Source organism: Parerythrobacter lacustris (assembly GCF_024626475.1).
In the GTDB taxonomy this organism is placed as follows: Bacteria; Pseudomonadota; Alphaproteobacteria; order Sphingomonadales; family Sphingomonadaceae; genus Parerythrobacter_A; species Parerythrobacter_A lacustris.
The window spans coordinates 284056-339718 of the sequence record NZ_JANKHH010000007.1 but is presented as its reverse complement, the minus strand read 5'-3'; the positions used below and the strand labels follow the sequence as shown (position 1 = coordinate 339718).

Genomic DNA, 55663 nt, shown 5'->3' with positions numbered 1-55663 from the left:
GAAACGATGCTGCGGATGCGCCAGCGGGTGCTGAGCAACATCACCGGCACCTTCGCCAGCAGCTACAAGCGCAAGGTAAATCTCGAGGAAATGCTGACCAAGGATGCGGTAATGGATTACCGCGCGATGAAGACCGGCGAGAAGTATCTCGTTACGCCCTGGGGGTGAACGACAGCGCCGCGCCGCAGTGGTTCTTCGTCCTTCGAGACGCTCAGACTGCGCCTTCGCTCCTCAGGATGAGCGGGTTGGGGAAATGGCGGATAGGGGGTTGGTTTCGCGGAACAATGATCAGCGGTTTTTATCTCCCTCCCGCTCATCCTGAGGAGCGATCGAAGCCGAACGGCTGAGTTCGCGTCTCGAAGGACCCAGCGACCTACCGCCGGTCGAATTCGGCCTGCACCGCCGCAGGATCGGTAATCCCCTGCGCCACCAGCAGCGCGAGCAGGATCCGCGCCTTCGCCGGGCCGAGCGCTCGCGCCGCGACCAGCCCGCGCGCGTCGTCATCGACCTCGACATTGCGGTCGACCATGCCCTCGTCGACCCGGCTGGAGCGCACCACCGGCACGCCCGAGCGCACAGCGGCCCCCAGCGCATCGAGCACCACGCGCGGGGCATTGCCCTGCCCCATTCCGGCCAGCACGATCCCCTCGCAGCCGATCCCGAGCATCGCCTCCACGGGCTTGGCATCCATCCCCGCCCCAGCGGTGAGAATCGCCACCCGGGGCAAGCGCTGAGGCCAGGCGAAGCGCGCCTTCTCGCCAACGCGCGCCGCCGGACCGAACCAGTCGAGGCTGGTCGGCGTGACCCGCGCCAGCGGCCCGCGCGGGAAGCCCTTGAAGGCATCGATATTGCTGGTCGCGGCCTTGCGCACGTCGCGCGCGGCGAAAACCGTGTCGCCCATCACCACCAGCACGCCGCGGTCGGCAGAAGCCGGATCGCTCGCCACGCGTACGCCGTTGGCGAAGTTGCGCATCCCGTCGCTGCCGACCGCGTCGGCAGGTCGCATCGCCCCGACCAGCACCACCGGCTTGCCTGCGTCGAGCGTCAGGTCGAGCAGCAGCGCGGTTTCCTCCGCCGTGTCGGTGCCGTGGGTAATGATCACGCCGCAGATAGTCTCGTCCGCCTGCGCACGCAGCACCTCGGCATGCAGAAGCCCCCATTCCGCCCAGCCGATGTCCTGCGAGCCGATGCTGGCGATTTCTATCGGATCGAGTGAGGCATCGATCCCGAGCGCCCGTATTTCGGCGACCATCGCCTCGACCGAAATCTGCCCCGGCGAATAGCCGTTGCCAAACGCAGAGCCGCCGCTACCAGCGATCGTCCCTCCAGTGGCGAGGATGCGGATATGCGGCGCTTGCATTCCGAGCCCCTAGAGGAAGCGCGCCGACATTCGCAATTGATTCTCAAACTTTCGGCGCTATGTGCAGCGCACCGCAAGACTGGTGCGGGCGATTAGCTCAGTTGGTAGAGCATCTCGTTTACACCGAGAGGGTCGGCAGTTCGAGCCTGTCATCGCCCACCAGTCGCGGTCATTCGACGGCCTCGGACAGCGCCTCGCGCGCCGCAGCGCTCGACCAGTCGTATTCTCCGACCACCCGCCAGACCTCTTGCCCGCTCGCATCGTAGAGCACGGTTGCCGGGAGCACTCCGTCCGAAATTGCCGCATCGAGTGTATTCTCCGGATCGAGCCAGGGTTCGAGCATGTTGAAACTGCCGCGTTCGAAGAAAGCACGAACTTCGTCCTCCCTGCCGCGCTTGTCCTGGCTGACGGTGACCACGCGCAGCGCGCCGTCGTATTCGCCTGCCAGCTCGTCCAGCATCGGCATTTCCTTGATGCACGGCGCGCACCAGGTCGCCCACAGGTTGAGCAGTACCGGCTGGCCCTGTAATGCCCCGAGGTTGAGCTGCTTGCCATCGGGATCGGTAACGGTGAGCGCCGGCATGAGTTCGCCCGCACGGCTGCGGTCGATCTCCCCCGCCAAGCCTGCCTTGTCGCCGTCCAACGCGCCCTGTTGTTGCGCAGTGTCCGGCGCTTCCCTATCGCAGGCGGCCAAGGTCAGCGTCAGGATTGCGAGCGTGAGCAGGGAACGGGACAGCACGGGCGGCTCCAACCAGATGTGGGGCGGAAGGTTCGCCGACGGACCTAGCGCGATCATGCGCGAAATCAACGCCTCGATCCCGTTCGACAAGGCGCTGTGGCGGCAGGATATCGCCGGATCGAAGGCGCATGTGGCTATGCTGGCGCAGCAGGGGATTGTTACGGCGGAAGATGCGAGGGCGATTTCCGACGGACTCGATCGGGTGGCGGCAGAATACGAAGCCGACGGCGTGCCCGAGGACTGGGACCTCGAAGACATTCACATGACCACCGAAAGCCGGCTGGCCGAGCTGATCGGCCCGGTGGCAGGTCGCCTCCACACCGCGCGCAGTCGCAACGATCAGGTGGCGACCGATTTCCGCCTGTGGGTGCGCGATGCGATCGACCAGATGGATGCGGGGTTGCTCGGGCTCCAGCAGGCGCTGGTCACCCGCGCGGGTGAAAATGCCGCCAGCATCATGCCCGGCTTCACCCATCTGCAAACCGCACAGCCGGTCACGCTTGGCCACCACCTGATGGCCTATTACGAGATGGCCCGGCGCGACCGCAACCGCTTGGCCGATGCGCGGGCGCGGCTGAACCAGTGCCCACTCGGCTCGGCGGCGCTCGCGGGCACCGGTTTTCCCATCGACCGGCAGGCGACCAGCGACGCGCTCGGCTTCGACCGGCCGACTGCCAACAGTCTCGATGCCGTGTCCGACCGCGACTTCGCGCTCGATTTTCTGATGGCCGCGGCGCAATGCTCGCTCCATCTCTCGCGGCTAGCGGAAGAGATGATCATCTGGGTGAGCCAGCCCTATGGCTTCGTCCGCATGCCCGACGCGCTGAGCACCGGCAGCTCGATCATGCCGCAGAAGAAGAACCCTGACGCCGCCGAACTGGTGCGCGGCCATTCAGGCCGGATCGTCGGCTGCGCGACCGCTCTGATGGTGACCATGAAGGGCCTGCCGCTCGCCTATTCGAAAGACATGCAGGACGACAAGCCACCGGTGTTCGAGGCTGCCGGCCTGCTGGCCCTGAGCATCGCCGCGATGACCGGGATGGTCGCCGAGTGCACCTTCAACACCGATCGCATGCGGCAGGCAGCGGAACTGGGCTATGCCACCGCGACCGACCTTGCCGACTGGCTGGTGCGCGAAGCCGACATTCCGTTCCGCGAGGCGCACCATATCACCGGCGCTGCGGTGAAGCTGGCCGAGAGCAAGGGTGTGGCGCTCGATGCGCTGTCGCTTGAGGAACTCAAGGCGATTGATGCGCGGATCGACCAGCGGGTGTTCGCCGCGCTGTCGGTCGATGCCTCGGTCGCCTCGCGCGTCTCCTATGGCGGGACCGCGCCGGAGCAGGTAAAGGCACGGATAGCCGAAGCGCGGGCCGCGCTTGGAATGGAGTAACCATGCGCAAGTTCGTCCTCCTCGCCATCCTCGCTGCGCTGGCCGCCTGCGGTCAGCGAGCGCCGCTCGAAACCTATCCGGGCGAGTCGCTTCCGGTCGCCCCAACCGGGGCGGATGCGCCCGCCACGGCCGACGAACTGCTCGAACGCGAAGCGCAGGCCGCACCCGAACGCAGCGTCGAATTGCGCCGCCGCTCCGAAGAGCGCGAGGACGATCCGTTCGACCTTCCACCCCCCGAATAGCGCAAGAGCCCATGGATCATTTCGCACTCAAGGACGGCGTGCTCTATGCCGAGGATGTTCCGCTGCCGCGCATCGCAGAAGAGGTCGGCACCCCGGTCTATGTCTATTCACGCGCAACGCTGGAACGGCATGCGCGCGTGTTCAGCGAGGCGCTCGCTTCTTTGGGTGATCCCTTGATCGCTTTCGCGGTGAAGTCGAACCCCAACCTCGCCGTGCTCAACGTCCTGCAAAAGCAGGGCTTCGGCGCGGACGTCGTTTCGGGCGGCGAATTGCGCCGTGCGCTAGCCGCAGGCATCGCGCCGGACAAGATCGTGTTCTCGGGTGTGGGGAAGACCCGCGCGGAATTGCAACTCGGGCTCGACGAGCGGATCGGCCAGTTCAATATCGAATCGCGCGAGGAAGGCTACGAGCTGGCCGAAATCGCCGCATCGCGAGGCATCGAGGCACAGGCCTGCCTGCGGGTGAACCCCGACGTCGATGCCAAAACCCATGCCAAGATTTCGACCGGCAAGGCGGAGAACAAATTCGGCGTGCCGCTGATGCGCGCGCGCGAAACCTTTGCCGAGCTTGCCGCGCTGGAAGGCATGAACCTGCGCGGTGTGGCGATCCACATCGGCAGCCAGCTGGCCGACCTCGAACCGCTCGAAACCGCCTTTGCCAAGGTGGGCGCGCTGGTTGCGGACCTTCGCGCTGCGGGTCACCCGATCACGCACGTCGATCTCGGCGGCGGATTGGGCGTCCCCTATCGCAAGGGCGAGGTGCTTCCCTCGCCCGCAGAATACGGAGCAATGGTTGCCCGCGCGACGGCAGGCTGGGATGTGAAGCTGATCTTCGAGCCGGGCCGCGTCATCGCGGGCAATGCGGGCGTGCTGCTGACCCGCGTGGTCCGGATGAAGCGCGGCGGCAACGGCCCGCCTTTCGTGATCGTCGATGCCGCGATGAACGACCTGGCGCGACCGGCACTCTATGGCGCATGGCACGATTTCGAAGCGGTCGCGCCGAGCGGCGAGCGGATGACCGCGAACATCGTCGGCCCGATCTGCGAGACCGGCGACACCTTCGCCACCGACCGCGAATGCGACGCACTGGTGTCGGGCGATCTGGCGGTGTTCCGCACCGCCGGGGCCTATGGCGCGACCATGGCGAGCTCCTACAATTCTCGAGGTTTCGTTGCCGAGGTTCTGGTCGACGACGACAGATTTGCGGTGGTCGCCGACCGTATCGATGCCGGCGCGATCATGGATGCCGAGCGCGTGCCCGACTGGTTGCTGTGAGCCGCGCATGATCCGCTCGTTGCCGCTGTTCCACCGCATATCGGGCCGCAAGGTGGTGGTGGTGGGTGAGGGCGCGATGGGCGAAGCCAAGACCCGGCTGGTCGAGCGCGCAGGCGGCATACCCTGCGGCGAGCCCGAGGCGCATCACGCCTCGCTCGCCTTTATCGCGCTGGAAGACCCGAAGGAAGCGGAGGCGGCAGCGCGGCGGCTCAGGGCGAAGGGCTTGCTGGTCAATGTGGCCGACCGCCCCGAGTTGTGCGATTTCACCACCCCGAGCATCCTCGACCGCGATCCGGTGCTCGTCGCGATCGGCACATCGGGTGCGTCGGCGGGGCTGGCGAAGCAACTGCGGCTGCGGCTTGAGGAACTGCTGCCGCAATCGCTCGGGAGGCTCGCGGCGGGCCTCGAAGCGGCGCGCGAGCAGCTTCGCACCCGCTTTCCCGATGCGAGCGCGCGGCGGCAAGCGCTCGATATCGCGCTCGGCCGGGGCGGAGAACTGGATCCGTTGTGCGCGGAATCCGCCGACCGGATCGGCGACTGGCTTGAGGAGGCAGGGGATGGATCGGCGGGCGAAACCGTCGAAATCCGGCTAACCAGCGAAGACCCCGAAGACCTCACCCTACGGCACGCGCGGCTGCTGGGAATGGCCGATACGCTGCTTTACGATCCGGAAGTGCCGCCAGCGATCCTTAACCGCGCCCGGGCCGATGCCGTGCGGCGCGCCCTGCCCTGCGATGCCATGCCGGACAGCGGCCTCACGATTGTCCTGCGCCGGGCGAACCGCAGCTAGGCCGCCGCCCGCTTTTCTTCCAGCGCTGCGAAATAGGCAGCCATGGCGTTGGCCGCATGATCGCTCAGCCCGATGAACACGCGGCGCCGGTCGGTATCGTCCTCAACCCGCTCGAACAGCCCCGCTTCGACCATCTGGTTGATCCAGCGCAGCGCGGTGGTCGGCGGCACGGCGGCCGCAATGCACAGCGAGCTGACCGAGACACGGACATGCTCGACCCGTGCCGCCGTGAGGTCGAGCAGCATGTCCCATGCCGGATCGGCGAACAGCTCGGCATCGAAGAAAATGTCGCGCATCCGGCGCTGGCGGATGATCTGGCGGACCAGTCGGGGATCGGGCAGCGGCGGCTTCTTGCTCCGCACCAGCCCGGCGGTCCCGTCGCCTTCGGCGCGGTAGTCGGTGCCGGGCGATTCGAAGCGGAACGCCCCGCCGCTGGCCGACAATCCGCGCTGGTCGAGCTGTTCGAGGCGCTCCGCAATCTGCCCGACCTGCTCGGTCAGGCGCAGCAGCATCAGCCGGTCCTCTTCCGCCAGTTCGCGCACGCGCTTACCTGGCAGACCGGCCAGCAGGGAGCCGAGGGCGATCACACGCTCGCCGCGTCGCGGGTCGACCAGGAGGTGTGCCTTCGACTGGTCGAGACAGCCGAACACTGCGTCGAGCGATGCGAGCGACGTCGACACGACCAGCCGCGCACCAGACTTCGCGACGCGCATGTCGAGCCGCGTCAGCGCCGCCAGCGTCGCGCCCTTGGCATCCGGGCAATCGAGCAGCACCACATCGCCGAGCGCGCAGGCATCGCCCGCGAGCAAATCGGCTACGGAACCGCTCTGACCAATCCGCAACCCGACCGAAGCCGCGTCCTCGGCAATCAGGTCGCGCAATTGCACACGGTCGGCAAAAATCGAAACGACGAGCGGCAAACCGGCCGGATCGTTCGCCGCTTCGGCAACTGCTCCACCAGGCGCGTAACTGAAATCCTGCTGCATGTTCGATTCCCTATTCAGCCTGAACAGACGTAGAACAAAAAGGGTCTTTGTCAAGAATTCGGTTGAAATTCGTCTCGGCGGCACAGCGCAATTGAACCAATCGTGCCATCCGGACGACTGACCCGGTGATGGCAGCGAAACCACCCTATCCCACCCTCTCGACCGAGGCAGCGTTCGACGAACTGCTCGTTACGCTCGTGCTCGGCGGAGACCGGGCGGCGGGCGATCGGCTGGCCGCTCGCTGGCATCCGCGTCTGCTGCGCACCGCGCGGCGGCTCACGGGAGACGGGGATGCGGCACGGCAAGCGGCGCAGGAAAGCTGGTTGGCGATCTGGCGCGGCTTGCCGACGTTGCGGGAACCTGCGCGCTTCGCACCGTGGGCGTTCGGCATAGTGCGGCGCAAATGCGTCGATGACCTGCGCCAGACGGCGGCTGCGCGAAGCCGGTCGAGCGAGGTCGAGGTAGACACTATCGAAGCGGCATCCACCCCGGTCGACGCACTGGCGATCCGCCAGGCGTTCGCTTCGCTCTCGCCCGATCACCGGCTCGCTGCCCATCTCCACTTCGTCGAGGGGCTGACCCTTGCCGAAATCGCCGAGGTGCAGGCCGTACCCTTGGGCACCGCCAAATCGCGCCTTTTCCACGCCCGCCGCCAGCTCAAGCAAGCGCTCGGCGACGACACCACAGGAGACACCCAATGACCGATATCGACGACCGCATCCGCGGCGCACTGGACGAGGACGACAAGGCGTTCCTCGCCAGCCTGGAAGAAGACCGCGGCCTGTTCCGCCAGATCGGCGACAGCTGGCAAGGCCCGATGGGCGGTTGGGCGAAGTTCGCCTTCGCCATCGCCGTCGCCTTCGGCATCATCATGCTCGCCGTGGGGTGGCAGGTGATCCAGACCATGCACGGCGGCAACGCCGAAGAGCATACAATCTGGGCAATCGTGCTGCTGATGGTGCTGACCATGCTCGGTTTCATCAAGCAGTGGATGTTCGAACGGATGAACATGCTCACCATCCTGCGCGAGGTGAAGCGGCTGCAGGTGCAGGTCGCGATGCTCCAGCAGCAGGGTGACGGTGAGAAGGGCTAGGGTCAGGACCTATTAGTCGCGCAGAGCGTGGTTTGAAGCAATTGGCCCTGTAGCGAGGAGCGGGAGCGCAGGAAATGCGGCGCATTTTCAAGCTTCTGCGACGCTGCAACGGGGCCAATTGGTCAAGTCCCTTCGGGACGTCAAAATGACTTCGATCTCGATCACAACTGCCCTTGGAAAGGCAACCAGCCTTCCCGGCGGGCAGTTCCGCCCGATATCATCGTCATTTTGACGCCACGCCTGTGCGACTAATAGGTCCTGACCCTAGGGCACAATCTCGATTGGGGTGCCGTCGGCGATGGCACCCCAAAGTTCGTCCATTTCGGCGTCGGACACTGCGATGCAGCCATCTGTCCAGTCGCCCGGCAATCGCTCGATCGGCGAAGCGTTGGGTTGGCCATGGATGAAGATGTCGCCGCCGGGCGAACGGCCTTGTGTCTCGGCGAAAGCGCGGTCGGTGTCGTTCGGATAGGAGACGCGCAGGCTCAGATGGTAGGCACTCGCCGGGTTGCGCGTGTCGATGGTGTAGCGCCCCTCCGGCGTGCGCTCGTCACCCTCGAATTGCTTGTGCCCTTCCGGCGCGTCGCCCAGCGCGAACCCGGTGTATTCGCGAAGCACGCGACCATCGCGAAAGAGCGTAAGCGTCCGGTCGGACTTGTCGACCCGCACGAAATCGGCCTGACCGGTCAGCGGCGCGCGTTCGACCGGGGCGCAGGCGGCCAGCAAGACGATAGTTCCAAGCATGGCCTTCGACAGGCTCAGGCCGATCGGGGTTCTCGCGGTGTTAGCCACATCCTTCATCCGTTCGTGCTGAGCCTGTCGAAGCACGGGCGCAAGTGGATTGCCATCAATCCACGAAGGGATCGCGCACCAGGATCGTGTCCTCGCGCTCGGGGCTGGTGCTGACCAGCGCGACGGGCGTCTCGATCAGTTCCTGTACCCGCTGGATGTACTTGATTGCATTGGCCGGCAGGTCCGCCCAGCTGCGCGCACCGGCGGTGCTCTCGCTCCAGCCGTCCATTTCCTCGTAAATCGGCTCGACCTCCGCCTGGTCTGCGGCGTGGCTGGGGAAATAGTCCATGATCTTGCCGCGCAGGCGATAGCCGGTGCAGATCTTCACCTTGTCCAGCCCGTCGAGCACGTCGACCTTAGTCAGCGCGATGCCGGTCACGCCGCTGATCGCGCAGCTCTGGCGCACCAGAACCGCGTCGAACCAGCCGCAGCGCCGCTGGCGGCCGGTGACAGTGCCGAACTCATGCCCGCGCTCACCCAGCCGCTGGCCGACTTCGTCCGACAGTTCGGTCGGGAACGGCCCGCTGCCGACGCGGGTGGTGTAGGCCTTGACGATGCCGAGCACGAAGCCGGTGCTGTTGGGGCCGAGGCCCGATCCGCTCGCCGCGGTGCCGCTGACGGTGTTCGAACTGGTGACGAAGGGATAGGTCCCGTGGTCGATATCGAGCAGCACGCCCTGCGCCCCTTCGAACAGAATGCGGGCACCTGCCTTGCGAACTTTCTTGAGCCGCTTCCACACCGGTTGCGCGAATTGCAGCACGAACGGCGCGATCTCGCGCAACTCGGCGAGCAGCGCTTCGCGATCGACCGGTGGCTGGTCGAAACCGGCACGCAGGGCATCGTGATGCGCGCACAGTCGGTCGAGCTGCGGCTCGAGACTGTCGAGATGCGCCAGGTCGCACACGCGGATCGCGCGGCGGCCGACCTTGTCTTCGTAGGCCGGGCCGATCCCGCGCCCAGTGGTGCCGATCTTGCCGCTGCCGGCCGCCGTTTCGCGCAGGCCATCGAGATCGCGGTGGATAGGCAGGATCAGCGGGCAATTGTCGGCGATGGCGAAATTGTCGTCGGTAATCGAAACGCCCTGCCCCTCGAGCTTCTCGATCTCGCTCTTCAGGTGCCACGGGTCGAGCACCACGCCATTGCCGATGATCGACAGCGTGCCGGTGACGATGCCCGAAGGGAGCAGGCTGAGCTTGTAGACATTGCCATCCACCACCAGCGTGTGCCCGGCATTGTGCCCGCCCTGGAAGCGGACGACGGCATCGGCGCGGCTGGCGAGCCAGTCGACGATCTTGCCCTTGCCCTCGTCGCCCCACTGTGCGCCGATCACGGTTACGTTAGCCATGGATACACCTTTTCCCCTGCCGGGATGATCCGCAAGGCCCTTCGACAGGACTCGACCTCGGGACGGAACGGGCGGAGCGGCACGGCTCCGGATGCGCGGCGCGGGTTAGAGGGTGCGGCGGGGCCGAGTCAAGCGGGCCAGCTGCGACATTTCGCGACTGGACCTTGGCCTCTCGTCCGGGAAATACGGGGCACAGACAATCGGGGAAGCCGGATATGCGCAAGCTTGCTTTGGTCATGGGAGCCGGGGCCATAGCCCTGATCGGAGTTTCGGTCGCCAGTGCACAGGACCGCCTGCCGCGCGAATGCCGGCAGGAAATTCGCCAGCTGTGCGGCGGCAACCGCGCACAACTGCGCGACTGCCTGCGCGAGAATGCCAGCGAGTTGAGCGAGAAGTGTCGCGGCGAGCTGCGCGAAAGGATGCAGCAGCGGCAGGTCGGCGATCGTATCGGGAATCGCGCAAGCGCGCAGGATCGCGATGTGTCAGGCGCGCAAGAAGTCGCTTACGGCTCCGCAGCCCTGCAGAAGACGGACTTCTGGCGCGGCAGCGGCGACAAGGCACCGCTGGTGTTGTTCGTCCATGGCGGCGGGTGGAAGCGCGGCGACAAGCAGATGATGGCGACATCCGCCATGCTTCCTCACTGGCAGGCGGCGGGATATGCGGTGGCCTCTGCCAACTACCGTCTGGTGCCCGATGCCACGGTCGAACAACAAGCCGCCGATGTCGCTGCAGCATTTGCCCACTTTCGCACCAATGCGAAAGCGCTCGGCATCGATCCGGAACGAATCGTTCTCGTCGGGCACAGCGCGGGCGCACATCTCGTCGCGCTGGTGGGCACCGATCCGCAGTATCTTGCGGTGCATGATCTCAAGCTGTCTCACATCGCCGGTGTGCTGCCCAACGATGGCGCGGCCTATGATGTGCCGTCACAAATGGGCGAGAACGCGATGCTGCTTGGTGACACCTACCAACAGGCCTTCGGCACCGATCCCGAACGGCAGAAGGCATTGTCCCCCACCCGCCACGCCGCTGCTCCGAACGCGCCCAATTTCCTGCTGATCCATGTCCAGCGGCAGGACGGTGTGCGGCAGGCGAAAGGACTGGAGGCTGCGCTGCAGGCGGCGGGTACCAATGTCGAGCGGCGCGAGTTCGAGGGCGAAGGGCTGCGCGGCCATATGGAGATCAACCGCAAGCTCGGCGATCCCGACTATCCGGCGACAGCGGTGGTCGATTCGTGGCTGAAGCGGGTGTTTGCCCGCTAGAGCGTGACCGGCTTTCCCTGATCGAGCCGGTGGGTGCAGCCCAGCGCAGCGGCATCCTCCTCACCCGTCAACGCCGCGACGGTGCGCCATCCTTCGGCGCGCAGCCGGGCGGCAACTGCGTAGTCGTGGCCGAGCGGAAGGTAGACTGTGCGCGCGCGTTCGTCCGCTCCCACCGCATCGACCAGCCGGTCGCAATAGAGGGTGAAGCCGGTAGCGACTTCGCCGCTGCCCGAGATCGTGTAAGTGCCGCCCCGCCCCAGCGCGCCGCGAATGCCTTCGGCGTAGAGGGTGAAGCCGAACCAGCTCTGGTATTCGAAGCCGTGGCGTTCCGACGGGTCGAGCGTGATCCGCGCCCGATTGCCGATGCGCGCAGCGATGGCGCGCAACCCTTCGATCCGGCTGGCAAGCGCTCCGCCTGCATCGATCGCCGCGAGCTTCTCGATCGCCTCGCCAAACGGCCCGGCGGCATAGAGCAGCGGCAGGTAAGCTTCGCCGCCCACCGCCTTGAGCCCGCCCGCATCCTTGGTGTCGAGTTCGCGGCGGACCGCGTCGATCTGGTCAGGTGCAAGCGGGAGAGCCTTGGCCGCCAGCGTGTCCACCAGGTCAGGCAGGGTCAGGTCGATCAGAATGTTGTTCGCGCCCGCCGCTTCAAGCGCTTCGATCGCCACCAGCGCGATCTCGCCCGCCGCCGCCGCGCCGTCGCTGCCGATCAGTTCGCCGCCCAGTTGCAGGCGCTGGCGCGAAGGGTCGAGCTGGTCGGAGCGGATCACCGCCGTGTCGCCCGCATAGGCCAGCCGCAACGGGCGCGGCGCGGCGGCCATGCTGGTCGCGGCGATGCGGCCGATCTGCGGGGTGATGTCGCTGCGCAGCGCGAGGGTGCGCAGGCTGTGCGGGTCGACGAAGCGGAACATGCGCTGTGCGCGCACACCTTCCATCCGCCCCGCGAGGCTCCTCTCGAATTCAACCAGCGGCGGGCGCACCCGGTCGTAACCGTGACTGTCGAGCACGCGCAGCGCCTCGCGCATCGCACGGGTGAGCACCGCCGCTTCGCGCGGCAGCCGGTCTTCGAGGCCTTCGGGCAGGAGATCGTCGGGTTCAGTCATTTTGCAATCGATCCGTTCGCCCTGAGCCTGTCGAAGGGCCGTAGTGCTTTTCAAGCGCAGTTCCAGAGGAAATCCGGTCCTTCGACAGGCTCAGGACGAACGGGGTGGGTGGGGCGCTAGCTCAAAACGCCAGCGCCTTGACCAGCTTGACCCCCTGCAGCGCACAGGCAGCCTTGATCACCGTATCGGGGATCGGCTGGTCGACGCTGAGCAGCAGGATCGCTTCCCCACCCGCGTCGCGGCGGCCCAGGTTGAAGGTGCCGATGTTGATGCCGTGCTCGCCGAGCAAGGTTCCGATCCGGCCGATGAAGCCCGGCGCGTCTTCATTGACGATGTAGAGCATGTGCCCGGCCAGTTCGGCCTCGATCCCGATGCCGAATATCTCGACCAGCCGCGGGTTCTCGTTGCCGAACAGCGTGCCGGCCACCGAGCGGTCGCCCGCATCGGTCGCCACGGTCACGCGGACCAGCGTGTTGTAGGCGCCTTCCTTCTCGTGGCGGACCGAACGGATGTCGAGCCCGCGTTCCTTGGCAAGATAGGGCGCGTTGACCATGTTCACCGTGTCCGAATACTGCTTCATAAGCCCGGCGAGCACCGCGCCTTCGATCGGCTTGCCCGAAAGTTCAGCCGCCGCGCCTTCGCGCTCGATGCTGATCTTGGTCAGATTGCCGTGCGCCAGTTGCCCGACCAGCGAGCCGAGCTTCTCGGCGAGCCCCATATACGGCTTGAGCTTGGGCGCTTCCTCGGCGCTGAGGCTCGGCATATTGAGCGCGTTGGTGACGCCGCCGTTGACGAGATAATCCGCCATCTGCTCGGCCACCTGCAAGGCGACGTTGACCTGCGCTTCGGTGGTGCTAGCGCCGAGATGCGGGGTCGAGACGAAGCCCGGCGTGCCGAACAGCGGGCTGTCCTTCGCCGGTTCGGTCTCGAACACGTCGAGCGCCGCGCCCGCGACATGGCCGCTGTCGAGCGCGTCCTTCAATGCCGCCTCGTCGATCAGGCCGCCGCGGGCGCAATTGACTATCCGCACGCCCTTCCTGGTCTTGGCAAGATTTTCACGGCTGAGGATATTGCGCGTCTGATCGGTCAGCGGGGTGTGCAGCGTGATGAAATCCGCCTTGGCGAGTAGCGTGTCGAGATCGGCCTTCTCGACCCCCATTTCGACCGCGCGTTCCTCGGTCAGGAAGGGATCGTAGGCGACGACCTTCATCTTGAGGCCCAGCGCGCGGCTGGCGACGATCGATCCGATATTGCCCGCGCCGATCAGGCCCAGCGTCTTGCCGGTCAGCTCGACCCCCATGAAGTCGTTCTTCGGCCACTCGCCCGCCTGCGTGCGGCGGTCGGCCTCCGGGATCTGGCGCGCGACGGCGAAGATCAGCGCGATGGCGTGTTCGGCAGTGGTGATCGAGTTGCCGAACGGCGTGTTCATCACCACCACGCCCTTGCCGCTGGCGTAGGGGATGTCGACATTGTCCACCCCGATGCCCGCACGGCCGACGACCTTGAGCCTGGTTGCCGCATCCAGGATCGCAGGGGTAACCTTGGTTGCGCTGCGAATTGCGAGACCGTCGTATTCGCCGATCACCGCCGCGAGTTCCTCGGGCGTCATGCCCGGCTTCACGTCGACCTCGCAGCCGCGCTCTTCGAATATCTTCGCGGCATTGGGGTCCATCTTGTCGCTGATAAGGACTTTGGGTCTGGTCATTTGAATTCTCCGTCATCCCAGCGAAAGCTGGGATCGCTGTCGGGTAGGTCGCGCCTTGTGGCACGCGGTCCCAGCTTTCGCTGGGACAACGATCTAGGATTTGAGGGTCGCGTAAGCCCAGTCGAGCCACGGACCCAGCGCTTCGATATCGGCGGTGTCGACTGTCGCGCCGCACCAGATGCGCAGGCCCGCCGGGGCATCGCGATAGCCCGCGATGTCGTAGGCCGCGTCCTCGGCTTCGAGCAGGCCGGCGAACTTCTTGATGAAGTCCGTATCGGCACCCTCGACCGTGAGGCACACGCTGGTGTTGGAACGGATCGCCGGGTCAGCAGCGAGGTGGCCCAGCCAGTCGCGCGCCTGCACGATGGCATCGAGCGCCGCCGCATTGGCATCGGCCCGCGCCTTCATCGCGGCCAGACCGCCGAGCGACTTGCCCCATTCGAGCGCGAAGATCGCATCCTCCACCGCGAGCATCGAGGGGGTGTTGATCGTCTCGCCGGTGAAAATGCCTTCGATCAGCTTGCCGCCTTTGGTCATGCGGAAGATCTTGGGCAGCGGCCATGCGGGGGTGTAGCTTTCCAGCCGCTCGACCGCGCGCGGCCCGAGGATCAGCACGCCGTGCGCGCCCTCCCCGCCGAGCACTTTCTGCCAGCTAAAGGTCAGCACATCGACCTTCGCCCAGTCGATATCCTGCGCGAACACCGCGCTCGTCGCATCGGCGATGCACAGGCCTTCGCGGTCGGCCGCGATCCAGTCGGCATCGGGCACGCGCACGCCCGAGGTCGTGCCGTTCCAGGTGAAGATCACATCGTTAGACCAGTCGACTTGGCCCAGATCGGGTAACTGGCCGTAATCGGCGCGCAGCACGGTCGGGTCGATCTTGAGCTGCTTGACCGCATCGGTCACCCAGCCCTCGCCGAAGCTTTCCCACGCCAGCGTGGTGACCGGCCTCGCGCCAAGCATCGACCACATCGCCATCTCGACCGCGCCGGTATCCGATGCCGGGACGATGCCGATGCGGTGCGTCTCCGGCACCTCGAGCACGTCACGGATCAGGTCGATGCAGTATTGCAGCCGCGCCTTGCCCAGCTTCGAGCGGTGCGAGCGCCCGAGCACTTCGGTGGCCAGTTTGTCGGCAGACCAGCCCGGCGGTTTCGCGCAGGGACCGGACGAAAAGAAGGGGCGCTCTGGCTTGAGCGCCGGCATATCAGTCATGTATTCTCTCCTTGCAGAGAGCACGCGCGGCGTTGGGACCGCGTGGCCCGCTGGCGGCAATAATGTTGCAATGCAGCGAGTCAAGCGCGCAATCGTTCCCGTAGGTGAAAAGCCCGTGCCGCAAGATCAATGCCGCACTCGCCAAGCCCGGATTCGCGCACTATGGGCGCAGGCGATGGAGATTTCCGACCTTCGCATTGCGCTGAACAGCGGCAACTACAACTATGTCCGCGACGGGGCCAACCAGGCGCTCAACCGACTGGTGGGTTACCTGTTGCGCAAGGGCGCGGCGGTGCGGGTCTATGCGCCGACGACCAACACCCCCGCCTTCGAACCGACCGGCGATCTGGTTAAGGTGCCCAGCATGCCGATCCCGGGGCGTAGCGAATACCAGTTCCCGCTCGGCCTCTCCAAAACCAACCGCGAGGATCTGGCGCAATTCGCGCCCAACATGATCCACACCTCCTCGCCCGACATGACCGGCCATGCCCTCGTCACCTGGGGGCGGGAGCGGCATATGCCTATCCTCGCCTCGGTGCACACGCGGTTCGAGACCTATCCGCGCTACTACGGGCTCGGCTTTACCGAACCACTGCTCGAATCGATCATGCGGCGCTATTACCGCCGCTGCGATGCGCTGGTCGCCCCGTCGCAGAGCATGATTGACACGTTGCGCGAGCAGGAGATGCACCACGATATCTCGATCTGGTCGCGCGGGGTTGACCGCAGCGTCTTCGCCGCGGACAAGCGCGATCTCGCATGGCGGCGGGCGAACGGGCTGGCGGATGACGATGTCGCAATCGTGTTCCTCGGCCGGCTCGTCATGGAAAAGGGGCTCGACGTCTTCGCCGATACGATCATCGAGCTGCGCAAGATGCAGGTGCCGCACAAGGTGCTGGTGATCGGCGAGGGCCCGGCGCGCGGTTGGTTCGAAAAGGCGCTGCCCGGCGGGACCTTCGTCGGCTTCCAGACCGGCGCCGACCTCGGCCGTGCGCTGGCAAGCGGGGACATTTTCTTTAATCCTTCGATCACCGAGACTTTCGGCAATGTCACGCTCGAGGCGATGGCCTGCGGCCTGCCGGTGGTTGCCGCCGGGGCGACCGGCGCATCGAGCCTGGTGCAGGACGGGGTGACCGGCCGGCTCGTACCGCCCGGCTCGGCATCTGCCTTCGCCGAGGCGATTGCGCCCTATTGCACCGATCACGCCTTGCGCCACGCACATGGCGCGGCGGGCGAAGCAAGGAGCAAGGACTACGACTGGGACGCAATCAACCAGGCGGTGGCGGATACCTACCTCCGCCTGGTGGATGCGCGAAAAGCCTAGCGGAGCACGCCGTCGCGGCGCATCTTTAGCGCATACCACAGGCTGAACAGCGTGGTGATCCAGATCACCGCATCGAGGGCCGGATTGGCCATACCTTCCGGCAGTTCGGTCGCGAAATTTTGGAAATAGGTCGTGCCGATCAATCCCACGACCGATACGGCGAAGGAGACCACCGCGAGGCGCGAGCGGAACAGCAGCAGCAGCGAGCCGAAGAACGCGCCCCACACGCCCAGCGCCCAGACCGCCGTCGCCCAGGCGGGAAACGTCTCGAAATACGCTATCTGGCTGTCGGTCATTCCGAGCGACTTCAGCTGACCGAGCTCGGTCATCATATAGCTCATGATCCCGACCGAGTTCCACAGCAGCGTCACGATACCGACCGCCCAAAGGTGCCACGGCGTCTTTCCGGCTGAAGCGTTCATATTCCCCTCCCACGTTTCAGGTGCGACCCTTGGAGCCGCCGATTCTGCGCTTGCGGATGCAAATTGGCAATCCCGGCGCGCGCCGACTAGATAGGGTCCATGGCCGACCTCTTCGCCCAGACCACGCCGCAAGGCGAACCTCGCGACGATCCGCGCACCGATGCGCCGCTCGCCGACCGGTTGCGACCGCGCGCACTCGCCGAGGTTATCGGGCAGGACCACCTGACCGGCCCCGAGGGCGCGATCGGGCGGATGGTCGCGGCGGGCCGGCTTTCCAGCATGATCCTGTGGGGGCCGCCAGGTACCGGCAAGACCAGCATCGCGCGCCTGCTGGCCGATGCGGTGGGGATGCGGTTCGAGAGCGTCAGCGCGGTGTTCAGCGGCGTGGCCGACCTCAAGAAAGCCTTCGCCGCCGCCGATGTGGCGGCGCAGGCCGGGCGCAAGACGCTTCTGTTCGTGGACGAAATCCACCGTTTCAACCGCGCGCAGCAGGACGGCTTCCTGCCTTTTGTCGAACGCGGCACAGTGACGCTGGTCGGCGCAACGACCGAGAACCCCAGCTTCGAACTAAACGCCGCTTTGCTCAGCCGCGCGCAGGTGCTGATCCTGCACCGGCTCGACGCCGAGGCGCTGGGCAAGCTGCTGGACCGGGCGGAGGAATTGGAAGGCCCGCTGCCACTCACGCCAGAAGCGCGCGCGGCGCTGGTCGCCAGTGCTGACGGCGACGGGCGATTCCTGCTCAATCAGGCCGAAACGCTGTACAACGCGAAGATTGCGGAGCCGCTCGACTCCGCAGCCCTCGGCCAGTTCCTCCAGCGCCGCGTGGCGGTCTACGACAAGGACCGCGAGGGACATTACAATCTGATCAGCGCGCTGCACAAATCCCTGCGCGGGAGCGATCCGCAAGCCGCGCTATATTATCTCGCGCGCATGCTGACCGCAGGCGAGGAGCCGCTCTACGTCCTTCGCCGCCTTGTCCGCTTCGCGAGCGAAGACATCGGCCTGGCCGATCCGCAGGCGCTGGTCCAGTGCCTTGCCGCGAAGGACGCTTACGAATTCCTCGGCAGCCCGGAAGGCGAACTCGCCATAGTGCAGGCCTGCCTCTATTGCGCGACCGCACCCAAGTCGAATGCCGCTTACAAGGCGCAAAAGACGGCGTGGAAAAGCGCCAAGGAAACCGGCAGCCTGATGCCGCCGCAGAACATCCTCAACGCGCCGACCAAGCTGATGAAGGACATCGGCTACGGCAAGGGCTATGCCTACGATCACGACGCGGACGGCGGTTTCTCGGGCGCGAACTTTTGGCCCGAAGGGATGACGCCGCAGAGCTACTATGAACCGGTCGAGCGGGGGTTTGAACGCCAGGTGAAGGAGCGAATGGAATGGTGGGAGCGAAAACGCGCCGAATTGCTGGCGGACTGACAATTGCGATCGCCGGTGCAGCGGCAATACCTGCGAGTGCGCACCCGGACAATGCACCTTCGATCGCCTATTGCGATGCGCTTCTGAACGAACCTGATGTCGAGGTTCAGCGCGCCGAAGCTTTTGCCATTCCTCCGGATTGGGCCGACAAGGCGGCAAACTCGCAAAACTGGCTCGCCATCGCCACGCAATCGGGTACGACCCTCTGCGTCGATCTTGGCTGGTATTACAGTGGCGAGAATTTCGAGCGGATCAGTGACCGGTTTTTTGGCTTCGACTGGTCGGGATACGAAGCTTGGGGCTATGTCCTGATCGACCCTGCAGGTACCGGGACCGAGATCGACACCGGCGCGAGACCAGTCTTCTCACCTGGCGGTCGGCGTTTTTCCACGATCCAATGGTCAGAGGCCGGATGGGGCGGGTTCGAGGGATTCGCGGTCTATGACATTTACCCGCACAGCGTTGCGCCGGTTCATATCGACACGGCCCTGCCTTCCCTGGCCGATTGGCGGATTGATCGGTGGGATGACGAGGACTGCCTGCATCTCTCTGCAGTTCCCTTCGAAAGAATTGGATACGACTACGAACAATTGAAGGGCGCGCGACGGGACCACTATGTCGCCAGTGGCATCGATGGCTGGAAGATCACGCGCGGAGATACTTGCCCGGCACTCGATGCGCCCTAACCACTTCCGGCATTTCCTCGCCATCGACTGGTCGGGTGCGAAGGGCGAGCGACACAAGGGCATTGCAATAGCGCTAGCCGACGCCCGGGGCGGTCCACCGGTCCTGGTCGAACCGCCCGCGCACGGATGGTCGCGTGAAGACGTGCTGGTGTTGCTGCGCGAAGACCTGCCGGACGACACGCTGGTCGGGATGGACTTGGGGATCGCGCTCCCCTTCGCCGACGCGGGAGCCTACTTTCCCTCATGGTCCGACAGCCCGGCAAGCGCGAGAGAGCTTTGGGCGCTGGTCGACGATATCTGCGCGCCTGATCCGCATCTCGAAGCCAACCGCTTCGTGACCCACCCCGAAGCGTCGCGCTATTTCCGCCATTCGCGCGATCATGTCGGGGACCGGTTCCTCCTGCCCGGCGAGCCTACCCGCGAAGGCCGTTTCCGCATCGCCGAACTCGCACAGCGCAGTCAGGGCGTGCGCCCGGTTTCCAATTTCAACCTCGTCGGCGCGGCGCAGGTCGGCAAGTCGAGCCTTACCGGTATGCGGATGCTCCACCGGCTCGACGGGCGCATCCCCGTATGGCCGATCGACCCGCTGCCCGATGCCGGCTCCGTCATAGTCGAAATCTACACGACCTTCGCCGCGCAGTATGCCGGGTTGCGCAAGGGATTGAGCAAGATAAGGTCGCGGGAAGGCCTCGACGCTGCCTTGGGCGAATTGGGTTCGCTGCCGTGCGGCGGCGCAGGCCCGATCGATGACCATTCGTCCGATGCCCTGCTTGCAGCGGCCTGGCTGCGCAAGGTCGCGCACCGGGAGGACCTCTGGACACCCGCAGGCTTGACGAGTGAAATCGCTCGCACCGAGGGCTGGACTTTCGGCGCGCTTTGAACGAAAGGGCCGCGTCCCAGCATGGGAAGCCGGCTTAGCTCAGTTGGTAGAGCAGTTGATTTGTAATCATCAGGTCGCGGGTTCGACTCCTGCAGCCGGCACCATTCTCGACCACGGGAGGGCAGCCGACCATCCCGATCAGTATCGCGGCCGTTCGTAGGGCTGCGCAGGGGCCAGTGGGCGATGGCCCATCGGGTTTCCGCCCAGCCGCTGAATCGTCGCCATATCCTCGCGCTGGATGATGCCGGGAATCAGAAAGGCGTCGACCAGCCACCAGACCGACAGCACCAGCCAGCCTAGGAACAGCGGGATCCAGCCGAGCAGCAGTAGCAGCAACTGCGCAATCCCAGTTCCGGTCTGGCCGAGATAGAACCGGTGGGCGCCGAAACCGCCGAGGAAGAACCACAGCAGATACGCCGCTCCCGTGGACTTCTTCTGCGCCTGGAACATCATCGGCATGCGTGTATTTTCGTCCATCCTTACCCCCCGTGCTAAGGCTCAGTGGAGCAGCGATGCGATATCCCGGGCCGCCCGTCAATCTGACCGATCGTCGCGTCACCCGCGTCCGCGATAGGGCGCTACGCCCTGTTCCGGCACCCACAAGCCTTCAGGCGGCGCTCCGGTTTGCCAGAACACGTCGATCGGAATGCCGCCGCGTGGGTACCAGTAACCGCCGATGCGCAGCCAGCGCGGCTGCATTTCCTGCGCCAGGCGCTGGCCGATGCCGACCGTCACGTCCTCGTGGAAACCGGCATGATTGCGGAAGCTGCCGAGGAACAGCTTGAGGCTCTTGGATTCGACGATCGTTTCGCCGGGCGCATAGTCGATCACGAGGTGTGCGAAATCGGGCTGACCGGTCACCGGGCACAGCGAAGTAAACTCGGGCGCGGCGAAGCGGACCAGATAGAGTGTGCCTTCCCGCGGATTGGGGACATAGTCGAGTACCGCCTCGTTGGGCGATGCGGGCAGCGGGGTCTGCTGGCCAAGGAATTGCGGTTGGGGTGTGTCGCTCATGCCGCGCATCTGCCCCGATCGCGCGCGCAGCACAAGTCGGCTCTGGCGGCGGGCGAATTCAGTGCCTATTCAGCGCGCCCGCCTGCAATGAATGACAGATGTAGTCAGACGAAAACGAATGCACCGATTTGCTACCTTGCCCCTGTTGGCCCTGTTTGCCGCTGCCAGCGCCGCCAACGCGCAATCGGTGCAGGATTTCCGCTTGCCGCCCGAGCCGACACCGACGCCGAGCGCGCAGGTTGAGGGGCCGGTCGACCGGGAGGGTCCGGTGGTAATCGCCCCGCGCGTCATCCCTACTGCGACACCGACACCTTCGGCACGCCCCGCCACCGTGCCTACCCCTTCAACGACCGCGGCACGCCCGGCGCCGGCACAGCCGCAATCGACTGTGCCCCGTCCTGCCGGACAACAGCAGCCGTCGATCCAGCAGCCAAGGCAGGCCGCGCCTCAGCCTTTTCCGAACGGTACTCTGCCAGACGGTTCCGCTACGCCAACCATAGAAAGCACGTCTGCGCCGCTTTCGTTTCCGACGTCGGTCGCTCCAGCGGCAAACGGCACGGCAGATGTCGAGGGCCGCGAATCAGCCACGGGTTGGCTTGGAGCAGGATGGCTCGGCTTAGACTGGCTCTGGTGGTTTGTAGGCGCACTGGGTGCCATTGCACTTGGACTGATCGGCTGGTCGCTCAGGCAGCGCAAGGTCGCCGCCGCGCCTGCACCGGTCATCGAAAAGCCGCGCGTCCCCGCTGCGGCGGCTCCGGTGGTCACTCCCCCCGCAAGCGCCGCTCCCGACCTGCGGGTCGAGGCCGAGGCGATCTCGCTCGGGCGCAGCTTTGCCAACGCCACGCTCAGCTATGCGATCACGGTCAGCAACCTCGGTGGCAAGCCGTTGCAGAACCTGCGGATCGAGGCCGACATGACCACCGCCCACAGCAGCCTGCCGGTCGACCAGCAACTTGCCAGCGCTTCGACCGAACTGCCCGACCTCGCCCAGATCGACCAGCTTTCCGCCGGCTCGGCCAAACAGGCGCGCGGGGAATTCCGCCTGCCGGTCGGGCAGATCCGCCTGATCCGGCAGGGCAAGGCGGCGCTCTATGTTCCACTGCTGCGGCTGCGCATCCATGCCGACGGGATCGAGCCCGTGGTCAAGACTTTCGTCGTCGGGCAAAAGCAGGGCGCGCGCAGCGGCAGGCTGACACCGTTCCGGCTGGACGAAATGGCGCAAGTCTATCGCGAGATCGCGCTGCAGCCATTGTCTCCTTCGCTCGGCTAGCCGCTCGACGGCCCGTCCGATGCGCGCTAGGCAAGTCGCATGGACCTGCTTGTTTCAACCCAATGGCTTGCCGACCGCATTTCCCGGGGTGGCATTGCGATCCTGGACTGCTCGGCGCACCTGCCCGCAGCTGGTCGCGATGCGAAGGCCGAATTTGCCGAGCACCACATTCCGGGCGCTCGTTTCCTCGATCTGGCGTCGCTGAACGACCCTGAGAGCGAAGCCCCTTCCGCCTTGCCCCGCGCGAGTCAAATCGCAGAGCGGCTCGGGGCGCTGGGTGTCGTGCCCGGCCAGCCGATCGTGCTCTACGACCATTCGCTGCTGCGTTCCTCGGCGCGCGCCTTTTTCGCGCTCGACCGGGCGTGCGTGACTGACCTGGCACTGCTCGACGGCGGGTTCGAGAAATGGCTCACAGAAGGCAGGCCGGTCGAGCAAGGCGAGGCTGCGGCCGCGCCGACGGATTTTGGCTGTGTGACCTGCGATGATGAGCGGGTCCGCAGCAAGGCGGACATGCTTGCCAACCTCCAGAGCCGGCGCGAGCAAGTGGTCGATGCGCGCGATGCGGATCGCTTCACCGCCGCCAGCGAAGATATGGTGCACGGCCTGGCTGGCGGGCACATTCCGGGGGCGCGCAACCTCTTCTTCCGCAAGCTGTTCAGCGCAGACGGGACATTCAATGCGCGGGAAGACCTCGCGGCCGAATTTGCTGCCGCCGGGATCGATCCCGCCGCGCCGATGATCGCGAGCTGCGGCAGTGGAATGACCGCCTCGGTGGTCCTGTTCGCGCACCGCCTGCTCGGCCAGACGCATGGCGCGCTGTATGACGGGAGCTGGGCGGAATGGGGTGCCGATCCCGCGACGCCGAAGGAGACCGGGGAAGCGCGCGACTGATGGCGGCGGACTCAGACAAGCAGGGCCCCGGCACGCGGCTTGTCACCGCCGGGCGGCGCAAGGAATGGACCGGGCCGGTAGTCAACCCGCCGGTATGGCGCGCGAGTACGCATCTCTATGCCAGCGAGGCGGAACGCAAGGCGGGTGGCGCACCGAACGAGGATGGCCGGTTCTACTACGGTCGGCGCGGCGGACCGACGCAATGGGCGCTGAGCGACGCGCTGACCGCAATCGAACCGGGGGCATTCGGGACGGTGCTCTACCCTAGTGGGGTGGCGGCAATCGTCGGTGCCTTGCTGGCGGTGCTCAGGCCCGGCGATGTGGTCCTGGTGACCGACAATGCCTACGAGCCGACGCGCCTCGCCGCGCTCGGCCTGCTCAGGAACATGGGCATCGAAGCGCGCTTCTTCGACCCGCTCGATACAACGGGCTTTCCCGGCGAATTCTGCGACCGCACCCGCGCAGTCATGCTCGAGGTCCCCGGCAGCCTGACGATGGAAATGTGCGACATCCCCGCTCTCGCCGCCATCGCGCGCGAGCACGGCGCGGTGAGCATTCTCGACAACACCTGGGCCTCGTCGCTCGGCTTCCCCGCTCTTCAGCGCGGCTGCGATATCAGCGTCATGAGCCTGACCAAGCATGTCGGTGGCCATTCCGACCTGATGATGGGCAGCGCCAGTGCGGGCGAGAAGTATTACCGCCGCCTGCGCCAGACAGCACAGGCCCTCGGCCACGTCGTCTCGCCCGACGATGCCTCGCTCGCGCTGCGCGGATTGAGGACGATGGGCGTACGGCTGGAGAAAAGCACCGCCTCGGCCGTCGCAATCGCGCAATGGCTGGGGGCGCGGCCCGAAGTGGCCCATGTCTTGTGCCCGATGCTTCCGGGCTCCCCGGATCATGCGCTTTGGCAGCGGGACTTCACCGGCGGCTGCGGATTGTTCAGCTTCGTGCTCAAGGGCAGCGACGAAGCAGCGCGCGCGCAGTTCATCGACGCACTGGAACTTTTCGGGATCGGCTATAGCTGGGGCGGGTTCGAGAGCCTCGTGATCCCGTTCGATCCTTCGTCGATCCGCACGGCCACGCCTTGGCCGCCAAACGAATGGGATACAGGCGACCGGTTAGGCGTTCGTCTATCGATCGGTCTCGAAGACCCGGAAGACCTGATCCGCGACCTGGAACAAGGGTTCGCCGCCATGGAGCAGACATGACGACAACCTCCGCGCAGACCCCGGCCGATACGCCGACCACCACTGCAACTCCGGCCGCAACGCCCACTGTCACTGAAGTCCCCGGAGATCCGGTCACCGCCTCCGAAAACATCAGGGACGCTGTCGGCGCGAAGAGCCAGACCTTCGGCAGCGTCGTCGACACGATGGATGCGATGGCGATCGAGGTCGGGACCATGCGCATTTCGGCGTGGGACGGTCTGGTGATGATCGGCATCATCTTCTTCGTCATTGCCCTCGCGTGGTTCGGCAGCCGCTTGAGCGCGAAATTGATCCGGCGCATGAATCGGCTCGACCAGACCCAGTCGCTGCTGATCGAGAAGATCGTCACCATCGCGATCTGGGGCGCGGCATTCTTCCTTGGGATTGACCTGCTCGGTATCGACCTGACCGCGCTGGCGGTGTTCTCGGGCGCGTTCGGCCTGGCGATCGGCTTCGGCCTCCAGAAGACCTTCGGCAATCTCATCGCGGGGATCATCCTGTTGATGGACAAGTCGATCAAGCCGGGGGACGTGATCGCCGTGGCGGATCAGGCCGGGGTCTCGACCTTCGGCCAGATCCGCAAGATCGGCATCCGGGCGGTCTCGATCACTACGCGCGACCAGAAAGAGTATCTGATTCCCAACGAGAACCTGATGATCAACCAGGTCGAGAACTGGTCGTACTCGAGCAAGAACGTGCGGATACAGGTCCCGGTCGGGGTGTCCTACAACTGCGACATCAAGATCGCCGAAAAGCTGATGCTCGAAGCAGCGAAGGCCAGCAAGCGCGTGCTCGCCAGCCCGCCGCCGACCGTGTGGCTCGACCAGTACGGGGCAAGCTCGGTCGATTTCATCATCCATTGCTGGATCTCCGACCCGGAAGAAGGCGTCGGCAATATCCGCAGCGAAGTGCTCAAGCGTCTGTGGGACCTGTTCCAGGAAGCCGGGATCGAGATCCCCTACCCCCAGCACGATATCCACCTGCGCAGCAGCGCGCAGCTCGACCAGCTCGTCGCCGCGATCGCCCAACGGTTGGAAGACAAGCCGAAAGGCTAGCTTCCCGGCGCGCAAGCCCCGCTTCTGAAATTACTGCTTCCACGCAGCGAAGCGCCGATTTCAAAATCGAAACTTGCTGTCCTGCCAGCCATTCTCGTTGGCGGTTTCCTACCGGCGTCCCGAATAGGGGAGCATGGAAAAATCTGGCACAGTCTATCTCGTCGGCGCGGGTCCGGGTGATCCGGACCTCCTGACCTTGCGCGCCGCGCGGCTGATCGAGCAGGCAGCAATCATCGTCCATGACGGGCTGGTCGATCCTTCGATCCTCGCCATGGCACGACCCGACGCGTTGATGGTCTCGGTTGCCAAGCAGCGTTCGAAGCACACCTTGCCGCAGGACGATATCAATGCGCTGCTGGTGCGCGAAGCGCGAGCCGGGCGCGATGTGGTGCGGCTCAAGGGCGGCGACCCGTTCGTCTTCGGCCGCGGCGGCGAGGAAATGGAGGCCTGCCTTGCGTCGGGCGTGCCGGTCGAGATCGTACCCGGCGTAAGCGCGGCGAACGGCGCGGCGGCGGCGGCGGGCATTCCCCTCACGCACCGCGACGCAGCGAGCATTGTGAGCTTCGTGGCCGGCCAGTGCAAGGGACTGGCCGACCAGAACTGGGCTGGCCTTGCGGGCAAGGGCCGCACGCTGGTGATCTACATGGGCGTGAAGACCGCGCCGCAAATCGCCGAGAAGCTGATGGCCGACGGCCTTGCACCCGATATGCCGGTGGCGGTGATCGAGAACGGCGCGCGCGCCAACATGCGCGTGCTGCGCGGGCTGCTCGCCGGCTTGCCCGACCTCATCGAGCGCGAGCGCGTCGTGAGCCCGGCGCTGATCGTGATCGGCGAAGTGACGGATCGCCTCGGTCGTCGTCCCAGCGAAAGCTGGGACCGTTCGGCGGTCATGAGCGAACTCGATATCGATCCCAGCCTTCGCTGGGATGACGGAGTGAACCAATGAAAATCCTCACCGGCAACGACCTGAAGAGCGGCGCTGTGATCTGGTGGACAGGGCACGACTGGTCGCTCCATGTCGAAGACGCGGTCAATGTCGGCGAGCGGGCCGACGAGATCGCCCGGCGCGAGGAGGCTGCGCGCCGGGTTAACGCGCCCTATGCGATCGACGCCGAACTGCGCGACGGCAGGGTGCGCCCGGCGCATATCAAGGACCGCATCCGCGCGCTCGGCCCCACCGTGCGCCCCGACCTGACCCTCAAACCCGCCGACCCCGAAGCACGGCACTGGGTGATCTGATGTACAAATACGACCAATACGACCAGCAGATGGTCGATACCCGCGTCGAGGAATTCCGCGACCAGACCGCGCGGCGGCTGGCCGGCAAGATCAGCGAGGACCAGTTCAAGCCGCTGCGCCTCACGAACGGGCTCTACCTGCAGCTGCATGCCTATATGCTGCGCGTCGCCATTCCCTATGGCACGCTCGACAGCCGCCAGATGCACGCGCTGGCGGATATCGCCGACCGCTACGACCGCGGTTACGGCCATTTCACCACCCGGCAGAACATCCAGTACAACTGGATCAAGCTGGCCGAAGCGCCCGACCTGCTGGCCGATCTCGCCAAGGTCGAGATGCATGCAATCCAGACCAGCGGGAACTGCATCCGCAACATTAGTTCGGACCATTTCGCCGGTGCGGCAGCCGACGAGCTGGTCGATCCGCGCCCCTATGCCGAGCTGCTGCGCCAGTGGTCGAGCTTCCACCCCGAATTCAGCTATCTGCCGCGCAAATTCAAGATCGCGGTGATCGCCAGCGACACCGATCGCGCGGCGATGAAGCTGCACGATATCGGCATCCAGATCGTGGAACGGGACGACGCGCTGGGCGCGGCATTCTATGTCGGCGGCGGCATGGGCCGTACCCCGATGGTCGCGCCCAGCATCCGTGACTTTGTGCCGCTCGACCAGTTGGTGACCTATTCCGAGGCGTGCCTGCGGGTCTACAACCGCTACGGCCGGCGCGACAACAAGTACAAGGCGCGGATCAAGATCCTCGTCCACGAACTTGGCGCGGAGGAATACGCCCGCCAGGTCGAGGAAGAATTCGCGCATCTTCTCGGCCAAGGTGTCGAACCACCGTTGGCCGAGCTGGAACGGATCAAGACCTATTTCGCCGATCCGGCGTTTCAGGATGCTTCAAACGACACGATCGACCGCAGCGACCCGGATTTCGCGCTGTGGGTCGACCGCAACACCGTGCCGCACAAGCGCGAGGGCTATGTCTCGGCGGTGATCAGCCTCAAGCCGGTCGGCGGTATCCCCGGCGATGCGACCGCGCGGCAGATGCATGTGATGGCCGAACTGGCGAAGTCCTATTCGTTCGACGAGTTGCGGGTGATGCATACGCAGAACATCGTCCTGCCGCATGTCCGCAAGGCGCAGCTTTACACGCTGTGGCAGACGCTCGAGGCGGAGGGCATGGGCGCACCCAACCTCGACACGATCGAGGACATCATCGCCTGTCCCGGCCTCGATTATTGCAGCCTTGCCAATGCGCGCTCGATCCCGGTTGCGCAGAAGATTTCCGAGCGCTTTGCCGAGACGGGCAAGACCGCCGAGCTGGGCGAGCTCAAGCTCAAGATTTCTGGCTGCATCAACGCCTGCGGGCATCACCATGCAGGTCACATCGGTATCCTCGGCGTCGACAAGAAGGGGACGGAAAACTACCAGCTCCTCCTCGGCGGCAGCGAAGCGGCGGACACCTCGCTCGGCAAGATCACCGGCCCCGGTTTTAGCGAGGACGGGATCGTCGACGCGGTCGAGAAAGCCACCGACGTCTATCTGCGCGAACGCTCCGACGGCGAGCGCTTTCTCGACACCTACCGCCGTATCGGCATGGAACCCTTCAAGGAGGCGCTCTATGGCTGAGCTCATCCGTTATCGCGACGACGAAGCCGTCGATCACCCGGCAGTCACCGTCGACAGCTTTCTTGACCAGTCGAACGCCAATGCCGTTAGGGTTGAACCCGGCGACGATGCGCGTGCGCTGATCCCGCACCTGACCCAACTGAAGCTGGTCGAAGTGAACTTCCCGGCGTTCGGCGACGGGCGCGGCTATTCCTCCGCCCGCATCCTGCGCGAAGCCGGATACACCGGAGAGCTGCGCGCAGTGGGTGACGTACTGGTCGACCAGGTCGCCTATATGCGCCGCTGCGGCTTCGACGCGTTCGAGCCCGATGCGGCGCTCGACCCGGGCGATCTGGCGGCGGCGCTCGATCGCTGGCCCGAGGTCTACCAGCCGACCGGCGACGGTCGCCAACCGATCTGGTCGAAGCGGCACGCATGAGCCAGCTGCGCGCCATCGACCGGATCGACACCGGGCCGCGCTTTTCGGAAGATGACGCCGTGCGCCTCAACCGCATGTTCCGCGGGCAGGACACGCGCGAAATGCTGCGCAATCTGGTCGAGGACGACATGGTCGGCGAACTTGCCACCGTTTCGAGCTTCGGCGCGGAAAGCGCTGTTCTGCTGCACCTGATTGCCGAAGTTGCGCCGGGATTGCCGGTGCTGTTTCTCGAGACGGGCAAGCATTTTCCCGAGACCCTCGCCTATCGCGACGAACTGGTGCAGCGGCTGGGCCTCAAGAACCTGGTCAACCTCCACCCCTGTCTCGCCGAACTGGAAATGCGCGACGAAAGCGGGCTGCGCTGGTCCTACGATCCCGATGGCTGCTGCGAGATCCGCAAGGTCAAGCCGCTCACCCGCGCGCTGGCGGGATATGATGCCACGCTGACCGGGCGAAAGGCGTTCCAGTCCTCGACCCGCGCCAATTTGCCGCGCTTCGAGATCGATACTTCGGATGCGCAGGGGCGGCTCAAGATCAACCCGCTGATCGACTGGACCGCTACCGATGTCGAAGCCTATTTCGAAGAACACGACCTGCCACGCCACCCGCTGGTCGCGCAGGGCTACCCCTCGATCGGCTGTTCGCCCTGCACCCACAAGGTCGAACCGGGCGAGGATCCGCGCTCGGGCCGGTGGAAAGGCTGGGACAAGACCGAATGCGGCATTCACCAACCGGGCGACGATGCCGGGCTGCCTCCCGGGTACGAGCCGTTTCTCTAAGACTTTCTGCTTGGGGTAATGACTTGTCATCCCCGCGAAGGCGGGGATCCAGGGCGCGACCTGTCCCATGGATTCCCGCGTTCGCGGGAATGACAAGGATGGGAGAAGTGGATCGACCAGGGGAATCCGCTGGAGTAGCCTTTGATCAAAGCCAGCCTTCGCGGCGGTACCATTCGGCGGTTTGCTTGATGCCCTGTTCGCCGGAAATCTTCGGCGTCCAGACACTCGCCGGTACAGCCCGATCCGACCGCGCCACCCAGTTCGGGTGACACATGTAGCCCACGCGATCAGCCGTCAGCTTGGCCTTGTCTCCGCGCAGCATCCGGTCGGCGCTGGCGGCGAGCTTGAGCACACCTTCGGGCAGGTGCGGCGCAAAGACCTTGCGACCCACGGCCTCGCCGATCGCGGCGGCCAGTTCCTTGTGGCTCCAGCCGCCTTCGCGACCGTCATCGGGTTCGAAAGTTTTCTTCAAGACCAGCGCGTTGGCAGGCACCAAATCTAGCAACAGCGCGGCCAGATCGCGCGCGTGGATGATCGAGCTCGCCCCGCCGGGCGGGAGCGGCACGAAACCGAACTTCGCGGTCCGGAACATGTCGAGATAGTCGATGTCGCGCGGGCCATAGACGCCGGGCGGGCGCACGATGGTCCATTCGAGCCCGCTGGCCATGACCAGCTCCTCCGCCCGGGCTTTCGACGCGCCGTAGTGCGACAACTCGGGCTTGCGGGCCGAAAGCGAGGAGACGAACACCAGCCGCTTCGCCTTTGCCGTCTTGCACGCGGCGATCAAGCGTTCCGTGCCCGTAACATTGGCCGCTTCGAACTGCGCCGGATCGGGCGTGTTGGTCAGCCCCGCGATATGGATCACTGCATCGGCGCCCTCGACCAGCCGGTCGAGCGCCGCATTGTCCGACAGGCTCCCTTGCACCCATTCGACACTCTCGCGACCTGGCGGAGTTTTGCGCGCGAGCGACCGGATGCGAAGTCTACGTTCTTCCGCCACGTCGAGCACCATCTGGCCGACGAAGCCCGTGCCTCCGGTGATCGCTATGGTCACAACACCACCATATGGTCGCGGTGGATCACCGTCGGGCGGGGCGCATAGCCCAGCGCTGCCTCCTGCTGCTCTTCCCGCTTGCCGGCGATCGCCATGCAATCGGCGGAGGAATATTCGCACAATCCCTGCGCCAGTTTCGCACCCTTGAGCGACACCACCGTCACCAGATCGCCGCGGCGGAACGCGCCTGAAACGCCCACCATGCCCGCTGCGAGCAGGCTCGCCCCCGCCTTCAGCGCCGCCTCGCACCCGGCATCGACCCGCAGCGTGCCGGAGGGGGCGAGCCGCCCACCAAGCCATGCCTTGCGAGCCTTGTCGCTGCGCTGGGGCAGGAAGATCGTGCCGCGCGACTGCTCGACCGCGCGGGAGAGCGGGGCATCATGGGTACCATTGATAATGGCCAAAGCAATCCCGGCCCGCTCGGCGATTTGCGCGGCCTGCAACTTGGACACCATGCCGCCCGAACCGAGTCCTGAACCCGAGGTCCCCTGTGCCATGGCGAGGATTTCCGCGTCGATGCCGTTCACGATCTCGACCAGCCTCGCGCCTTCTTCGCCCGGCGCCCGGTCGTAAAGGCCATCGACATCGGACAGCAGCACCACCGCATCCGCTCCTGCGGCCTGCGCCACGCGCGCGGCCAGCCGGTCGTTATCCCCGAAACGGATTTCCTCGGTCGCGACACTGTCGTTTTCGTTGACGACGGGGATCACGCCCGCCTCGAGCAGGTGCGCGAAAGTGGCCGAGGCATTGAGGTAACGCCGCCGGTCCTCCAGATCATCGAGCGTGAGGAGCATCTGGCCTGCCGTAAGGCCCTGTGCCGCCAGCTTCCCCGACCACAGGCCCGCGAGCGCGATCTGCCCGACCGAGGCCGAGGCCTGCGCGGCGGCGAGGTTGCGGCGCGGGTTGAGGGTGGGATCGAGCAGTGCACCGCCCATGGCAATTGCCCCCGAGGAAACGACGATCACTTGCTGGCCGCCGCGCGCCATCGCCGCGATTTCACCCGCCAGCGTGTCGAGCCATTCGCGCCGCGCCTGCCCCACCCGGTCGACCAGCAGCGAAGAGCCGACCTTGAGCACCACCCGGCGCGCCTTGGCGGCATCGATCAGGTCGGGCAGCGTCTCGATCGCCACGGCGATGCTAGCCGAGCGGCGACCACTCGCCGTCGTCAAGCTCCTCGACTTCGGCGGCGTTGGTTTCGGTGCTGGTGCGGTCGGGCAGGTAGGACAGCACCGCGTCGAGCAGTTGCTCGATGCCCTGCCCCGTCGCGCCCGACACCGCGAAGACCCGGTCCGCCCCGGCTGCGCGCAGTTCATCGGCAAAGCCTTCGGCCAGCTCGGTATCGGCGAGGTCGATCTTGTTGAGCGCGATCAGCTGCGGCTTGTCGACCAGCCCGGCCCCATAGGCTTCGAGCTCGCCATTGACCGTGGTCATCGCCTCTGCCGGGTCCGCACCCGAGATGTCGACCAGATGGATCAGCACCCGGCAGCGCTCGATATGGCCGAGGAAGCGGTCTCCGATCCCCGCCCCGTCCGCAGCACCTTCGATCAGGCCGGGAATGTCCGCCAGCACGAACTCGCGCGCCTTGTGGCGCACCACGCCGAGTTTGGGCACCAGCGTGGTGAAGGCGTAAGCGCCGACCTTGGCCTTGGCGTTGGACACCGCGTTGATAAAGGTGCTCTTGCCCGCGTTGGGCAGCCCGAGCAGGCCGACATCGGCGAGCAACTTGAGCCGCAACCACACCCACTTCTCCTCGCCCGGCAGGCCGGGCTGATGCTGGCGCGGCGCGCGGTTGGTGCTGGATTTGTAGCTGGCGTTACCGCGTCCGCCCATGCCGCCTTCGAGGAACACGACCCGCTGCCCGACCTCGGTGAAGTCGATCAGCACCTCTTCCTTGTCCTCGCTCAGCACCTGCGTGCCGACCGGAACCTTGATCACGAGGTCCTCAGCCCCCGCGCCGGTCCGGTCCCGGCCCATGCCATGGGTGCCGCGCGCGGCCTTGAAGTGCTGCGCATAGCGGAAGTCGATCAGCGTGTTGAGCCCGGCGACCGCCTCAAACACGATATCGCCGCCCTTGCCGCCGTTGCCACCGTCGGGACCGCCGTATTCGACATAGGCTTCACGCCGGAAACTGACGGCCCCCGGCCCGCCCGCGCCCGAACGGAGGAAAATCTTGGCTTGATCGAGAAAATGCATAGCGGCTCAGGTAGGGGGTTATGGGCGAAAGTGCCAGCTTTGGACGCGGGGCGACACTTTCAGACAGCGACCCACCAGTTTCCGTACCGGAAACTGGTGGAGCCGAGGGGGATCGAACCCCTGACCTCGTCATTGCGAACGACGCGCTCTCCCATCTGAGCTACGGCCCCGTCCAGTTTCGTCGCCGAAGCGAAGGCCGTGCAATTTAGCGAACCGCCGCCGGGCTGCAAAGCTCAAAAATCGGGTCTGCTTACTGGCCTTCGTCCGGCTCTGGTGCCTGCTGGACCACCTCTCCGCTTTCGAACACGATGGGTCCGGCCGGACTGCTGGACGTGTCGGGCGCGGTCAGACTGAAGCCGGGATTCACGCCGATCGTCCCGTCCGCTGCACCCGGCGCATAGGTCACGCCCGGATCGCTCGAGGGAAGTTGCGACACGATCACCGGTTGCGACGCGGACATCGGCATCGAAGGAGCCACGTCCACCGTGTAGACGGTCGTCGAGGTATCCGCAGCAAAGCCGCTTTGCGGGGCTCCATCGGTGAAACTGTTGACCAGGACCGGCGGAGGCGGAGCGTACTCCGCATCCCAAAAGGCGACATTGCGCTGGTACTGCTCGTACGCAGAATAGAACCGCTGGAAAACCTGCTCGATCCGCGGCAGGCTCGCCAGCGCGAAGGCATCAAGGGTGTTACCATCGGTCAGCATATACTCGCGCGATATCGCCAGCGCGGTGTCGCAAAACTCGCCCTGCGTCGGCGGCAGGGCGTAGTAATTGTACACCTGCGTCATGTAGTCGTCCAAACTGTCGCGCCAGACGTTGCCGTGCCGGTTGCGGAACTCGCCTTCGACTGCGGTGTTGGTGCGCGAAAGCGAACGCTTGTTGCGCTCGAGCAGCAGGCTGTAAGCGGGCAATATCTCCGCATGCTCCGGTCTCTGGCAATTGAGTGCAGCGACATTGAGCGCAGCCCGCAGGTTCCACACGGTCTGCGAGCTTGAAAGCCCGTAGTTGACGGTCCGCCGGATGCCATACTCGTCCGCCGCAGGGATATACATCCCGGTTGTCGCGCCGTCAGGGGGGGTGGGGCGCGGGGGGACATACTTCACCACGGGCGGCGGCGGCGGAATCACCACTACCGGTGCTGGAGGTGGGGCCGGTGTGGCACAGGCAGCCAGCACGGCCATGCCGGCCGCAACCGCAATCAACCGGATTCGTGAACGATTGCTCTCCAACATAAGGGGTGCATCCCTCCTCTCGCGCCCTTGGAAACCTCGCACAGGCAAGCTTTCGCTCGCCTGAAGCGCCACCCTAGATAGTTAACCCGGCAAAGAAAATGCCCGGAATGCGCTGGGCATTCCGGGCATTGAAATGTGAGTCTTTCGGGTAACTATCCCGATGCCGTCATTCCTGGTTGCCGAGGAAGCTCAGCAGGAACTGGAACATGTTGATGAAATCCAGATAGAGCGTCAGCGCCCCGAGGATCACCATCTTGCCTATCGGGTACTGCGCAGCGACGGCCGGGTTGGTCATCCCGGCGTGACGCACTGCGAGATACTCGGCCTTGAGGCGCTGGGTATCGTATGCGGTCAGACCGGCGAAGATCAGCACGCCCAGAGCGCTGATGCCGAACATCAGCGCCGACGACTGCAGCCAGATGTTGAGCAGCGAGGCGATGATCAGCCCGACCACGCCCATGATCAGGAAGCTGCCGAAGCCCGACAGGTCCTTCTTGGTGGTGTAGCCGAACAGGCTGAGACCGGCGAAGGCGGCCGAGGTCGCGAAGAACGTCACCGCGATCGAACCCATGCTGTAGACGAGGAAGATCGTCGACAGCGACAGGCCCATGACCGTCGCGAAGGCCCAGAACATGCCTTGCAGGGCGAAAGTGCTGAACTTGTTGCGGCCGAAGCTCATCGCCAGCACGATGGCCAGCGGCGAGAGGATGATGACCCAGGTGAGCAGGCCACCAGTCATAATCTGCTGCGCCATACCCGACTGGGCGAACAGCAGCGCGACAATGCCGGAAAGCAGCACGCCCGAAGCCATGTAATTGTAGATCGAGAGCATATGCTTGCGCAGGCCCTCGTCCATCACGGTCCGCTCGCCGAGCTGTCCGTCGATGCCGGGTGCGCTGCCAACGCCCATGCCCGTGCGGCGGGGGTCGTTCCAATCTGCCATTGCGATCCTAACTCCATTCATCCGGGGCCCCGATAGGCCACGGTTCATGGGCGCAATATCGTGAGTGGCAGGCCAATTATCAAGCGAAACCGGACATGTTGCGTGCTTTGCAAGTTAATGCTTCTCGCGCGCCTCCGCCGCCATCTCCTGCCCCCGGTCCCGTGCAGCGCGCAGACAGCGAGTGACAAGCGTATCGAGCGCGCCATCCGCGTCCAGCACGTCGAGACCCTTCTGGGTCATTCCGCCCGGGCTGGCGACGCGCCGCGCCAGTTCCTGCGGCGGGTGGGGCGAAGCTGCGGCGAGCGCCGCCGCCCCTTCGACCATCGCCACCGCCAGCCTTTGCGCCTGATCCGCCGGCAGCCCGAGCTCACCCGCCCCCGCCGCAAGCGCGTCGATGAAGCGGTAGACGAATCCCGGGCCCGACCCTGCGAGCGCCGTGGCAAGATCGAACTGGCTCTCGTCATCGAGCCATTCCGCAGTGCCGATCTCTTCAGCCAGCGCGGTAACCGAGCCGCAGCCTTCTGCATCCAGTCCGCGCGAAATCAACGCATTGGGCGACTTTCCGAGAGCCGATGCGAGGTTGGGCATGAACCGGACCACTCCGCGCGCACGCGGGAAGCGGCGCGCGAGACTTTCAAGCTCAACCCCGGCAAGCACCGACAGAATGACCGTTCGCGGCCCGGCCAGCGGCTCCAGATCCGCAGCAATCTCGTCGATTATATAGGGTTTGATGCCCAACAGGATCGCATCGAATTGCGTGCCCGGAAAATGGTTGTGGACCTTCAGTCCATGATCGACTTCGGTTTTGCGGGGGTGATAAACTTCGAACTGCGAGGCGGGACTCCCGGCCGCCAGCCAACCGTCGACCATTGCGCCGGTCATGGTGCCGAACCCGACGATGAGGATCTTTTCGAATGCCAAAATTCGCTCCATTCTTCCGGAGCCGGACCTAGGCTTCGCCGTGAGCGTCCACAAGGGCGCTGTCGAGCGCTTCGCGCGGGCTGCGATCGCTCCACAGGACGAACTGGAATGCGGGATAAAACCGGTCGCATTCGTCGACCGCCGTCTCGACCAATGCCTGCGCCTGGTCGAGGCTCAGCATTCCATCGTCGCCCAGCATCGCACCGTTGCGATAGACCAGCACGCCACCTTTGGACCAAACATCGAAATGGCCCAGCCAGAGCTGTTCGTTGACCAGCGCCAGCAACTCGTAAGCTGCGCCGGTCTTGTCCTTCGGCACCCGCACATCAGGCAAACAAAGCACCTGCAAAACATTGTCTTCGGCGCGCCAGATCGCCCGCAACTGATACTTGGCCCAGCTGCCCTGGATCTCGCCCGTGATCTCGTCCGCCGAAAGCGCCTGCACCGGCCACCCGCGCGCCTCGAACAGGGCGGCGAGCATGTCGACCGGGGCCGAATCGGCATCGTCCGCAAAACGTTCGTCGGCGAGTGTCATGTGCGGGGGGCCTTGCTCATTCCCGCTGGATGCCGCGCGAGAAGCTTAACGCGCAATGGCGGCAAGTGGCACTGCTGGGGAGAACTCATTTTGGCTGTTCACAGCCTGTGCAAAACGCTCGCTTGCACTCAGCCGAGCGGCTTGATCTCCTGCCCCTCGGGGCTGGTGTAAGTGAACCCTTCGATACCCTTTTCCTTGAGCAAGTTCAACGCTTTGCGAGCTTCCTGCAAGCTGGGATACGGCCCGGCGAGCAACCGGTTTGCTTCGCCCCATGGCGTAGTGTTCGGCTTGAGCTTGCCAAGCACATCGGGCGCCTTCCCGCTGAACCGTCGCCAGTCGAAACCGAGCGCCCTTAGGTCCTTGCCCGTCGCGACCTGTACCCAATGGCGGCTCGGATGGACAATCTTGGGAGTAGGCGGTGGAGCGGGCTTCTCGACCTCGCGCGGAGGCTTGATGCTGGTGATATCGACCCCGCCGCTGCTTGAGGGGACCGGCGGCGCGGCCTCTGCGAAAGCCGCAAAAGCCTCGGCGACGCTGAGAGTCTCCTCCACCTCAGCCGCTGTCGGCCCAGAGATGCTGGCCGCTACCGGAACCGATTCGACCCGGGCGATATCGAAGCCAGGCTCCGGGGCCGCAACAGTGCCGGTAACGGACATTGCCGGTTGCGATGCCTGGACTTCTCGTACGGCGATGCCCGTCGGCGGTGTCACCTCTGACGCTTCGGCGGCAGGCAGTTCGACCGGCGTCACGGGAAGTTCGCGCACTGCAATACCCGTGGGCGCGGCTGCCAGAGCTTGGTTTTCCGCTGGCTCGCTGGCCAAGATCTGCGCTGGCTGCGCCACCGCATCGCCGCTGTCATCCGTTGTTGGAGCGTCCCGTTCGATGCGACGGACCACCACGGCCGGTCGGCTGGTGCGCTGGAGGGGATCGGAGGCCTGCTCGCGCTCGGCACGGGCAACCTCGCGTCGCACCGATTCGGGCAAAGCAGAGGACGCTTCGGCAACCGGCTCGGCTGCGACACTCCGCCCGCGATCGGGCCGCCTGCGCTGGCTCGTCGTATCGACGCGCTGCCCGAGCGGTTCCCCTTGTGGAGCAAGACGCGCATCGGCGGTTCGGACCAGTCCCTTTTGCTCGCGGTACTGCGCGACTTGCGGAGTATCGCGCCCGATCTGTGCCGCGCGCGGGAAGACGCCGAGATTGCCTGCCGCGGCCTGCTGCGAAGGGGTGAGACGCTTCATGTAGCGCAAATAGGGTTCGATCCGGGCCGACATTTCGCGCGGCATCACCGCAGCTGCAATTTCAACCGCTTCATCATCTTCGCCGAGGATCGCAAGACCGAAAGCTCGTGTGCGGTAAGAGGCGGAATCGCCCCTGGCGACAAGCGGATTGAGCGTATTCTGGAACCCCTCCTTGTCACCCGCGATGGCAAGGCTGAGCGAAAGGCGGCGGCGCAGCTCGTCATCTTCAGCCAGAGTCAGACCCTTGCGGTATTCGGCTTGTGCGGAAACATTGTCGCCCACCAAATCGTAGGCGAGCCCACGGTCGAGCGCCACGCTGGCCATTTTCGCTCCAGCCTCTTCGGCGCTGTCGAACAATCCGATCGACTTGAGCGGATCGCGCGCGCGCACGGCCGCGCGACCCAGACCCAACAAGACACGCGGATTCCCCGGGGCCAGCGCCTCTGCGCGCAGGAAGAAACCCTCCGCCGCGTTAATGTCATCGAGGACCAGCGAAGCCTCGCCGGCGTCGAGCAGCGCTTCGACATCCTGCGGGTTTTGCGAAATGCGCCTCAGGGCTGCATTGAGCTGGCCCAGCTCCTTCGGCGGCAGCGGCTGTACGATCTCCTGCGCCGCCGCGACGGTGGGCCACGCCAGAAGTGCGGGTGACAGCGCCACACCCACCAAGGCAAGTAGATTGCAGTTCGACCTTGTCATGGGGGAGGCCCGCATAGCTGTGCCGGTTGCCCGGGTAAAGCAACGGATTGGATCCGCCGTTCTGAACGAAGACGGAACCGGCTGTCGCAGTTTACTGGTTGTTCTGGCGCCCAAGGAAACGCGGAATGTTGAGCGAGGAAGAGCCTTCACCTTCACTTTCACCCTCGCCTACGTCCTCATCTTCTTCCTTGTCATCCGACGACCCGCGAGACAGATTTGCCATGCGTTCGAAGAGCGTGCTTCCGGCGCTGGATTCACCGCCTGAAATCAAGCCTCTGCGGCGGCCGCCACCGGTCTTCACCTGCAAGGGTTGATCGTCCTCTACCAAACGGTCTGCGTCCGCCAGCAGCTTGTCGTCACCATCGATATCGCCGCCGACTTCTGCGCCTTCCAAACCGAGATCGAGCGGTTCGGCATTCTGCCGACTGCCGTCACCGACATCGCCCCAATCGTCCTCATCGGATTCGTGTTCGTCACCGGCAGGGGTCGATGAAGGCGCCGCATCGTCCAACGCGCCCTCGCCGCCTGCTTCTTGCGGTTCGTATGGGTCGGGCACTTCGTTTCGCATACCGGCAAGGGGATCGACGATGCCGTCGACATCATCATCCTCGTACTCGTCCTCGAAATCCTCGTCGGCTCCGGCCACCTGGTAGCCGCCGAGCGACATCGGCGGGTCTTCTGCCGCGCTCGCCTCGTTTGCGATGTCGTCGAATTCGTCTTCTTCGGGCAGTTCCAGCACCGGCCGCTTGGGCGCGCGATTGGCACCAAGCGACAGAGAGTGCCTGTCGCCGGAGGCATCGACCATTCCGCTAGCAGGCTCGATCCCGGTCGCCACGACCGAGACACGGATCTTGCCCTGTAGATCGGGATTGAACGCCGACCCCCAAATGATGTTCGCATCTTCGTCGACCAGCTCGCGGATATGGTTCGCCGCTTCGTCGACTTCGAGCAGCTTCATGTCATCGCCGCCGATGATCGAGATGATGACGCCCTTCGCACCCTGCATCGACACACCGTCGAGCAGCGGGTTGGCAATCGCGCGCTCGGCGGCTTCGAGCGCGCGGTTCTCGCCCTCGCCTTCGCCCGTGCCCATCATCGCCTTGCCCATTTCCTCCATCACCGATTTCACATCGGCAAAGTCGAGATTGATGAGGCCTGGCATCACCATCAGGTCGGTGATCGAGCGGACGCCCTGCTGCAGCACTTCGTCGGCCAACTGAAACGCTTCCTTGAAGGTCGTTTCCGCCTTTGCCACCAGGAACAGGTTCTGGTTGGGAATGACGATCAGCGTGTCGACATAGCGCTGAAGCTCTTCGATTCCGGCCTCGGCCGCTCGCATGCGACGCGTGCCCTCGAACAGGAACGGCTTGGTCACCACGCCCACGGTCAGCACGCCCTTGCGGCGCGCGGCCTCTGCGATGACCGGGGCTGCGCCGGTGCCGGTGCCGCCGCCCATCCCGGCGGCAATGAAGCACATGTTCACGCCTTCGAGCAGGTTTTCGATGTCCTGCACGGTTTCCTCGGCAGCAGCCTTGCCGACTTCGGGCCGTGCGCCGGCACCGAGGCCGCCGGTGATATCGGGCCCCAGCTGGATCCGCGTATCTGCCACTGCATTGTTCAGCGCCTGCGCATCGGTGTTCGCAACTACGAACTCGACGCCTTCGATATCGGCCGCGATCATGTTGGCAATCGCATTGCCGCCCGCACCCCCGACACCGATAACGGTAATCCTGGGCCGAAGCTCATCCGTGGCGGGCGGTCCGATGTTGATGCTCATTGCGTGTCCCTTCGGGAGCAGATGCTAAAAAAATTCGACTGGCGATTAGTCTGACACAAACCGGATTGGGCGGGCATAGCAGAGAATCGCTTATCCACAGTGGTTAACGCTATATGGCTCACGTCAGAAATACTCTCGCGCCGCACGAACGAGCCTCGAAACGAGCGCCATCCCGCTCAGCTTGACCGTGGTCGTATAACGAGGGTCGATCGTGCGGATATCGACCGGGTCGTCTGCTGCGTAGAGACACAGGCCGGCCAGTGTCGCAAAGCCCGGCGTTGCATGCGCCTCGGGCAAGCCGCGCAGCGCAGGTGGCTTGCCGATGCGGACCGGGCGCCCGAGCGCGCTTTGGGCATACTCGGCGAGACCGGCCAATTCTGCACCGCCGCCAGTCAACACGACCTGGCTTCCACGAGAGCCGGAAAATCCCATCTCCCTCAACGCCTTGCCGATCTCATCGGTCAGCTTCGCAAGGTTCTGTGTCACCACAGAGACCAATTCCGCGCGCGGGATACGGTTCTTGTCATCTGCACCGCGTGCCGTGGAGCCGGATTCACCGCTTTCCCCCGGACCATAGACCGGGATCATTTCGCGGTGGTCGGTTGGACTGGCGATGGCGGAACCGGAGACGCATTTGAGCCGCTCGGCCTGGAACCGGCGGATGCCGAAGGCCGAGGCAACCGCGTCGGTGATGTCGGTCGACCCGAGCGGGATTGCCTTCAATCCCAGCAGCATACCGGCGGCATAGACCGAAACATTGGTCACATCGCCCCCGATCTCCACCAGCGCGGTGCCCAGTTCGCGCTCTTCAGGCGTCAGGCAGGCATGGCCCGCTGCGATGGGTGCGGCGACAACGCTTTCGACCTCGAGATGGGCGTTCTGGACCGCCTCGATCAGGTTCCGCACCGGCGCCCCGTCAGCCAGCATGACATGGACATCCACCCCCAACCGCTCGGCGTGCAACCCCTTTGGATTCGCGACACCGTGCGCTCCGTCGAGCGTATAGTGAGCAGGTTGCGCATGGAGCACCATTCGCCCGTCGGGCTGGATATTGTCGCGCGCCACGAGGAGCAATTGCTCGATATCCTCTTCCTCGATCCGCCGACCGCCGATGTCGATCTCGACCTTGGCAATCTGGCTCGCGAGGCCTGCGCCCGAACAGCCGACCCAGACGCTCGAAACGCTGGTCCCGGCGTTCTTTTCCGCCCGCTCGACCGCATCGCGGATTGCGTAGGTTGCCGCCGCCATGTCGGTCACATATCCACGCTTGATGCCTTGGCTTTGCCGGTGGCCCGAGCCGAGCACGATCATCTCGCCGGTCTCGGACAGGCCCATGACCATGGCAGAGATGCGGAACGAGCCGACGTTGACCGCTCCGAAGACCTTGGTGATGCGCGGCAGGGCCATCATTCGTCTCCCGCTGCGAGCGTCTGCTGCGTACGGCCCGGAATGCGCAAATGCACCCGGCCCGGTACCCGCATGTCGAAATGCGCCACCTTGCCGCCGAGCAGCCGGTTGCGCCCGTCGAGCGTGGCGAAGGCCACCAGCGCGTTGGCGGCCTCTTTCTCGCCCTGCGGCAGCGCGAGCACCTGGTCGGTGTTGAAGGTGAGGTTCCAGCGGCGATTGCCCAGCCATTCGGCCTCGGTCACCTGCGGCTTGATCGCGGGCGCTGTGTCGAGCAGTTCTGTCAGCGCGGCAACCTGCTTGCCGGCACCCGGACCCGAAACCACCAGCATGCCCTTGGCGTTGGCGTCGCTGATCGGTTCGAGCTCGACCCCCTCGGGATCGATCAGCACCAGCCGGTCGGCCTTGCGCAGCGCGGCGTGCGGCGTGCGTTCGACGATATCAACCACCAGCGTATCGGGCAGCTGGCGCGAAACGCGGGCATCCTTGACCCAGCTCAGCTCGAGCAGGCGGTTGCGCAGCAGGTCGAGATCGACCGAGGTCATCGGGGTCTCATGCTCGCTCAGCACCTGCTCGTAGACCTTGAGCTCGTTCATCCGTTCGACCCCGGTGACCTGCACCCGGCGCACCTCGAACCCGGCATCGGACGACAGCATGGCGATCTGCTGGCTGGCCATTGCCGGCACGCCCGCGAGGCTGGCGACGAACCATGCCAGCGCCGCCGCCCCGCCGAGGATGATCGCAAGGAAAATCCGGTGCAGTTGCTCTTCGGTGAAGGGCAGGATCGCCATCGCGGAATCGAGCGCCGATCCGGTTTTTGCCCGGGCGCGGCGCGCAGTGTCCGCGCGGCTGCGCGCGGCGGTCGAGCGGCGAACGCCCTGCTGCGCCTTACGCTTGACGGTCGCCATTGTCCCCTCCCTTCGCTTGATGGGTCCGCAGCGCCTCGGCGACGATCGCTTCGACCAGGTCGCCGTAGTCCATGCCGCAATACCGCGCCTGTTCGGGCACGAGGCTGAGCGGCGTCATGCCCGGCTGAGTGTTGGTTTCGAGCACGAACAGGCCGTCCTCGCCCTGCTCGTCATCCCAGCGGAAATCGGTCCGGCTGGTGCCCTTGCAGCCCAGCGCCTTGTGCGCGCGCACGGCATATTCGAGGCACAACGCAGTGATATTGTCCGGCAGATCGGCGGGGCAGACGTGCTCGGTCATCCCCTCGGTATACTTCGCATCGAAATCGTAGAACCCCGACTTCGGGACCAGTTCTGTCACCGCCAGCGCGCGCGGGCCCTCCGGCCCGTCGATCACCGCCGTCGTGAGCTCGCGCCCGCGGATATAGGGTTCGGCGAGCAGCTCGGGAAATTCCTGCCACGGTCCTGTCGCATCGCGCGCGATCGGATTGCCGTAATTGCCGTCCGCAGTCACGATGGCGACACCGACCGAGGAGCCCTCATTCACCGGCTTCAAGACATAGGGGCGCGGCAGCGGGTCGCGTTCGTACAACTCCGCGCTCCGCACGATCCGCCCGCCGGGCATCGGAATGCCCTTGGGCACCAGCGCCTGCTTGGTCAGCTCTTTGTCGATCGCGATGACCGAGGTGGCGAGGCCCGAATGGGTATAGGGCACGCCCATCAGGTCAAGCATGCCCTGCACCGTGCCATCCTCGCCCGGCACACCGTGCAGCGCATTGAACACGACGTCGGGGGCGGCCTCGGCGATGCGCGCGGCGACCTGCCGGTCCATATCGATCCGGGTGACCCGATGGCCCCGGCTTTCGAGTGCATCGGCCACGCCGTTGCCGCTCATCAGCGAAACCGGGCGCTCGTTTGCCCAGCCGCCCATCAGCACTGCGACATGGAGTTTGCGATCGAGCGTCATGGCCGGCCCACCCGCTGGATTTCCCATTCGAGCTGGACCCCGCAATGCGCGTAGACGCGGCGCTTCACTTCTTCACCCAGCCCTTCGATGTCGGCACTGGTCGCAGTGCCGGTGTTGATCAGGAAATTGGTGTGCTTCTCGCTCACCTGCGCGCCGCCGATGGTGAGGCCGCGGCACCCGGCGGCATCGACAAGCTGCCAAGCCTTGTGGCCTTCAGGGTTCTTGAAGGTCGAGCCGCCCGTCTTCGTGCGGAGCGGCTGCGATTCCTCCCGCGCTTGCGCGATACGATCCATCTCCGCGCCGATGGCGGCGGGATCACCCGTGCGCCCCTGGAACCGCGCCGCGACCACCACGGCGCCTTCGGGCAAGGCCGAGTGGCGGTAGCTGTATTGCAGGTCCGCCGCCGAAAGGCGCACGAGCTCGCCGGACGCCAGCACCACGTCGCAGTCGACCAGCACGTCCGAAACTTCGCGGCCATAGGCCCCGCCGTTCATCCGCACGAAGCCGCCGACCGTACCGGGAATGCCGCGCAAGAATTCGAGCCCCGCAATCCCTGCATCGCGTGCGGAGGAGGAAACGAGGATGCCCGAGGCACCACCACCGCATTCGAGCAGGCAATCGCCCTTGTTGGCCACTTTCGAAAAGGCCTTGCCGAGCCGGATCACCACACCGGGTACGCCGCCATCGCGCACGATCAGGTTCGAGCCGAGGCCCAGCGCCATCACTGGCAGCTTGCCCTCCAACCGGTCGAGAAACAGGGTCAGATCGTCGAGGTCAGCCGGTTCGAACAACCAGTCGGCCGCGCCGCCCGTCTTGAACCACACCAGCTTTGCGAGCGGCGCATTGGCGGTCAGCTTGCCGCGCAGCCCGTGCGTAGACACCGGCGCACTGGTCGCTCCGTCGAGATCGACTTCGGCATCGGGCGCGCCGCCCTTGTCGTTCATCGCCCAATCGTCAGGCTGGTGCGTCGTCATGCCGCGCGCACCCGCTCGATGTCGCTTGCCAGGGCAGCGGCCCAACGGGTGATGTCGCCCGCACCGAGGCAGACCACCAGATCGCCCGCTTCGACTTCACCAGCCAGCCGCGCCGCCAGTTCCTCGCGGTCGGCTACCGTCGCAGCAGAGCGATGTCCGCGCGATTTCAGCCCTTCGACCAAAGCTTGCGAACTGACGCCATCGACCGGCTCTTCGCCTGCCGCATAGACCGGGGTGACGTAGACCGTGTCGGCATCGTTGAAGCAGTTCTGGAAATCGTCCATCAGATCGCCGAGGCGCGAATAGCGATGCGGCTGCATCACCGCGATAACCTTGCCATTGGCGCTTTCCCGCGCGGCAGAAAGCACCGCGCGGATTTCCACCGGGTGGTGCGCGTAATCGTCGATCACCGTCGCGCCGCCGACCTGCCCGACCCGCGTGAAACGCCGCCGCACGCCGCCGAAGCTGCCGAAGCCGGTGCGGATAACGTCGTCCGAGCAGCCCATCTCGATCGCGACTGCGATCGCCGCGAGCGCATTCTGCACGTTGTGGCGGCCCGGCATCGGCAGTTTCACGCCTTCGATCCGCCGGTCGTCCTCCCCGCGTTGGCGGACCACGACGTCGAACAGGTTTCCGCCATCCGAAGGTCGGACATCGACCCCGCAGATATCGGCTTGGAGGTTGAAGCCGTAGGTCACCACGCGCCGGTCGCGCACCTTGCCGATCACCGCCTGCACTTCGGGATGGTCGATGCACAGGATCGCCGCGCCGTAGAACGGGACGTTGTGGATGAACTCGACGAAGGCATCCTTCACCCCGTCGAAAGTGCCGTAGTGATCTAGATGCTCGGGATCGATATTGGTCACCACCGCGATGGTCCCGTCGAGCCGCAGGAAGCTGCCGTCGCTTTCGTCGGCTTCGACCACCATCCAGTCGCTGTCGCCCAGCCGCGCGTTCGAACCGTATTGTTCGATGATTCCGCCGTTGATCACGGTCGGGTCTATCCCGCCCGCATCGAGCAGGGCGGCGATCATGCTGGTGGTGGTGGTCTTGCCATGCGTGCCGGCAACCGCGACGGTGCTCTTGAGCCGCATCAGTTCGGCGAGCATCTCCGCCCTGCGGACCACGGGAATGCGGTTCTCGAGCGCGTGCGCAACTTCCGGATTGGTCCGCTTGACCGCAGTCGAGGTCACCACCACGGCCGCGCCCTCGACGTTCTCCTTGGCATGGCCGATGCGCACGGCGATGCCACGGCTGCGCAGGCGCTCGACCGTGGGGCTTTCGCTGATGTCGCTGCCCTGCACGGTGTAGCCGAGGTTGGCCATGACCTCGGCAATGCCCGACATGCCGATCCCGCCGATGCCGACGAAGTGGATCACCCCGATATCGGTGCCGACGCCCTTCATGCCGCCGCCCCCGATGGCGCGCCGACGATATCGCGGATCGGCTCGGTAGTGCGGATCACATCCATCAGCGTATCGCCGCCGAAGCTTTCGACCAGATCTGCGAGTTCTTTCGCCGCGTGCGGCCGGCCGCAGTTCCACGCGGCATGCGCCGCCGTGGCGAGCGACTGCGGGTTCTGCGCCATGGCCTGGATTTGCTTGGCGAGTTCCTTGGCGGTGAAGTTCTCCTGCCGGATCATCCGCGCGCCGCCCTTCTTGGCCATTTCGCGAGCGTTGGCCGCCTGGTGGTCGTCGGTGGCGATCGGCAGCGGGATGAGGATCGCGGGGCGTCCGACCGCGGTCAGTTCGGCGATCGTCGATGCCCCCGCCCGCCCGATGAACAGATGCGCATCGGCAAGGCGCGCGGCCATATCCTCGAAGTAAGTGCCCAGCTCGGCAGGAATATCGTGGTTGCGATAGCGCTCGCGCACCGCATCAAGATCTTCGGGGCGACACTGCTGGGTCACCTGCAGCCGCGAGCGCAGCGCGGGCTGGAGCATGGCGAGCCCGTCAGGGACAATCTCCGAGAGAACGCTCGCCCCTTGGCTGCCGCCGGTCACCAGCACGCGCAGCAAGCCGTCTTCGGTAAAGGCGGGGAACGGCTCTTCGCGAAGCTGCAGCACTTCGCCGCGCACCGGATTGCCGACCAGATGCACCTTGCCCGCATGCTTGGGCTTCAACCGCCGGATTTCGGGATAGGCGGTGGCGATCGCCTCGACCCGGCCGGCCATGAAGCGGTTGACGCGCCCCAGCACCGCGTTCTGTTCGTGCAGCACGCTGGGAATCGCGGCGGAGGTCGACGCCAGCAGCGCGGGCAGCGAGGGATAGCCGCCGAAACCGACCACCGCGCTCGGCTCGAAGCTTTCGAACAGCCGCAGCGCCATGTCGCGCCCCTGCCCGATCGCGCGCAGCCCCTTGATCCAGTTGAGCGGGTTCTTGCCGAAGCGCCCGGCGGGCAGGATATGCGCGGGGAGGAAATCGGGCTTGCCGGGAATGTTTGCGCCGCGCTCGTCGGTGATCAGCGCGACATGGTGTCCGCGCCGCTCGAGCTCTGTCGCCAGCGCAAAGGCCGGGATCAGGTGACCGCCGGTACCCCCGGCGGCGAGAACATAGTGGCGGTTGGCACCGCTCATGGACGGGTCCTTTCCTCGGCAATCAGCCTGTCCGACAGGATCGCGCGCAAGCCCGGTGTCTCGCGCGTCAGGAACGGGTTGCGCCGGGTAATGGCAATCAGCAATCCGACGCACAGGCATACCGCAATGGTCGAAGAGCCGCCATAGGAGACGAGCGGCAAGGTCATGCCTTTCGACGGGAATAGCTGCAGATTGACGAGGATGTTGATGAAGGCCTGCCCGGTGATCTGGGTGACGAGCCCTGCCCCCGCCAGCAGCACGAACAGGTTCTCCTCGTCCGCCAGTCGCACCAGCACCCGCACCACGATAGCGAGATAGAGCAGCACGATCACCGCGCACACCAGCAGGCCGAATTCCTCTCCGATGACCGAAAAAATGTAGTCGGTATGCGCTTCGGGCAGGTTCATCTTGCGCACGCCCAGCCACAGGCCGCTGCCGGTCCACCCCCCTGCGAGCAAGGTGCGCTCGGCGAGATCGACCTGGTCGAAGGCCGTGCCGCCGCCGAGGAAGGAATCGATCCGGTGGCGTGCGTTGTCGTAGAGGAAATAGGTCGCAGTCAGGGCCGCAATCCCCGTCCCCATCAGCACCGCAATCCGTTGAACGCTGACTCCTGCAATCAGGATCATGACGAACCACACCCCGCCGAACAGGATTGCTTCGCCGAGGTTGGGTTGCAGCATGAGGAGTGCGCCGATCAGGCCCATGATCCCGGTGACCATGGCGATGACCGGAAGGTTGGGGTCGCGCAAGCGCCAGGTGATGATCCATGCCAGCGCGATCGCGAAGCCCGGCTTGAGGAATTCGGACGGCTGAAACCGCATCCCGACCTCGATCCACCGCTTCGCCCCGTTGACCTCGTGACCGAGCACGGGGACGAGGAGCAGCGCAAACAACATCGCCGCCGCCAGCAGCACCCCGATCCGCCGGGCATTGTCGACCGTCAGCATCGATGCGCCGAACAGCACGAACAGGCCCACGAACTGCCAGCGCAGATGCGCCCAGTAAAAATAGAGTTCGGGCAACCGCACTTCGGCAGTAGAAAGCCGGTCGGCGCTGGCAGGCGAAGCAGCCGCCACTGCGGCGGTGCCGATCGCCATCAGGGCCAGCACCAGGAACAGCAGCACCCGATCGATCTCGCGCCACCAGATCTTGAGCTCGGCAGTACGGCTGCCGCGGAACCTGTCCGGATTGGCCGCCCGCTCGCCGGATCGCGGGATGTAGGGCTGGGTCGCGCTCATGCGGCAGATTTCCCTTCGAAGGGATGTTCGGCAGCAGGCTCCTCGCCCGTCAGCATGGCAACGATCTGCCGGAAGTGCTCGCCGCGCCGCTCATAGTCCTTGAACTGGTCGAAGCTGGCGCAGGCGGGCGAGAGCAGGACCACATCGCCCGGCACGACGTTGCGCATCGCGCGGCGCACGGCGGTGCAGATCATCTCGCTCCGGTCGACCGCTACCCGTCCTTCGAGCAGCTCGGCAAAACGCGGCCCGGCTTCGCCGATGGTGTAGGCCTGCTTGATATTGGCGAGATGTTCCTCGCATTTGCCCAACCCGTCTTCCTTGGGCAGCCCGCCGACGATCCAGTGGATGCGCGGATGCCCGTCGACCGGCGGATAGGCCGCGAGGGCAGGTGCGGTGCTATCGGTATTGGTCGCCTTGCTGTCGTTGATGAAAAGAACGCCATCATGTTCGGCGACGAATTCCATCCGGTGGGGGAGACCGATGAAGGTCCGAAGGGCTTTGCTTACGACTTCTTCGTGCACCCCGAGCCTCATCGCGACTTCGATCGCAACCAAGGCATTCTGCGCATTGTGGGGTCCCTGCAAACTCGGCCATTCCGGTTGCGCACCAAGCTTGGTCGGGTCGCGCGGTAAAACACCGTCTCTGCCGAACGGCCCCCAGATATCCGTTGGATCTTGCGGACTCAGTCGATCATCAGGCTCGATCCAGTAATGCATCTTTGTCTGCATCTCGAACAGCCGCTTCTTGCTCGCGGCATAAGCCTCGAAGCTATCATAGCGGTCCAGATGGTCGGGCGTGATGTTAAGCAGCACCGCGACATCGCAATCGAGGCTTTGGGTCAGGTCGATCTGGTAACTCGACAGTTCGAGCACATAGACACCACCTTCCGGCAGCGGGTCCTGTTCCATGATCGGAATGCCGATATTACCGCCCATCAGCGTCGGCACGCCCGCCTCTTTCAGGATATGGTGCACCAGCGCGGTTGTCGTGCTCTTGCCGTTGGTGCCGGTGATGCCGACGACCTTGTGCGGCGGCAGGTTCGCTCTCGCCTGCGCGAAAAGTTCGATATCGCCGATCACCGGCACACCGAATTGTGCCGCGTGCCCGACAATCGGGTGGGTGTTAAGCGGCACGCCGGGTGACACCACCACGCCATCGAAGCCGGTCAGATCGAGGTCGAGCGGATCGGCCAGCCTTGCGCGGCCTTCCAGCTTGTCGCGCGCGACATCCTGCCGGTCCCACGCCACGACCTCCGCCCCGCTGGCGAGCAGAGCTTCCGCCGCAGCGAGGCCCGAGCGGGCGAGGCCGAGGATGGCATAGCGCTTGCCGGCAAAGGCGGGCGAAGTGATCATCGCAGCTTCAGCGTCGAAAGGCCGATCAGCGCGAGCACGATCGAAACGATCCAGAAGCGGATGACGACGGTCGATTCCGCCCAGCCCTTCTGCTCGAAATGGTGGTGGATCGGGGCCATGCGGAAGATCCGCTTGCCGGTTCGTTTGAACCAGAAGACCTGAATGATGACCGAGGCGGTTTCAGCGACGAACAACCCGCCCACGATCAGCAGCACGATCTCGTGATGGCTCGCGACCGCGATCGCCCCGAGCGCGCCGCCGAGCGCGAGGCTGCCGGTGTCGCCCATGAACACCGCCGCGGGCGGGGCGTTGAACCACAGGAAGGCCAGACCGCCGCCCATGATCGCAGCGCAGAATATCGCCAGTTCGCCCGCCCCGGGGACATGGGGAATTCCGAGATAGGCCGAATAATCGACCCGGCCCGCCAGATAGGCGATGATCGCGAAGGTCCCGGCCGCAATCACCACCGGCATGGTCGCCAGCCCGTCGAGCCCGTCGGTCAGGTTCACCGCATTGCCGAAGCCGACGATCACCACCGCCGCGAAGACATAATAGAACGGCCCGAGCGGGACCGAAACGCCCGACAGGAAGGGAATATAGAGATTGGTATTGATCTGGCTGACGATCAAGTAACTCGCCACGCCCGCAACCGCGAATTCGAGCAGCAATCGCACCTTCGCCGAAACGCCCTTATGGCTGCGCTTGGTGACCTTGTCGTAATCGTCGAGGAAGCCGATGATCCCGAAGCCGACGGTCACCAGCACGCAGGCCCAGACGAAGGGATTGCGCGGGTCCATCCACAGCAGCATCGAGCTGGTCAGAGCGATCAGTATCATCAGCCCGCCCATCGTCGGCGTGCCGACCTTGGCGAGGTGGCTTTGCGGGCCGTCGGCGCGGATCGGCTGGCCCTTGCCCTGGCGCACACGCAACATGTTGATGAAGCGCGGGCCGATAATCAGTCCGATGATGAGCGCAGTCATCAGCGTCGCGCCCGAGCGGAAGGTCTGGTAGCGGACGAGGTTGAACAGACCTTCGAATTCCAGCCACTCGGCGATCAGATACAGCATTCAGTCGTCCCGGCCGGATTGTCGGCCTGTGAAGTGTGCAACCAGCCTGCCCAATCCGATCGAGTTGGAACCCTTCACCAGCACCGCATCGCCTGCGGTCAGCCCGAAGTCCTCCAGCGCGGCAATCGCCTCGGCAGGACCATCGCAATGCGCGAAGCTCAGGCCTCCGGCAAGCGCCCCTGCGCCGCCTTTCCCCAAGTGCCGTGCCAGCGCCCGCATCTCCTCGCCGACGAGGATTGCGTAGTCGACCTGCGCCTCGGCCAGCAGTTCGGCGAGCTGGGCATGGAATTTGGGTGCGAAATCACCCAATTCCTTCATGCTGCCGAGCACCGCGATGCGGCGGGTGGCAGGCGTATGTCCCAGTTGGCGCAGCGTTGCGCGCATCGAGGCGGGATTGGCGTTGTAGCTCTCGTCGATCAGCAGCGCCTTGCCGCCCGGCGCGGGAATCCGGTGACGCGCGCCGCGGCCCTTGAGCCCGCCCATCTCGGCCAGCGCAAGTCCGGCCGCACCCAGATCGCCGCCGACCGCCCGCACCGCCGCCATCACGGCGAGCGAGTTGGCGATCCAGTGCTCGCCCGGCTCGGCGACGGTGTAGCACACCCGGGTGTCGCCCATGTCCGCCGTGACCAGCGATCCGCCGTCGGCAGACGGGATCGTGTCGAGCAGCCGGACATCCGCCGCGCCATCTCGGCCGAAGGACACGACCCTCGCGCCAAGCGCCTGAGCCCGATCGCGCAATTGCCCAAAATATTCGCTATCCGCCGGGATGACCGCGATCCCGCCCGGTTCGAGCCCTGCGAAAATCTCGGCCTTTGCATCGGCGATCGCCTCCATGCTGCCGAGATTCTCGATATGCGCCGGCGCGATGGTGGTGATGACCGCCACGTTCGGCTTCACCTGCGTCGTCAGGCCGGAAATCTCGCCTGCATGGTTCATGCCCATCTCGAACACACCGAACCGGCTGCGTGCGGGCATCCGCGCCAGGCTGAGCGGCACCCCGACATGGTTGTTGTAGCTGCGCACCGAACGATGCGTCGCGCCGAAGCTGCACCGGTCGAGCGCGGCGAAGATCGCTTCCTTGACCCCGGTCTTGCCGACCGATCCCGTCACCCCGATCCGGATCGCCTTGCTGCGGGTCCGCGCGGCTGCTGCGAGCGCGTGGAGCGCGGCAGTAGTGTCCTCGACCAGCACATGCGGCCAGGGCACCGGGCGGTCGACGACGGCTGCGGCAGCGCCGTTTTCGAACGCCTTGTCGATAAAGCGGTGGCCGTCCATCGCCTCGCCCTTGAGCGCAAAAAACAGGTCGCCGTTGCGCACATCGCGGCTATCGATCTCGATCCCGGCGCACTGGAAATCCCCGCTCGCGGTGCCGCCGGTCGCCTCGGCGATCGCGGCGGAGGTCCACAGCGCCAGCGGCAGCGCGTCGCGTTGCGATGCCGGCCAGGCGCTCAGCGCCGGATGCGGAATGCGTACCGCGCTCATCGCATCGCAACCACGGCTTGGGCAGCGCATTCACGTGCGACTTCGACATCATTGAACGGAAAGACCCGCATGTTTTCCCCTGACCCGACGATCTGGCCTTGCTCGTGGCCCTTTCCGGCGATGAGGACGATGTCGTCGCTCGCTGCCGATGCGATGGCGTGGGCGATGGCTTCGCGCCGGTCGCCAATTTCGATGGCTTTGTCACTTGCTCCGGACAGGATTTCGCGGCGGATATCCCCGGCGTCCTCGCCGCGCGGATTGTCGTCGGTCACGATCACCACGTCGGCATGACGCGAGGCTGCTTCGCCCATCGGCGCGCGCTTGCCCGGGTCCCGGTCACCACCGGCGCCGAAGACACAGATCAGCCGGCCCTTCACATGCGGTCGCAGCGCAACGATCGCCGCTTCAAGCGCGTCCGGCGTATGCGCGTAATCGACATAGACCGGCGCACCGGACGGAGCGATCACCGCACGTTCGAGCCGGCCGCGAACTGGCTGCAGGCGCGAAACCGCGTCGAGCGTCTGCGCCGCATCGCCGCCGGTCGCGATCACCAGTCCGGCAGCAACCAGCGCATTCGCCGACTGGTACGCGCCGATCAGCGGCAGCTTGATGACCCTCTGCTGACCGGCGTGCTCCACCGTCAGTTCCTGGCCCAGCTGGGTCGGGGTATGGGCGAGCAGGCGGATGCCGTTACGGTCGTTCGCCCCCTGCTCACCCACCGTGAACACGCGCAGGTTCCGCTTCTGCGCATGTTCGATGGCCCGACCGGCCCACTCGCTATTGCCGGTCCAGACCACTGCCGTTGCGTCATCGGCAACCACCTCGTCTAACAGCCGTATCTTGGCCGCGAAGTAATCGTCCATGTCCGCATGATAATCGAGGTGATCGCGGCTGAGGTTGGTGAACCCTGCCGCCGCGACCGGTAGCCCCTCATTGCGATACTGGCTCAGCCCGTGGCTCGATGCCTCGTAGGCGAGGTGGCTCATGCCCTCGCGCGCCAGCCCGCTCACGTTGGCGAGGAAGGTCACGATGTCGGGCGTGGTAAGCCCGGTAGAGACGCTTTCCTCCGGTGTGGTCACGCCCAGCGTGCCGATGCTGGCTGCGCGGTGCCCCGCCATGCGCCACAGCTGGCGGGTCATCTCGACGGTGGAGGTCTTGCCATTGGTGCCGGTGACCGCGACGATGGTCTGCGGCACTGGCTTGAAGAACTGCGCGGCGAGCTGCGCGAAGGTCTTGCGCGGCTCGGCACTGGCGATGTGGATCGCCCCGTCGACGACCGCCTCGGGCCGCGCGACGATGGCGACCGCGCCTGCCTTGATCGCTGCGGGAATGAAGTCCTCGCCGTTGAACCGGCTGCCCTTGAAAGCGCCAAAGACGGTTCCTGGCGCGACCTTGCGGTTGTCGATCGCGAAGCCGGTGACTTGCGCGTCCCCACATTCCGGCAATTCGATATCCGCCGAAGCGGCAAGACCGGCGAGCCGCATCAATCTTCCCCCGGGACCATCGGACGAAGATCGCTGATATCGACGTCGCGCGTGTCGTCGGGCCTCACCCCGAGGAGCGGTCCGATCCGCGGCACCAGATTGCCGACGATTGGCGCGGCGTTCCAGGCGGCGGTGCGCTGGAACGAGCTGGCGGTCGTGCCCTGCGGTTCGTCGAGCATCGCGATGATGACGTAGCGCGGACGGTCCATCGGGAAAGCGGCGGCGAAGGTCGAGACCAGCGAGGTCTTCTTGTAGCCTGCGGAACCACCCGGCTTTTCCGCCGACCCGGTTTTCCCGCCGACGCGGAAGCCCTTGGCATCGGCGTTGCGCCCCGTGCCGTAGAGCGTGATCATGCGCAGCAATTGGCGCATCCGGCTGGAGGTAGAGGCCTTGAACACGCGGCGGCCTTTCGGGACTTCGTGTGCTTCCAGCTTGTGCAGCGTGGCCGGACGCCAGACTCCGCCGTTGACCATCGCGGCGTAGGCGCTGGCGAGGTGGAGCGGGGTCACTGCGATGCCATGGCCATAGCTGACGGTCATGTTGCGAATGCGCGGCCAGTCGTCGTGCCAGATCGGGAAGCCGCGTGCGGGCAGTTCGATATGCGGCCGTTCGTTCAGGCCGAGATCCATCCAGGTCCGCTGCAGCTTTTCGCCGCCCATCTGGTCGGCGATCCGCGCGGTGCCAGTATTCGACGAATGGATCAGGATTTCTGGCACGTTCAGAGATGCCCCAAGATCGTGGCTGTCCTTGATCGTGAAACCGCCGATCTTGATCGGGCTGACATCGTATCGCTTGCCGAAATCGCGCACGGACCCAGCATCGATCGCGGCGGCGACGGTAAGCGGCTTGAAGGTGGAACCCAGTTCGTAGACCTGGTTGGTCACCCGGTTGAACATGTTGCCCGCGCCTTCGGAATCGATCCGGTTGGGATCGAATTCGGGCAGCGAGGCAAGCGCCAGCACTTCACCGGTATCGACATCGAGAATGATACCCGCCGCACCCTTCGCATTGACCGCGAGCATGCCGCGGCGAAGTTCGTCCTCCAAGGCACCTTGCGCGCGCATATCGATCGACAACGCCACCGGTGTGTTGCGCAGGACCGGATCGTTGAGTCTGTCGTCCAGCACCTGCTCCATCCCGACCTTGCCCTTGCCGGCCGAATCGACGAAGCCGAGAATGTGCGCCCCCATCGAACCCTGGGGGTAGTGACGGTCGCTCTCGCGCGGAAGTTCAAGCGCAAGTTCGCCGATGTCCTGCACGCGGTTGGCATCTTCAGGCAACACGCGGCGGCGGATATATCCGCTGCGTCCCGAGGCCAGCATTTCGGCAATGTCGGCGACATCGATGTCGGGGAATATTGCCTTCAGCTCGGATGCGACTCGCTGGGGTGACTTTACCAACGGGTTCGACGCATCACCCATGGCATCGGGATTGTACCACAGCGCATAGGCCGGAAAGGCCCGGGCCAGCGGCACTCCGTTCCGGTCGGTGAGCTCCCCGCGCGGAGGCAGCAGAGCTTCCTCCAGCGAAGTCGAAGTGACCGCGCGATCGCTCACCCCGAAATAGCCGATCCGAATAACCGCGATCGCCGCTACAAAGGCGAAGATCATGGCGACCCATAATACGCGCAAACGCGCGGTGTCGAGCGAGGACTTCCGCAGCGAAACCAGCTGGACCCGCCCGCTGGATATCGCGGTGCTGACCGTCAGCGCGTTCATTGCGCCACCTCGGCGCTGGGCGACTTCAGCGGACTTTCGATAGCCAGCCGGTCGGACAGCGAGCGCTTCGCCGACAACGGCTTGCCGTGGGGGCGGTCGCCGTCGTCAGGCGAGGCGGCCTCGGGTGGTTTTCCGGTCAATGGCGAGACCATCGCAATGATCCCCTCATCCTCGCTTTCGACCGCCGTATGCGCGACACGGATCGGATCAGGGGCATCGATGCTGCGCGGTACGCTGAGCGAAGCAAGCTGGCGCTCGTTCTCGAGATACTGGTCGGCCTGCGGCGCAAGATAGCCGAACTCGAGCCGGTTCCAGTCCGCCAGCTGCTGCTGGTTGGCGCGCGATTCGAATTCGATCTCAAGCAGCGCCTT

At 65.3% G+C, this 55663-nt stretch carries 54 protein-coding genes and 3 tRNA genes (2 of these 57 running past the window's edge); 23 read left to right on the top strand and 34 right to left on the bottom strand.

The window, feature by feature from the left end; all coding sequences use genetic code 11:
* Positions 1 to 168, top strand: partial view of a zinc-binding dehydrogenase gene (locus tag NSO95_RS13520; RefSeq protein ID WP_257596822.1) — the 3' end only. It extends 942 nt beyond the left edge of the window; the window shows 168 of its 1110 coding nt (coding positions 943–1110); its start codon lies beyond the left edge, outside the window; it ends in the stop codon at positions 166 to 168.
* A 205-nt stretch (positions 169 to 373) separates the two neighbouring features.
* On the opposite strand, the gene NSO95_RS13515 is transcribed toward NSO95_RS13520, so the two are convergent.
* Positions 374 to 1360, bottom strand: a complete 987-nt coding sequence (locus tag NSO95_RS13515; RefSeq protein WP_257596819.1) for an asparaginase — start codon at positions 1358 to 1360, stop codon at positions 374 to 376.
* Between the two features lie 86 nt (positions 1361 to 1446).
* Here NSO95_RS13515 and NSO95_RS13510 point away from each other — a divergent pair.
* Positions 1447 to 1522, top strand: a tRNA-Val gene (locus NSO95_RS13510).
* A gap of 7 nt (positions 1523 to 1529) precedes the next feature.
* Here the strand turns inward: NSO95_RS13510 and NSO95_RS13505 are convergent.
* Entirely contained in the window at positions 1530 to 2099 is a 570-nt protein-coding gene (locus tag NSO95_RS13505) for a TlpA family protein disulfide reductase (RefSeq protein WP_366519013.1), read from the bottom strand.
* Positions 2100 to 2115: 16 nt separating this feature from the next.
* On the opposite strand from NSO95_RS13505, the gene argH reads away from it, so the two are divergent.
* The 4 genes from argH to NSO95_RS13485 are packed head-to-tail and all read left to right on the top strand — an operon-like array spanning position 2116 to position 5795.
* A complete protein-coding gene (argH, locus tag NSO95_RS13500; protein WP_257597051.1) occupies positions 2116 to 3489 on the top strand; it encodes an argininosuccinate lyase in 1374 nt (457 codons plus the stop codon).
* A 2-nt stretch (positions 3490 to 3491) separates the two neighbouring features.
* Positions 3492 to 3731: a lipoprotein gene (locus NSO95_RS13495; protein ID WP_257596818.1), complete on the top strand. Its 240-nt coding sequence runs from the start codon at positions 3492 to 3494 to the stop codon at positions 3729 to 3731.
* An 11-nt stretch (positions 3732 to 3742) separates the two neighbouring features.
* Positions 3743 to 5005 (top strand): diaminopimelate decarboxylase, encoded by a 1263-nt coding sequence (lysA, locus tag NSO95_RS13490; RefSeq protein WP_257596817.1) that lies wholly within the window; start codon positions 3743 to 3745, stop codon positions 5003 to 5005.
* A 7-nt stretch (positions 5006 to 5012) separates the two neighbouring features.
* Positions 5013 to 5795 carry a precorrin-2 dehydrogenase/sirohydrochlorin ferrochelatase family protein gene (locus NSO95_RS13485; RefSeq protein ID WP_257596816.1) on the top strand — a complete coding sequence of 261 codons (783 nt, stop codon included), beginning with the start codon at positions 5013 to 5015 and terminating at the stop codon, positions 5793 to 5795.
* Here the strand turns inward: NSO95_RS13485 and NSO95_RS13480 are convergent.
* Positions 5792 to 6781: a helix-turn-helix domain-containing protein gene (locus tag NSO95_RS13480; protein WP_257596815.1), complete on the bottom strand. Its 990-nt coding sequence runs from the start codon at positions 6779 to 6781 to the stop codon at positions 5792 to 5794. The genes NSO95_RS13485 and NSO95_RS13480 overlap by 4 nt on opposite strands.
* Before the next feature lie 128 nt (positions 6782 to 6909).
* Here NSO95_RS13480 and NSO95_RS13475 point away from each other — a divergent pair, with 128 nt between their 5' ends.
* Together NSO95_RS13475 and NSO95_RS13470 are read left to right on the top strand one after the other, a co-directional pair.
* Positions 6910 to 7482 (top strand): RNA polymerase sigma factor, encoded by a 573-nt coding sequence (locus NSO95_RS13475; RefSeq protein ID WP_257596814.1) that lies wholly within the window; start codon positions 6910 to 6912, stop codon positions 7480 to 7482.
* Positions 7479 to 7874 carry a DUF6768 family protein gene (locus NSO95_RS13470; protein ID WP_257596813.1) on the top strand — a complete coding sequence of 132 codons (396 nt, stop codon included), beginning with the start codon at positions 7479 to 7481 and terminating at the stop codon, positions 7872 to 7874. The genes NSO95_RS13475 and NSO95_RS13470 overlap by 4 nt, the downstream gene beginning before the upstream one ends.
* A 264-nt stretch (positions 7875 to 8138) precedes the next feature.
* Here the strand turns inward: NSO95_RS13470 and NSO95_RS13465 are convergent, their stop codons facing one another.
* Positions 8139 to 8675 (bottom strand): L,D-transpeptidase family protein, encoded by a 537-nt coding sequence (locus NSO95_RS13465; RefSeq protein WP_257596812.1) that lies wholly within the window; start codon positions 8673 to 8675, stop codon positions 8139 to 8141.
* A 46-nt stretch (positions 8676 to 8721) separates the two neighbouring features.
* Entirely contained in the window at positions 8722 to 10011 is a 1290-nt protein-coding gene (locus NSO95_RS13460; RefSeq protein WP_257596811.1) for an adenylosuccinate synthase, read from the bottom strand.
* A 419-nt stretch (positions 10012 to 10430) separates the two neighbouring features.
* Here NSO95_RS13460 and NSO95_RS13455 point away from each other — a divergent pair, with 419 nt between their 5' ends.
* The gene (locus tag NSO95_RS13455) at positions 10431 to 11273 is read left to right on the top strand and encodes an alpha/beta hydrolase (RefSeq protein ID WP_436278044.1); all 843 of its coding nucleotides are present in this window, start codon (positions 10431 to 10433) and stop codon (positions 11271 to 11273) included.
* Here the strand turns inward: NSO95_RS13455 and NSO95_RS13450 are convergent.
* The 3 genes from NSO95_RS13450 to NSO95_RS13440 form a co-directional block, all read right to left on the bottom strand.
* Complete coding sequence (locus NSO95_RS13450; protein WP_257596808.1) at positions 11270 to 12376, bottom strand: ATP phosphoribosyltransferase regulatory subunit; 1107 nt, start codon at positions 12374 to 12376, stop codon at positions 11270 to 11272. The two genes, NSO95_RS13455 and NSO95_RS13450, sit on opposite strands and share 4 nt — an antisense overlap.
* A gap of 121 nt (positions 12377 to 12497) precedes the next feature.
* Entirely contained in the window at positions 12498 to 14081 is a 1584-nt protein-coding gene (serA, locus tag NSO95_RS13445) for a phosphoglycerate dehydrogenase (protein ID WP_257596806.1), read from the bottom strand.
* Positions 14082 to 14174: 93 nt separating this feature from the next.
* Positions 14175 to 15296: a phosphoserine transaminase gene (locus NSO95_RS13440; RefSeq protein WP_257596805.1), complete on the bottom strand. Its 1122-nt coding sequence runs from the start codon at positions 15294 to 15296 to the stop codon at positions 14175 to 14177.
* A 175-nt stretch (positions 15297 to 15471) separates the two neighbouring features.
* Here NSO95_RS13440 and NSO95_RS13435 point away from each other — a divergent pair, with 175 nt between their 5' ends.
* The gene (locus NSO95_RS13435; RefSeq protein WP_257596804.1) at positions 15472 to 16620 is read left to right on the top strand and encodes a glycosyltransferase family 4 protein; all 1149 of its coding nucleotides are present in this window, start codon (positions 15472 to 15474) and stop codon (positions 16618 to 16620) included.
* Here the strand turns inward: NSO95_RS13435 and NSO95_RS13430 are convergent.
* Entirely contained in the window at positions 16617 to 17042 is a 426-nt protein-coding gene (locus NSO95_RS13430) for a hypothetical protein (RefSeq protein ID WP_257596803.1), read from the bottom strand. The two genes, NSO95_RS13435 and NSO95_RS13430, sit on opposite strands and share 4 nt — an antisense overlap.
* A gap of 99 nt (positions 17043 to 17141) precedes the next feature.
* Here NSO95_RS13430 and NSO95_RS13425 point away from each other — a divergent pair, with 99 nt between their 5' ends.
* From NSO95_RS13425 to NSO95_RS13410, 4 genes are all read left to right on the top strand, one after another.
* Positions 17142 to 18464 (top strand): replication-associated recombination protein A, encoded by a 1323-nt coding sequence (locus tag NSO95_RS13425; RefSeq protein ID WP_257596802.1) that lies wholly within the window; start codon positions 17142 to 17144, stop codon positions 18462 to 18464.
* A complete protein-coding gene (locus tag NSO95_RS13420) occupies positions 18425 to 19150 on the top strand; it encodes a hypothetical protein (protein ID WP_257596801.1) in 726 nt (241 codons plus the stop codon). Before NSO95_RS13425 ends, NSO95_RS13420 begins: the two co-directional genes overlap by 40 nt.
* The gene (locus tag NSO95_RS13415) at positions 19140 to 20030 is read left to right on the top strand and encodes a hypothetical protein (RefSeq protein ID WP_257596800.1); all 891 of its coding nucleotides are present in this window, start codon (positions 19140 to 19142) and stop codon (positions 20028 to 20030) included. The genes NSO95_RS13420 and NSO95_RS13415 overlap by 11 nt, the downstream gene beginning before the upstream one ends.
* Positions 20031 to 20058: 28 nt before the next feature.
* Positions 20059 to 20134: transfer RNA gene (locus NSO95_RS13410), tRNA-Thr, on the top strand.
* 34 nt (positions 20135 to 20168) lie between these two features.
* Here NSO95_RS13410 and NSO95_RS13405 read toward each other — a convergent pair.
* A complete protein-coding gene (locus tag NSO95_RS13405; RefSeq protein ID WP_257596799.1) occupies positions 20169 to 20507 on the bottom strand; it encodes a TM2 domain-containing protein in 339 nt (112 codons plus the stop codon).
* A 78-nt stretch (positions 20508 to 20585) separates the two neighbouring features.
* On the bottom strand, positions 20586 to 21044 hold the full coding sequence (queF, locus tag NSO95_RS13400; protein ID WP_257596798.1) for a preQ(1) synthase: 459 nt from the start codon (positions 21042 to 21044) through the stop codon (positions 20586 to 20588).
* A 145-nt stretch (positions 21045 to 21189) separates the two neighbouring features.
* Between queF and NSO95_RS13395 the strand changes: the two genes are divergently transcribed.
* The 9 genes from NSO95_RS13395 to NSO95_RS13355 all read left to right on the top strand — a co-directional run bounded on the left by NSO95_RS13395 (position 21190) and on the right by NSO95_RS13355 (position 29535).
* The gene (locus NSO95_RS13395) at positions 21190 to 22314 is read left to right on the top strand and encodes a hypothetical protein (protein WP_257596796.1); all 1125 of its coding nucleotides are present in this window, start codon (positions 21190 to 21192) and stop codon (positions 22312 to 22314) included.
* A 39-nt stretch (positions 22315 to 22353) separates the two neighbouring features.
* A complete protein-coding gene (locus NSO95_RS13390; protein WP_257596795.1) occupies positions 22354 to 23205 on the top strand; it encodes a sulfurtransferase in 852 nt (283 codons plus the stop codon).
* Positions 23205 to 24413: a cystathionine beta-lyase gene (gene metC, locus NSO95_RS13385; RefSeq protein ID WP_257596794.1), complete on the top strand. Its 1209-nt coding sequence runs from the start codon at positions 23205 to 23207 to the stop codon at positions 24411 to 24413. The genes NSO95_RS13390 and metC overlap by 1 nt, the downstream gene beginning before the upstream one ends.
* Positions 24410 to 25468, top strand: coding sequence for a mechanosensitive ion channel family protein (locus NSO95_RS13380; protein WP_257596793.1), 1059 nt, complete (start codon positions 24410 to 24412; stop codon positions 25466 to 25468). Before metC ends, NSO95_RS13380 begins: the two co-directional genes overlap by 4 nt.
* Positions 25469 to 25601: 133 nt before the next feature.
* Complete coding sequence (gene cobA, locus NSO95_RS13375; RefSeq protein WP_257596792.1) at positions 25602 to 26414, top strand: uroporphyrinogen-III C-methyltransferase; 813 nt, start codon at positions 25602 to 25604, stop codon at positions 26412 to 26414.
* Positions 26411 to 26707, top strand: coding sequence for a DUF2849 domain-containing protein (locus tag NSO95_RS13370; protein WP_257596791.1), 297 nt, complete (start codon positions 26411 to 26413; stop codon positions 26705 to 26707). Before cobA ends, NSO95_RS13370 begins: the two co-directional genes overlap by 4 nt.
* A complete protein-coding gene (locus NSO95_RS13365) occupies positions 26707 to 28338 on the top strand; it encodes a nitrite/sulfite reductase (protein ID WP_257596790.1) in 1632 nt (543 codons plus the stop codon). The genes NSO95_RS13370 and NSO95_RS13365 overlap by 1 nt, the downstream gene beginning before the upstream one ends.
* Positions 28331 to 28756: a DUF934 domain-containing protein gene (locus tag NSO95_RS13360; protein WP_257596789.1), complete on the top strand. Its 426-nt coding sequence runs from the start codon at positions 28331 to 28333 to the stop codon at positions 28754 to 28756. The genes NSO95_RS13365 and NSO95_RS13360 overlap by 8 nt, the downstream gene beginning before the upstream one ends.
* Positions 28753 to 29535, top strand: a complete 783-nt coding sequence (locus NSO95_RS13355) for a phosphoadenylyl-sulfate reductase (RefSeq protein WP_257596788.1) — start codon at positions 28753 to 28755, stop codon at positions 29533 to 29535. The genes NSO95_RS13360 and NSO95_RS13355 overlap by 4 nt, the downstream gene beginning before the upstream one ends.
* Before the next feature lie 145 nt (positions 29536 to 29680).
* Here the strand turns inward: NSO95_RS13355 and NSO95_RS13350 are convergent, their stop codons facing one another.
* The 23 genes from NSO95_RS13350 to NSO95_RS13240 form a co-directional block, all read right to left on the bottom strand.
* Positions 29681 to 30589 carry an NAD-dependent epimerase/dehydratase family protein gene (locus tag NSO95_RS13350; protein WP_257596787.1) on the bottom strand — a complete coding sequence of 303 codons (909 nt, stop codon included), beginning with the start codon at positions 30587 to 30589 and terminating at the stop codon, positions 29681 to 29683.
* Entirely contained in the window at positions 30586 to 31719 is a 1134-nt protein-coding gene (gene proB / locus NSO95_RS13345; protein WP_257597050.1) for a glutamate 5-kinase, read from the bottom strand. Before proB ends, NSO95_RS13350 begins: the two co-directional genes overlap by 4 nt.
* 7 nt (positions 31720 to 31726) lie before the next feature.
* Positions 31727 to 32782 (bottom strand): GTPase ObgE, encoded by a 1056-nt coding sequence (gene obgE / locus NSO95_RS13340; RefSeq protein ID WP_257596786.1) that lies wholly within the window; start codon positions 32780 to 32782, stop codon positions 31727 to 31729.
* A gap of 94 nt (positions 32783 to 32876) precedes the next feature.
* Positions 32877 to 32952, bottom strand: a tRNA-Ala gene (locus NSO95_RS13335).
* 80 nt (positions 32953 to 33032) lie between these two features.
* Positions 33033 to 33965: a hypothetical protein gene (locus NSO95_RS13330; protein WP_257596785.1), complete on the bottom strand. Its 933-nt coding sequence runs from the start codon at positions 33963 to 33965 to the stop codon at positions 33033 to 33035.
* 217 nt (positions 33966 to 34182) lie between these two features.
* A complete protein-coding gene (locus NSO95_RS13325; protein WP_257596784.1) occupies positions 34183 to 34959 on the bottom strand; it encodes a Bax inhibitor-1/YccA family protein in 777 nt (258 codons plus the stop codon).
* 114 nt (positions 34960 to 35073) lie between these two features.
* Positions 35074 to 35880 (bottom strand): pyrroline-5-carboxylate reductase family protein, encoded by an 807-nt coding sequence (locus tag NSO95_RS13320; protein ID WP_366519012.1) that lies wholly within the window; start codon positions 35878 to 35880, stop codon positions 35074 to 35076.
* A gap of 28 nt (positions 35881 to 35908) precedes the next feature.
* Complete coding sequence (locus tag NSO95_RS13315; protein WP_257596782.1) at positions 35909 to 36415, bottom strand: type III secretion system chaperone family protein; 507 nt, start codon at positions 36413 to 36415, stop codon at positions 35909 to 35911.
* A gap of 128 nt (positions 36416 to 36543) precedes the next feature.
* Positions 36544 to 38310, bottom strand: coding sequence for an SPOR domain-containing protein (locus NSO95_RS13310; protein WP_257596781.1), 1767 nt, complete (start codon positions 38308 to 38310; stop codon positions 36544 to 36546).
* A 130-nt stretch (positions 38311 to 38440) separates the two neighbouring features.
* A complete protein-coding gene (gene ftsZ / locus NSO95_RS13305; protein WP_257596780.1) occupies positions 38441 to 40126 on the bottom strand; it encodes a cell division protein FtsZ in 1686 nt (561 codons plus the stop codon).
* 123 nt (positions 40127 to 40249) lie between these two features.
* Entirely contained in the window at positions 40250 to 41533 is a 1284-nt protein-coding gene (gene ftsA / locus NSO95_RS13300; RefSeq protein WP_257596779.1) for a cell division protein FtsA, read from the bottom strand.
* Complete coding sequence (locus NSO95_RS13295; protein ID WP_257596778.1) at positions 41533 to 42438, bottom strand: cell division protein FtsQ/DivIB; 906 nt, start codon at positions 42436 to 42438, stop codon at positions 41533 to 41535. The genes ftsA and NSO95_RS13295 overlap by 1 nt, the downstream gene beginning before the upstream one ends.
* Positions 42419 to 43402, bottom strand: coding sequence for a D-alanine--D-alanine ligase (locus NSO95_RS13290; protein WP_257596777.1), 984 nt, complete (start codon positions 43400 to 43402; stop codon positions 42419 to 42421). Before NSO95_RS13290 ends, NSO95_RS13295 begins: the two co-directional genes overlap by 20 nt.
* Positions 43399 to 44376: a UDP-N-acetylmuramate dehydrogenase gene (gene murB / locus NSO95_RS13285; RefSeq protein ID WP_257596776.1), complete on the bottom strand. Its 978-nt coding sequence runs from the start codon at positions 44374 to 44376 to the stop codon at positions 43399 to 43401. The genes NSO95_RS13290 and murB overlap by 4 nt, the downstream gene beginning before the upstream one ends.
* Positions 44373 to 45782 (bottom strand): UDP-N-acetylmuramate--L-alanine ligase, encoded by a 1410-nt coding sequence (gene murC, locus NSO95_RS13280; RefSeq protein ID WP_257596775.1) that lies wholly within the window; start codon positions 45780 to 45782, stop codon positions 44373 to 44375. Before murC ends, murB begins: the two co-directional genes overlap by 4 nt.
* On the bottom strand, positions 45779 to 46951 hold the full coding sequence (murG, locus tag NSO95_RS13275) for an undecaprenyldiphospho-muramoylpentapeptide beta-N-acetylglucosaminyltransferase (protein ID WP_257596774.1): 1173 nt from the start codon (positions 46949 to 46951) through the stop codon (positions 45779 to 45781). The genes murC and murG overlap by 4 nt, the downstream gene beginning before the upstream one ends.
* Positions 46948 to 48189, bottom strand: coding sequence for an FtsW/RodA/SpoVE family cell cycle protein (locus NSO95_RS13270; protein ID WP_257596773.1), 1242 nt, complete (start codon positions 48187 to 48189; stop codon positions 46948 to 46950). Before NSO95_RS13270 ends, murG begins: the two co-directional genes overlap by 4 nt.
* Entirely contained in the window at positions 48186 to 49541 is a 1356-nt protein-coding gene (murD, locus tag NSO95_RS13265; protein ID WP_257596772.1) for a UDP-N-acetylmuramoyl-L-alanine--D-glutamate ligase, read from the bottom strand. Before murD ends, NSO95_RS13270 begins: the two co-directional genes overlap by 4 nt.
* Complete coding sequence (mraY, locus tag NSO95_RS13260) at positions 49538 to 50608, bottom strand: phospho-N-acetylmuramoyl-pentapeptide-transferase (protein ID WP_257596771.1); 1071 nt, start codon at positions 50606 to 50608, stop codon at positions 49538 to 49540. Before mraY ends, murD begins: the two co-directional genes overlap by 4 nt.
* The gene (locus NSO95_RS13255; RefSeq protein ID WP_257596770.1) at positions 50609 to 52090 is read right to left on the bottom strand and encodes a UDP-N-acetylmuramoyl-tripeptide--D-alanyl-D-alanine ligase; all 1482 of its coding nucleotides are present in this window, start codon (positions 52088 to 52090) and stop codon (positions 50609 to 50611) included. It lies immediately after the preceding gene.
* Positions 52087 to 53574 carry a UDP-N-acetylmuramoyl-L-alanyl-D-glutamate--2,6-diaminopimelate ligase gene (locus NSO95_RS13250; protein WP_257596769.1) on the bottom strand — a complete coding sequence of 496 codons (1488 nt, stop codon included), beginning with the start codon at positions 53572 to 53574 and terminating at the stop codon, positions 52087 to 52089. The genes NSO95_RS13255 and NSO95_RS13250 overlap by 4 nt, the downstream gene beginning before the upstream one ends.
* On the bottom strand, positions 53574 to 55292 hold the full coding sequence (locus tag NSO95_RS13245) for a peptidoglycan D,D-transpeptidase FtsI family protein (RefSeq protein WP_257596768.1): 1719 nt from the start codon (positions 55290 to 55292) through the stop codon (positions 53574 to 53576). The genes NSO95_RS13250 and NSO95_RS13245 overlap by 1 nt, the downstream gene beginning before the upstream one ends.
* On the bottom strand, positions 55289 to 55663 hold the 3' portion of the coding sequence (locus NSO95_RS13240) for a hypothetical protein (RefSeq protein WP_257596767.1). 153 nt of this gene lie beyond the right edge of the window; 375 of the gene's 528 nt are visible here — the last part of the coding sequence; the start codon falls outside the window, past its right edge; it ends in the stop codon at positions 55289 to 55291. The genes NSO95_RS13245 and NSO95_RS13240 overlap by 4 nt, the downstream gene beginning before the upstream one ends.

What these genes read in the sequence shown, in the direction of transcription:
- NSO95_RS13515 (WP_257596819.1), bottom strand. Translation starts at nt 1,360, where the DNA reads ATGCAAGCGCCGCATATCCGCATCCTCGCCACTGGAGGGACGATCGCT.
- argH (WP_257597051.1), top strand. Translation starts at nt 2,116, where the DNA reads ATGTGGGGCGGAAGGTTCGCCGACGGACCTAGCGCGATCATGCGCGAA.
- NSO95_RS13495 (WP_257596818.1), top strand. Translation starts at nt 3,492, where the DNA reads ATGCGCAAGTTCGTCCTCCTCGCCATCCTCGCTGCGCTGGCCGCCTGC.
- lysA (WP_257596817.1), top strand. Translation starts at nt 3,743, where the DNA reads ATGGATCATTTCGCACTCAAGGACGGCGTGCTCTATGCCGAGGATGTT.
- NSO95_RS13485 (WP_257596816.1), top strand. Translation starts at nt 5,013, where the DNA reads ATGATCCGCTCGTTGCCGCTGTTCCACCGCATATCGGGCCGCAAGGTG.
- NSO95_RS13480 (WP_257596815.1), bottom strand. Translation starts at nt 6,781, where the DNA reads ATGCAGCAGGATTTCAGTTACGCGCCTGGTGGAGCAGTTGCCGAAGCG.
- NSO95_RS13475 (WP_257596814.1), top strand. Translation starts at nt 6,910, where the DNA reads ATGGCAGCGAAACCACCCTATCCCACCCTCTCGACCGAGGCAGCGTTC.
- NSO95_RS13470 (WP_257596813.1), top strand. Translation starts at nt 7,479, where the DNA reads ATGACCGATATCGACGACCGCATCCGCGGCGCACTGGACGAGGACGAC.
- NSO95_RS13465 (WP_257596812.1), bottom strand. Translation starts at nt 8,675, where the DNA reads ATGAAGGATGTGGCTAACACCGCGAGAACCCCGATCGGCCTGAGCCTG.
- NSO95_RS13460 (WP_257596811.1), bottom strand. Translation starts at nt 10,011, where the DNA reads ATGGCTAACGTAACCGTGATCGGCGCACAGTGGGGCGACGAGGGCAAG.
- NSO95_RS13455 (WP_436278044.1), top strand. Translation starts at nt 10,431, where the DNA reads ATGCAGCAGCGGCAGGTCGGCGATCGTATCGGGAATCGCGCAAGCGCG.
- NSO95_RS13450 (WP_257596808.1), bottom strand. Translation starts at nt 12,376, where the DNA reads ATGACTGAACCCGACGATCTCCTGCCCGAAGGCCTCGAAGACCGGCTG.
- serA (WP_257596806.1), bottom strand. Translation starts at nt 14,081, where the DNA reads ATGACCAGACCCAAAGTCCTTATCAGCGACAAGATGGACCCCAATGCC.
- NSO95_RS13440 (WP_257596805.1), bottom strand. Translation starts at nt 15,296, where the DNA reads ATGACTGATATGCCGGCGCTCAAGCCAGAGCGCCCCTTCTTTTCGTCC.
- NSO95_RS13435 (WP_257596804.1), top strand. Translation starts at nt 15,472, where the DNA reads ATGGAGATTTCCGACCTTCGCATTGCGCTGAACAGCGGCAACTACAAC.
- NSO95_RS13430 (WP_257596803.1), bottom strand. Translation starts at nt 17,042, where the DNA reads ATGAACGCTTCAGCCGGAAAGACGCCGTGGCACCTTTGGGCGGTCGGT.
- NSO95_RS13425 (WP_257596802.1), top strand. Translation starts at nt 17,142, where the DNA reads ATGGCCGACCTCTTCGCCCAGACCACGCCGCAAGGCGAACCTCGCGAC.
- NSO95_RS13420 (WP_257596801.1), top strand. Translation starts at nt 18,425, where the DNA reads ATGGTGGGAGCGAAAACGCGCCGAATTGCTGGCGGACTGACAATTGCG.
- NSO95_RS13415 (WP_257596800.1), top strand. Translation starts at nt 19,140, where the DNA reads ATGCGCCCTAACCACTTCCGGCATTTCCTCGCCATCGACTGGTCGGGT.
- NSO95_RS13405 (WP_257596799.1), bottom strand. Translation starts at nt 20,507, where the DNA reads ATGGACGAAAATACACGCATGCCGATGATGTTCCAGGCGCAGAAGAAG.
- queF (WP_257596798.1), bottom strand. Translation starts at nt 21,044, where the DNA reads ATGAGCGACACACCCCAACCGCAATTCCTTGGCCAGCAGACCCCGCTG.
- NSO95_RS13390 (WP_257596795.1), top strand. Translation starts at nt 22,354, where the DNA reads ATGGACCTGCTTGTTTCAACCCAATGGCTTGCCGACCGCATTTCCCGG.
- metC (WP_257596794.1), top strand. Translation starts at nt 23,205, where the DNA reads ATGGCGGCGGACTCAGACAAGCAGGGCCCCGGCACGCGGCTTGTCACC.
- NSO95_RS13380 (WP_257596793.1), top strand. Translation starts at nt 24,410, where the DNA reads ATGACGACAACCTCCGCGCAGACCCCGGCCGATACGCCGACCACCACT.
- cobA (WP_257596792.1), top strand. Translation starts at nt 25,602, where the DNA reads ATGGAAAAATCTGGCACAGTCTATCTCGTCGGCGCGGGTCCGGGTGAT.
- NSO95_RS13370 (WP_257596791.1), top strand. Translation starts at nt 26,411, where the DNA reads ATGAAAATCCTCACCGGCAACGACCTGAAGAGCGGCGCTGTGATCTGG.
- NSO95_RS13365 (WP_257596790.1), top strand. Translation starts at nt 26,707, where the DNA reads ATGTACAAATACGACCAATACGACCAGCAGATGGTCGATACCCGCGTC.
- NSO95_RS13360 (WP_257596789.1), top strand. Translation starts at nt 28,331, where the DNA reads ATGGCTGAGCTCATCCGTTATCGCGACGACGAAGCCGTCGATCACCCG.
- NSO95_RS13355 (WP_257596788.1), top strand. Translation starts at nt 28,753, where the DNA reads ATGAGCCAGCTGCGCGCCATCGACCGGATCGACACCGGGCCGCGCTTT.
- obgE (WP_257596786.1), bottom strand. Translation starts at nt 32,782, where the DNA reads ATGCATTTTCTCGATCAAGCCAAGATTTTCCTCCGTTCGGGCGCGGGC.
- NSO95_RS13330 (WP_257596785.1), bottom strand. Translation starts at nt 33,965, where the DNA reads ATGGCCGTGCTGGCTGCCTGTGCCACACCGGCCCCACCTCCAGCACCG.
- NSO95_RS13325 (WP_257596784.1), bottom strand. Translation starts at nt 34,959, where the DNA reads ATGGCAGATTGGAACGACCCCCGCCGCACGGGCATGGGCGTTGGCAGC.
- NSO95_RS13315 (WP_257596782.1), bottom strand. Translation starts at nt 36,415, where the DNA reads ATGACACTCGCCGACGAACGTTTTGCGGACGATGCCGATTCGGCCCCG.
- ftsZ (WP_257596780.1), bottom strand. Translation starts at nt 40,126, where the DNA reads ATGAGCATCAACATCGGACCGCCCGCCACGGATGAGCTTCGGCCCAGG.
- ftsA (WP_257596779.1), bottom strand. Translation starts at nt 41,533, where the DNA reads ATGGCCCTGCCGCGCATCACCAAGGTCTTCGGAGCGGTCAACGTCGGC.
- NSO95_RS13295 (WP_257596778.1), bottom strand. Translation starts at nt 42,438, where the DNA reads ATGGCGACCGTCAAGCGTAAGGCGCAGCAGGGCGTTCGCCGCTCGACC.
- NSO95_RS13290 (WP_257596777.1), bottom strand. Translation starts at nt 43,402, where the DNA reads ATGACGCTCGATCGCAAACTCCATGTCGCAGTGCTGATGGGCGGCTGG.
- murB (WP_257596776.1), bottom strand. Translation starts at nt 44,376, where the DNA reads ATGACGACGCACCAGCCTGACGATTGGGCGATGAACGACAAGGGCGGC.
- murC (WP_257596775.1), bottom strand. Translation starts at nt 45,782, where the DNA reads ATGAAGGGCGTCGGCACCGATATCGGGGTGATCCACTTCGTCGGCATC.
- murG (WP_257596774.1), bottom strand. Translation starts at nt 46,951, where the DNA reads ATGAGCGGTGCCAACCGCCACTATGTTCTCGCCGCCGGGGGTACCGGC.
- NSO95_RS13270 (WP_257596773.1), bottom strand. Translation starts at nt 48,189, where the DNA reads ATGAGCGCGACCCAGCCCTACATCCCGCGATCCGGCGAGCGGGCGGCC.
- murD (WP_257596772.1), bottom strand. Translation starts at nt 49,541, where the DNA reads ATGATCACTTCGCCCGCCTTTGCCGGCAAGCGCTATGCCATCCTCGGC.
- mraY (WP_257596771.1), bottom strand. Translation starts at nt 50,608, where the DNA reads ATGCTGTATCTGATCGCCGAGTGGCTGGAATTCGAAGGTCTGTTCAAC.
- NSO95_RS13255 (WP_257596770.1), bottom strand. Translation starts at nt 52,090, where the DNA reads ATGAGCGCGGTACGCATTCCGCATCCGGCGCTGAGCGCCTGGCCGGCA.
- NSO95_RS13250 (WP_257596769.1), bottom strand. Translation starts at nt 53,574, where the DNA reads ATGCGGCTCGCCGGTCTTGCCGCTTCGGCGGATATCGAATTGCCGGAA.
- NSO95_RS13245 (WP_257596768.1), bottom strand. Translation starts at nt 55,292, where the DNA reads ATGAACGCGCTGACGGTCAGCACCGCGATATCCAGCGGGCGGGTCCAG.